Source organism: Hyphomonas sp., assembly GCF_046313975.1.
Taxonomy (GTDB): domain Bacteria; phylum Pseudomonadota; class Alphaproteobacteria; order Caulobacterales; family Hyphomonadaceae; genus Hyphomonas.
Map to the genome: position 1 here is coordinate 1 of NZ_JBKBXB010000011.1, position 56,753 is coordinate 56,753.

Below are 56,753 nucleotides of genomic sequence, written 5' to 3' on the forward strand. Positions count from 1 at the left end.
CCGAACTTCGCGCCGCTCTTCCGGCACGTTCACCCCTTATGCTGGCCCATCCTCTGGTGGAGCCTCAACCGCTTCTTCAGATGGTACGACACAAGCGGCTACGAAAACCTCCTCCTGGCCACCACCCGCTGGGGCTACGTCTACCCCGCCTATCTCGGCCAGAAGAAACCCGACCCCACAGCCTGGAAACCCTACGAACTTGAGAAACCCCGCTGGGATGACCCGGTCTGGAGCACAAACGTGCCCACGAAGCTCCTCGCGTTCGCCACAAGCGAAACGCTGCGGCCTCGTCCCCATCCTCCCCTGCGAAGCGGGGGAGGTGGATCGCGGCAAAGCCGCGAGACGGAGGGGGCCTGCGCCCTCACCCCACCCAACACGTCCTAGCTTCCATCCGCTCATCCCGGCGAACGCCGGGACCCAGCGCCCCAAACGTCCCCTCTCCGCAGCCTCCTGCGAAGGCAGGGGTCCAGAGCCCCGGGCGCGGCGCTGACCTCACTGGATACCTGCTTTCGCAGGTATGTGCGGCAGACGAAAAACTCAGAGTCGTAAAACCGGCCGGGTACTCCCCGCGCCCGGGCAATCGTGCTGAAATCAGCCTTCAACCCGCCAGGGCGGAAAGCGCCGGTTCTGACCGGCCGTGTACAGACAAACCGCATTGCCCGCCGGGTCGCGGTACCAGGCTTCGGTCCAGCGCCAGTCCTTGCGCTCCGGTTCGCCGAGCGGATGGATGCCCGCCATGCAGCGCCCACCGACTTCGATGAACACGTCACTGACCTCGAAATACACAGCCGGCCATTCACCCGGCGCAATCGCCTCGACCTGATGGATCGACAGGGTCGCCGGCTCCTCGCCGTCCTCTGCCGGGCATTCGAACCGCGCATAGCGCGGCGGGGAGTCGACGATCAGTTTCAGGCCAAACCGCTGCCACCAGGACACGCTGGCGGCATAGTCGGTACAAGGCAAGGTGACCTGGTTGAGGCGCATGGATCAGCTTCTCCGGATTGGCTCGCCCCGATCTATTGCAGCCGGCAAGGCGTTTGTCAGCCCTTGCTGAAAGGCAGATCCTCGTCAAAAAAAGGGCGGCCCTCGGGCCGCCCTTTCATCTGTGTCCGGATCAGGTATCCAGGAAGCTTCTGAGCTTCCGGCTGCGGCTCGGATGTTTCAGCTTCCTCAGCGCCTTCGCCTCGATCTGGCGAATACGTTCGCGGGTGACCGAGAATTGCTGGCCGACCTCTTCGAGCGTATGGTCGGTGTTCATGCCGATGCCGAAGCGCATGCGGAGCACACGTTCCTCACGCGGCGTGAGCGAGGCGAGGACGCGGGTGGTTGTCTCGCGCAGGTTCGACTGGATGGCCGCGTCCACGGGGAGTAGCGCCATCTTGTCCTCGATGAAGTCGCCGAGGTTTGAATCCTCGTCGTCGCCAATCGGGGTTTCCAGCGAGATCGGCTCCTTGGCGATCTTCAGAACCTTGCGGATCTTTTCGAGCGGCAGGCCCAGCTTCTCGGCGAGTTCCTCCGGGGTCGGCTCACGGCCAATCTCGTGCAGCATCTGGCGCTGTGTACGGATGATCTTGTTGATCGTCTCGATCATGTGCACCGGGATACGGATCGTGCGGGCCTGGTCCGCGATGGAGCGGGTGATCGCCTGGCGGATCCACCAGGTGGCATAGGTCGAGAACTTGTAACCGCGGCGGTACTCGAACTTGTCGACCGCTTTCATGAGGCCGATATTGCCCTCCTGGATCAGGTCCAGGAACTGCAGGCCGCGGTTGGTATATTTCTTCGCGATCGAGATCACGAGGCGGAGGTTGGCTTCCACCATCTCCTTCTTTGCGATGCGCGCTTCGCGCTCGCCCTTCTGCACGGTCTGCACGATACGGCGGAAGTCGTCGATCGGGATACCGATCTCGGTTGCAATCTCGGTGATCTCTGCACGGACGGATTCGATCTCCTCGCCCTTGCCATCGATCAGGCGTTTCCATTTCGGCGAAATCGCGCGCACGCGCTCGGCCCAGTTCGGCTCAAGCTCGCAACCGATATAGTTCTCGAGGAATTCCTTGCGCGGCACGGCATGCGCGTCGGCCAGACGCATCAGCTTCCCCTCAAGGCCCATCAGCTTCTTGTTGATGGCATAGAGCTGTTCGACCAGCGCCTCGATCCGGGCATTGTTGATGTGGATCGTCTTCAGGTTTTCCACGATCAGCAGCGACAGGTCGTCATACTCGTGCTGCGCTTTCGGCGTCAGGTCCTTGCCTTCGAGGCGCCGGGTGACAAGACGATCCTGCAGCTTGCGGAAACGGCCGAAGCTGTCAGCAATCTCGTCGAGCTTGGCGAGCACGCCTTCGCGCAGCTCGGCTTCCATCGCCGACATCGACATCGCGGCCGCGTCGTCTTCTTCTTCCTCTTCCTGCTGCTGCTGGCGCAGGCGCTCGGCTTCAACCTCGTCGATCTCTTCCTGGCTCTGGCGCTTCTTGCCCTTCACCGGCGGCGGAGGTTCGGGCGCCTTCTCCTCGATCACCTTCGGTTCCGGCGGCGGGTTTTCCGCGCCATAGGTCGCTTCAAGGTCGATGAGGTCGCGCAGCAGGATGCGCTCGTTCATCAGCTCGTCGCGCCACACCATCATGGCTTCGAAGGTCAGCGGGCTTTCGCACAGACCACGGATCATCGCGTCGCGGCCGGCTTCGATCCGCTTGGCGATGGCAATCTCGCCTTCGCGGGAAAGCAGCTCCACCGCGCCCATCTCGCGCAGGTACATGCGCACGGGGTCGTCGGTGCGGTCGCTGCCGCGGGCGTTGCCTTTCTTGGCGAGAACTTTCTTGTCCTCGAGCTTGGTCAGGGCCTTGCCCTGCTCCTCGGCTTCTTCCTCGGACTCAACGACCGCGATGCCCATCTCGGAGATCTGGGACATCACGTCCTCGATCTGGTCCGAGCTCATGTCGGAATCAGGGAGAAGCTGGTTGATTTCGTCATGGGTGATGAAGCCGCGCTTCTGGGCGCGCTTCAGGACCTTTTTGACGTCTGTCGCGTTAAAATCGACAAGACCGCCTTCATTTTCCTTGTCTTCTTCACCCTCACCGTCACCGGCGGTGTTCTTTTTCTTCTTGGTGGCTGTCGCCATATTCAAGTCTCTCCCTGACGAAGGGGGCTGCCTGTGGCCGCCCGTCGCCCGTTGCCAATCGCCCTAGCCGCTCAGCTGTCGCCGCGTTTGCCTGATGCCTCGTTCATGCGAGCCCTGAGGGCTCGTCGCTCCGCGACCATTTGGTGCCTGCGCCGCCACCCTGAAGGCGACGCCGAGGCTCCCCCGCCAGCATCATCCATGCCAGAGCCGGGGTTTTCCTGGCCGGGACGCCCGGCTGCCACATACTGCTCGACGGCAATCAGCCACTCCCGAGCCTCGGGCCCATCGGCCGCTATCTGAGGCGTTGCGGGATATTGTTTGAGCAAGCTGGCAGCACGCATGTACCCAGTTTGCTGTAAATGGGCGGTCATCCGGGCCCGGTCAATAGGCTTTCCGGCATTTGCCAGGTCGAGAAGCAGATCGCGGATACGGGCCACATCCTCGTCCGCCAGCGCGCAGGCGGCGAGGGTTTCCGCCCCGATGGCCAGAAGGAACGGGCTGTCGATGGCGCGGATCAGGACGCCGAGGCCGCGAACCTTGGCGGGCGGGCCCTTCTTCAGTTCGGCCTGGGCGGGTTCGCCTTCGAGGGGAGTCTGTCCCGATCCGGGCCGGCCTTTCCTGTAGCTGGTGCTGCGTTTTGCGTCGCGCAGCTGCCAGAGATAGTCGCGCAGGCGGGACTTCAGATCGCGCTCATATGCCGCCTTCACGCCGCCATGGCGGATCTGGCCGCAGGCGGCCATCAGCCGGGCTTCGAGGCCGGCCTGGCGTTCCGGCGTGTCCAGCGGCTCGGCATCACGCTCACGCCGCCACAGAAGTTCGGACAGCGGCAGGCGCTTCTCCAACTCCTCCCGCATCGCCATCGCGCCCCGGGCGCGGATCAGGTCGTCGGGGTCCATCCCGTCGGGCAGCAGCACGAAGAATACCGACCGGCCCGGCTCCACAAACGGCAAGGCCCGGTCCAGAGCGCGGTAGGCGGCGCCCAGGCCGGCGCGGTCGCCGTCAAAGCACATCACGGGCTCAGGCCCGGCTTTCCAGATCAGCTGCAGCTGTTCCTCGGTCAGCGCGGTGCCGAGTGGGGCAACCGCATGGCCGAAGCCGGCTTCGGTGAGGGCGATGGCATCCATATAGCCTTCGCAGACGATCAGCCCGCCGCCTTCGCCGTGGCCCAGCGCCTCTCGGGCGGCCTTGTAGCGGTAGAGAACCGTAGATTTGTGGAACAGCTCGGTATCGCCCGAGTTCAGGTATTTCGGCTTGGCATCCGGCGTGAGCCCCCTGCCGCCGAAGGCGATGACGGCGCCGCGCACATCGGTGATCGGGAACATCACGCGGCCGCGGAAAAAGTCAAAAGGCTCGCCGCCCTTGTCGCTCTCCTTGATGAGGCCGACTTCGACCAGTTCGGCGTCCGTGAAGCCTTCGGCGTTCAGATGGGCGCGGGTGCGGCGCCAGTCGTCCGGCGCGTAGCCGAGCCGGTGGCGGCTCCAGGCGGCAGCGTCGAGGCCGCGCCCTTCGAGATAGGTCCGCGCTGCCGAGCCTTCGGTCGCGCGCAGCCGGTCCTCGAACCAGCGGGCAGCGGCTTCGCAGGCCGCGACGAGGCGTTTGCGATGGTCATAGGCCTCAGCCGCCTGCGGGCTTGCCTTTGGCAGCTGCATTCCGGCTTCTTCGGCCAGTTTCTCGACCGCCTCCATGAAGGACAGGCGCTCGGTCTCCATGATGAAGTTGATGACATCCCCGCCCATGCCGGAGGAGAAGCATTTGAAGATGCGCTTCTGGTCGTTGACGTAGAAGCTGGGCGTCTTTTCGTTGGTGAAGGGGGAGAGGCCGACCCATTCCTTTCCCTTCTTGGTCAGTTTCACCTTGCGCCCGATCACGTCCGAAGGCCGGATACGGGCCTTCAGCTCCTCGACGAAGCCTTCGGGAATGCGGACGCTCTGGGACATTTGGAGCAGTCTACTGCGTTCCCGTCTCCGGGGAAACGCAGCAAATCATTTGATCCCCAAAACGAAGGGGCCCCGCCAGATGGCAGGGCCCCGGCGCAGGATGAGGGCGCAGTTACTCCACGGGGTACTCAGGAGCCACCGCAATATCCTCCGCGGTCAGGTCCAGGATCAGCGAGCCGTCCGCATCTCCTTCGGCCAGTGTCAGGGCCCGGGCATCGACGACGACCTGGTTCATGCTGACGAGGTCCGGCGTGATGACGGCGAAGCGCGCTTCGCCGGTGGGCGTCAGGATCAGGTCATTGATCCGGGCTGCTTCGCCAGTGCCAGCGAGCGCGGCCGTTGTGCCCATGACTTCCGAGGCGAGGCGGTAATCATCCGCTGCGGCCTGCTCGAACTTCGGCAAGGTCTTGATAGTTTCGCCGGTGTACTGGACGATCACTTTTGGCTCGTCGCCCACAGTATCCGGGTCGGGCGCGATGCTTGCATCGGTGAACGCCACCGTATGCAGCTCTCCGCCAACGCCGGCGACACCGCCTTCGCGGACTACGATCATCGGCGCGCCGCCGCCGGCCGCGAGCCAGATGTCCGAAACGGTGGCGATCTGTTCGCCAGCCGCATTGTGAATGGAGGCGCCGATCAGGTCGGAGGCTTCCACTTCGCCCGAGGCGAGCTGGAAGGACTGACGGGTCTCCTGGGCCTGCGCTGCGGCGGCTTCGGCTTCCTCGGTTATCGTGGTTCCGGCCATTTCGACGGGCGTTTCGTAGGTGAGACGTTCCGGAGAGTCACAGGCAGCCGCCGACACCATGAGGGCGATCACACCAGCCGAAGCAAGAAGGGGTTTCATGGGACATTCCTTTCGTTGGTAGTGTGGGCAAAGCCTACCACGAGAGGCGCGGGTCTCCCCGTTAAGATGGGTCCAGACTCAGGGCAAAAACAAGGCACTACGGTCAAAACCGTTGAAGCCACGCCAGTTTGTGAATGAGATTAAGGAGCCTTCGTCAGGACTGCGCGGACCGCTTTTCCGGCGCTGACCGGCTCGATAAGCCCCGGATAACGTTCTTTCAGTGCTGTCACAGCGCGTCCCAGATCCGCCAGTTTCTTCGCGCCGAGATCCTCGACGACCTGCTTCACCGCAATCTCCAGTGCCTTGCCGGACAGCGGTTTGGGCAGGAAGGAGCGGATGATGTCGATTTCCTCGCGCTCGCGGATGGCGTCCTCGATGCGGCCTTCGTCATCATGCTCGCGGGCCGATTCCTCGCGCTGGGCAACCAGCGTTTCGAGAACATTGCGGACATCCTCGTCCGGACAGCCAGCCCCCTGGCCACGGCCGCGCGCGCAAACATCGCGGTCGCGGATGGCACACTCGATCAGGCGCAGGGTCGCGCGCCGGCACTCATCGCCAGCCGCGGCGGAATCGTCCTTCAATGCCTGTAGAATGCGGGCCCTCAGACCCATACACGCTGACACATCTTCGCGGCCCATCGCCGTCCTATGCCTTTCCACGCCTGCATCCGCCTTCTGTTGCTTGACGGTGCAGAGACTCAGCCCCAATAAGCGGCCAAGTTTTAGCCAGACCGGTTAATACCGAGTCAACCTAAATCCAGCCCGGTGAGGTAAGCGGTCCATGAGCAAGAATCAAGATATGGACTCAGCCACCGGCGCCCTTGCCCTTGCAGATGGCACCGTGTTTGCGGGCTTCGGCGCGGGTGCGGCGGGGGTGAAAACCGGGGAGCTTTGCTTCAACACGGCGATCACCGGCTATCAGGAAATCCTGACCGACCCCTCCTACGCCCAGCAGATCATCCTGTTCACTTTCCCCCATATAGGGAATGTCGGCGCCAACCCCGAAGACCATGAGGAATCCACCCCGCCTGCAGCAAATGCAGCTCGCGGCGCGGTCTTCCGCGAGCCGATCACGCCGCCTTCGAACTGGCGCGCGGCGGAAGACTTCGGCGCCTGGCTCGCCCGTAAGGGGATTATCGGCCTGTCCGGAATCGACACCCGCGCCCTCACCCGGCGCATCCGCGAGCTGGGCATGCCCAAGGCCGCCATCTGCCACCAGCCAGGCGGTAAGATCGATTTCAATAATCTTGTCGCCGCCGCGCAGGCCTGGCCAGGACTCGATGACGCGGACCTTGCCGCCGATGTCGTGCAGGAGGCGCCGTTCGAGCACAGCGAAGGCCTGTGGATGCCCGGCAAGGGCCATGTGCCGATGGGCAATGCGGAGTTCCATGCGGTTGTTGTCGATTTTGGCGTGAAGAAGAACATCCTGCGCAACCTCGCCAATGTGGGCGCGCGCGCGACGGTGCTGAACGGCGATGCAACGGCAGAACAGATCCTCGCGTTGAAGCCCGACGGTGTTGTGCTGTCCAACGGGCCGGGCGACCCTGCGGCAACCTACCTCCGCTGCGGCGATATGATCCGTACGCTGATTGCTTCCGGTATTCCGATCCTCGGCATCTGCCTCGGCCACCAGATGCTCGCGCTCGCGCTCGGCGCGAAGACGAAAAAGATGGCGCAGGGTCATCATGGCGCGAACCATCCGGTGAAGGACCTTGTCACCGGCAAGGTCGAGATCGTGTCGATGAACCATGGTTTCACGGTGGACGTGGACACGCTGCCGGCCGGCGTTTCGGAAAGCCACCGCTCGCTGTTTGATGGCACGAATTCCGGCCTTGCCGTGGAAGGCAAGCCGATCATCTCGGTGCAGCACCACCCGGAAGCCTCTCCCGGCCCGCAGGACAGCTTCTACCTGTTCGAACGCTTTGCCGGACTGATGCGTACGCATCGCGGAAAATGACGCCCCGTAAGTGAGTTGAGGTATGTGTGGCCGCTTCTTCCGCGAAGCCTTCAACTGGGAAGAATATGCTGCCTCGCTGGGCACTCATGAGATCGCAGGAGTCGAGGCCCCGCCGGGCACATACAATGCGGCGCCGACACAAATGCAACCTGTCATACGCCTGACACTGGACGGGCGGGCGCGCGAACTGGCGCCGATGCAGTGGGGGCTCATCCCATCCTGGTGGACGAAGCCGCTATCTGAGAAGAAATTCACCTCATTCAATGCCCAGGCGGAAACCGTGCATGAGAAGCCAGTATTCCGCGGCGCCTTTCGTCACAAGCGCTGCCTTGTTCCGGTCTCGGGCTATTACGAATGGTCCGGATACGGAAAGACGAAGACACCCTTTGCCTTCCGGCTGAGGAACCGTCGCCTCTTCTGCCTAGCCGGCCTGTGGGATGTTGCGCATATTGATGGCTCTGAAATTCAGACGTTCACGATACTGACGACGAAACCCAACGACTTTACCGCCGGCATCCATGACCGGATGCCGGTGATCCTGTCGCAGGAGAATTATGGCTGGTGGCTCGATCCTTCGAAGGGCGATCCGGCGCCGCTGTTCGAGCCCTTCCCCAACGAGGACATGATGGCCTGGGCCATCGGCAATGCGGTGGGCAGTGTGCGCAACAACTATCCGGAACTTCTGGAAGAAGTCTGACCCATTCCGCGCAGGATGCGTTCGAAGGTTTCCATATACTGCTCGCGGCTGACATCGAGCTTGCCTTGCGAGAGGGCGTAAGCGGCGGCGTTGAGGGAGGCCTGCAGCATCAGGGCGGCCGGAACGGTAAGGTGCGCCGGGATCATCCCCTTCGAGGCCATGAATTCCGTACCCGGAACAAGCGTGCGCTTGCCGAGATCAAACTCCAGTTCGTGCCAGCGCGCCGGGCCGAGCACGGAGGGACCATCGACGAGGACAATGCGCTGGTATTCAGACCTCGAGGCCCAATCGAGATACACGCGGCTTCCGGCAAGGAATGCGGCAAAGGGGTCATTCCTGTCGCGCGCGGCAAGGGCTGCGGCCCGGGCCTCGACATCCATTTCCAGCTGCAGGTCCCGCCACAGGGTCAGGAAGAGGTCTTCCTTGGAGTCGAAATGGTGGAACAGGGCCCCCTTGCTGACCCCCGCCGTGGCGGCGATGGCGTTCAGGCTGGTGGCGGAATAGCCGTCTTCGGCAAAGTGCTGGCGGGCCGCGCGGAGGACGGCTTCGCGGGTTTCAGCAGCCTGTTCCGAAGTGCGTTTGACCATGCTTTTGGTCCCTTGAGACCCTATGATACCAGTGGTATGAAAAAACTGTAACTGCTTCTTTTTGCAGGGACATCAGCCTTTTGGCTCTCACACTCGGATTGCAGGCTGGGTGGGACCCCGTTGCGGGGCCGGACTGCACGCCACTTTCAGGCAGGCTGCCCCAAAGGCGGCCTGCTTTTTTTGGCCCGCCGGCGCGGGCGGCATCCCGGCCTCGCGCTGAACAGCGCGTTGCAGGCCGTTCAGGTCCACAAAGTTAAAACACACTCCGAAGGGTGGGGGGAGACGCTTCCCCCCAATTCTGGGGAATGGCCCTTGGCGGCCCTCGCTCTCAAGGCGGGGGCCGTTTCCGTTTTGACCGTCAGCGCAGCGGCCCGCAGCGGCGTTCATACTCGGCAATGGCATCCGGCATCCACTTGCGGAAATTCTCGGCACGGGTGTCGGAGCCTGGGTGAGTGCTCATCCATTCGGGCGGGCGTTGGCCGCCGCCAATCTCGCCCATCCGCTCCCACAGTTCCGGCGCCTCTCGCGGGTCGTAACAGGCGCGCACCAGGAGATCGAGGCCGATCTTGTCAGCCTGCGTTTCATGCTCGCGGGAGAAGGCAAGGAAGCCGCCCTGCGCGGCGACGCCGAAAGCCTGCATGACCATCTGCTGCTGGCCGGCGCTCATGTCGCCGAGGCCGACCGCGACCGCCATCTGGCCGACCTGGAGCATCTGCTGCGTGCTCATCCGCGCCGCGCCGTGATGGGCGAGCGCGTGGCCGATCTCATGGCCCATGACGACGGCCAGCTTGTTGACGTCGGCAATGTCATCCAGCGTGACGCGGCCATCATAGTTGCCGGTGATGTCGAGGATGCCGGTATAGACGGCGACATAGCCACCCGGCAGGCAGAAGGCGTTGGGCGTGTCGGACTGGACGACATAGTAGGTCCAGTTAAATTTCTCGACCACGCCGGGCATCCTGTAGCCTTGGATGCGGTAGTCGTTTTCCAGCTCCAGCGCTGCTTTCTCCAGTCGCGCGCCGATCTCGCGTACGGTCTGCGTCAGTTCCCGGGCATCGCCGGTGCAACTCGCCTCGTCTGCGCACAGCACGGTGTTGCCCTGCCCGTGTTCCTGCTGGAGAATCTGCAGGTAGGATTGCTCGCCCAGCTGGATCTCCTGCTCGACCGAGAGCGTGTTCAGCTGCTTCTTGCCGGGCGCGAAGGGCACGTCCTGCTGGTTCATCTGCCAGTAGAGGAAGATGCCGATGAGGGCGACAATGACGATGCCGAAACGACCGCCGATAATGTCTCCCAGGCCATTCTCGCGAATGAAGGGCTTTTCATCGGACATGCTGGGCGCTCCGGAAGCTGTGCTTGGATTGATTTTTAACCGAGCCCTGCTCCAAGGGAAAGCGTCTGCATGGTTTGCGTTCTGCTCCTGCGCCGCTATTTGAAGAGCATGAGCGAACAGACCCCTGCCCCGAAACTCGAGATCCGGATCATTCCGGTGACGCCGCTGCAGCAGAACACGTCTATGATCTGGTCGTCAGAGACAAAGGAAGGCGTGTTTGTCGATCCGGGCGGCGAGGTCGACAAGCTGCTCGGCGCGGCGGAGCATTTCGGTGTGAAGATCGTCGCCGTCTGGCTGACGCATGGCCATCTCGACCATGTCGGCGCGGCAACTGCGATCAAGGAGCGCACCGGTTGCCCGATCATCGGGCCGCATGAGGACGACCAGTGGCTGCTCGACGAAGTGGAAGCCACCGGCGCGCGCTATGGTATCACCGACGGAAAGAACGTGACGCCCGACCGCTACCTGAATGACGGCGATGTGCTGGACCTTGCCGGCAACACGTTCGGCGTCGCCCACTGCCCCGGCCATACGCCGGGCCATGTGGTGATCTACAGCCAGGAAGGCGCGATGGCCTTTGTCGGCGATGTGCTGTTTCGCGGCTCCATCGGGCGCACGGACTTTCCGCGCGGCAACCATCAGCAGCTGATCGACTCGATCACCGGCAAACTCTGGCCGCTGGGTGACCATATGCGCTTCGTGCCCGGCCACGGACCGCTCTCCACGTTCGGGCAGGAGCGGATCGACAATCCGTTCGTCGCCGACGAAGTGACCGGCTATGGCGGCGCGGAAACGCGAGAAGCGGATACGATCAGCCAGCGGCTGTCGAAACGCTGGACCTGAGACGGCCGGGCGCAAACGCCCGCCAATGGTTAACAGGATATTTAGATCAGTTCACTGACTTTATCGTCTGTGTTGAGCACCGCGAATTGAACTTCTGATACATTCCCGGATGGGATAATCTAGGGCTGTAGCAGTGAACCAGGTGTCGGACATGATTCGTGATGCGCGAGGTTCGGTGATGCCGATCTTCGCAATCACGATTCTGGCCATCGTCACACTCGCCGGCGCCGCGATTGCGCTCAGCTTCGACAGCCGGGCCGCCAACAACCTGCAGGCTGCCGCTGACGAGTCGGCCCTCTCCGGAGCGACAGCATTCCTCAATGCCACATCCCCGCGCGCTGAGGACCGGATAAAATCTGCAAAAAGCGCTGCCGAAGCAGCTGCCCGGGCGAACGCCAATTTCAGTCTCGCCCTTCTGGAGGTCGGCGCCGTCACGGAAGATGCGTACGGCCAGACAACCGAGATTGAAGTTGCCCTGAAATTCACGCCTGCCAATCCGGCCGCACAGATTGCGGGCCGCAATGCAAACATCGAGATCGAGCGTCAGGCGGCTGCGTCCGCCACCTGGGGCTTTCCGCTTTGCGTGCTAGGCCTGCAGGGGTCGTCCACCGGTCTCAGCACATCGGGCGAAGCGAACCTGACCGCAGAGAACTGCATCGTCTGGACCAATTCTACCGGTTCACGGTCCATGGAGTTCAAGGGCGGCGAGGCGAAGACCAAGTACTTCTGTGCGTCCGGCAATGCATTTGTGTCTTCTGCAAGGGTCTCGCCCCGTCCGCACGAGAAATGCGAACCCATTCCGGACCCGCTCGCCGACTGGAGTGCTCCGGCGACAGGTACCATTGACCCCGCGCCTTTCCCCTCCTCCAACAAGAACAAAGGCCGGAACGTTTCGGCCCTCGCCGCCCAGCTGGCGCAAGTGCTCAGCATTTCCGGGATGAAAACCAGCACGAAGACGCTGATGGATGCCATGGCCTCTGGCAGTGTTCTTTCGGATGCGCAGGTTCAGTCTCTTCTGACATCCATCAATATGGTTGCCGGCGCTGTGGGCGGCAGAAACTCTGCCTACCAGATCGACAAGAACGGGGTGTTTAACCGCGGTGCAGGGGCGGGACTTCATGTGCTGGAAGTCGCGCAGATACTTGGTGTTGTCGACAATGTTCCGGAGACAGTCTTCGGCAAGGACAGCTACGTGAGCACTCCCAATCTGACGCTCTCGCCCGGCACCTATGCGGGCCTCGACATCATGACCGGCCATGTCAGGCTGAAGCCCGGCATCTATCACATCGTCAATGCGCCGCTGATCGTCCGGCGCCGGGCAACGCTGACCGGCGAAGGGGTCACCATCGTCCTGCACGGGGACCATGCGACCTTCTCGGTGCTCGACCAGGCGCGGCTCAACCTGACGGCTCCCACTGAGGGCGAGACGGCCGGGTTCTCGATTGCCGAAAACCGGGACGCGAAACTGACCAAGGTTCGCCCCGAACGGTCGCGCCTGACAGGCTCCGGCACGGTGTCTCTGATCGGTACGGTCTACTTTCCGCGTCAGCTGTTCTCCATCACTGGCAAGGGAGCCGCCGACCAGGCTTCGCCATTGCTGCAGCTGGTCGCTTATTCGATCGAACTCAGCAACAAGGGCGCACTTCGCATCCAGTTCGATCCGGAGCGCACCGAAGTGCCGATGACGATCCAGCCCGCGCGTGAGGCGCGCCTGATCCGCTAGGGTGACTTGCCCTGCAACTCGGCGATCCGGCTTGTCAGCGTATTGCGAAGTGAATCATACATCCACTTTGGCGCCCCGGGCAGGTCTGCGGTCTCGGGTGTGCGAACCGAGCCGTCCTGGAACTGCGCAAGCGCTTCATGGATAGTCTCTCGCCCGGCTATTCCCTGACCCGCCTTGTCCGCCTCGCTCGTGATTGTGCGCACCAGAGTCATGAAAGCTGACAGAGCTGGCGCTTTTTCCTCGACAGGGGGATTGTTGATGCCTGCTGCGAGAGGTGACCAGTTTCGGCTGAATTCCAGGGCAATGGAATAGATGACATCATCCGTACCCACATTTCCGGCTGTGAACCACTCCTCTCGCGGAACCTCCGCTACGCCGTCGGCACTGAAAATCCGCGCCCGGCTGCCATGTTCAGCGACCAGCTTGTCGAGCTTGTCCTGATCACTTGCACTCCAAAGCGCAAAATGCGGGCTACGTCCGGCAAGGTATTGCGCCACATCGTCCAGCGCGTCTCCCAGACGCGTCCGTGTTTCAGACTGTCCTGTAATTTTACCACCTTCGATCTGCCGCATGATCGCCTTGGCGCGCTGCGCGAGGACGCTCCAGTCGAGCGGGTCTGGCGATGAACGGCAGGCGCCGGCGACCGTATCTAGCAATTTCAGAGAAGAAGGGCGTGATATCGTCTGGTAAGTGGCCGCGCCGGTTGCCATTGCAGCCGTCACTGTGTTGCAGGTGATGGGTGGAGGGCTATCGGAAACCAGTGGATTAACCTGACCCGCTTCTGCATATCGGGTGAGAGCATCAACACCGTCTTTTACGATGGAATACCAATCGTCATACCGGAGATGAAAACCTCCATACTGAAGGGTCTCGGGAATATCCCTCTGGGCCGCAAGGATGTGGTCCGCGGCGCGTTCGACATGGCTGAACGCAGCGGTCGTGATTCCTGCTTTCGAACCTTCAGCTACTTCCATGCGCTTTGCAGCTCTGAGTTCTGCGCCTGCCGCGATTATCCGTACCCAACCTAAATCGGGACACCGCTGGGCATCCATGCTGATTTCCGCGAGATGTCCGGCGAACGCGTCATCCGTCACGCTGGATTGCAGAGACAGCTGAAACTCACGGGCGGTTTTGACGATGCGGTTGGAGTCGCAGTTGAAAGGCGTGGCAAACGCAGGCGCTGCCGCGAACAACAAGCCGAGCAATGCCGATAATGTTGTTGTCCGGACAAATTGCTTCATCTGTCATCTCCCATTCTGCACCGGCCGGTTACTCGACCGGCAGCACTGTCATCAGCAATGTATATTGCCAGTCCGGCATGCCGGGCACGTCCTGCATTTCCGGCGTGCGCACCTCGCCGCTCTGGAAGGCATCAATCGCCGCGCGGAGGGTCTTGTGCGTCTCCTGTTTGAGGCCGGCCTGATCTCCTTCGGCGCGCAGCGCGGTGATGTGCTGGTTGAAGGCGATCCGCATGGCAGTGACGACTTCTGCGGAATCGCCGGTCTTTCCGGCGGCCATCAAGGACCATTTGTCAGACAGGAGCAGGGCGATGGTGTAGATGGTGTCCGGGCTGCTGATATGTTCCGGTGTGAACCAGAGCTGGCGCGGCACGAGTTTCGGCTGGTCGCCGTAGCTGACCGCGTGCTGGCGCATCAGTTTGTCCAGGTCGCGCCCGTTGAACTCCGTGAAAAAGAAATCGTGCTTGCGTCCGCCGAGATAGGCCTGCTCGGCCTCCTTGGCGATCCGCAGCTTTGTCCGGATGTCTTCAGGGTCGGTGACAAGTTCCTTCTGGACGAGGCGCAGGTAGACATAGGCCTTCATGGCCATCGGCAGGCGGTTGGCGGTGCTGCCCGGATCGTAGCAGGCGGCGGCGGCGGCATCGACGAAGGGCAGGAATATGAGATCAGCCTTCGACTCGATGGCATATGCGACCGTCTGCGCGTCGGGGATCAACCAGCCTTTGCACGGCCCGACGTCCGTGCCTGAAAGATAGGGGTGCATCGTGCCCATGCGGGCGATCTGCATGAGGCCATGGATCGTGCCCTTCCTGACCTCCGATACGGCGCTGTAGGTCAGATTGCCGGTATTGTTCTTCGGCGTCCGGACCAGGTAGAGGTCCTTGGTGTTTTCATCGGACGTGCTCTGATACGCGCCAATCCGTTGGAAGGCGCGCACGAGATAGCTGGTCGCCTGCTGGTTCGGGACGCCGCCATTGCTGGCGGTGAAAGTCCTGTAGGCCCGAAGGTCAAGTTCGGCGCCCATGAAGTTGACCCATGGGTTTTCCGGGCAGGCGGCGACATAGCCATTCATCTCGCCGACGAACTGCCCGAACTGCTCACCCGTAGCCGGCTGCTCCATCACCAGGTCGAGCGCGGCAGGCACAACTTTCGTGTCACAATCATCCGCGAGCGCGGCAGGCGCAAGGACAGCGCCCGACAGAAAAGCCATCGCCGCCAGTCTCAGGGGCAGTTTCATGCGTCCCTCCCGTTCCGGAAGGAAAATTTGCAGGAATTCGCCTGCCCGGCCACCCTGAATTTCAGCGACCGGCTCAGTTCACTTCCGAGACGATGATGAACTGCGGCGCCTCGGCGAAGCCCATGAACTGGCCCATGACCGATTGCACGGTCTCCCCGCCCATGTCCTCGGCGACGAAACCGTCGAGGTCCGGGATCGCGAAAGCCTCAATATAGGCAATGCCGGGCGCGCCCTCGCCCATCAGGAGGCGCTCTGCCCGGTAGGTGCGGAAATCCTGCACCCGGGCGAGCGAACGCATGGCCGGCTGGTCCGTCGTGCGGACCCACGCCTCGAACTGCTCGGGCGTGACGCCTTCCTTCATTGTGTAGAGGATGAACAGCGTGGTCGACGGGGCCGCCTTCACTTCCTTGATGATCTCGACCTGGCGGATTTCCTTGACCGCCGCAGCAGGCGCGGGCCCATCGTCGCTGATCACGACACAGGCTGGCAGGAACAGGGCCGGCAGCAGGGCCAGCGCGGCGGCAAGTTTACGTTTCATGATTGTCTCCCCTACGCCGGATTCGGCGCATTCTGCACAGGAACAGGATTCGGGCAGGCTGATCCAGCCGCAGTTGTCGCACCATGGCGCCTTGCCCCTCTGCCCGACTCCCTGCTATCGGGCAGCCGTTTGCCCCCACACTCAGGAGATCCCCCATGCCGAAGCGCACAGATATCTCCTCCATCCTCGTTATCGGCGCTGGCCCGATCATCATCGGCCAGGCCTGCGAGTTCGATTATTCGGGGGTACAGGCGGTCAAGGCGCTGAAGGCCGAGGGATACCGGGTGATCCTGGTGAACTCCAATCCGGCGACGATCATGACCGACCCGGAGCTGGCGGACGCGACCTACATCGAACCGATCCTGCCGGAAATCGTCGAGAAGATCATCGCGATCGAGAAGCCCGACGCGCTGCTGCCCACCATGGGTGGCCAAACCGCGCTCAATTGCGCGCTCGACATGCATCATGCCGGTATCCTTGAGAAATACGGCGTCGAACTGATTGGCGCGAAGGCCGAAGCCATCGAGATGGCGGAAGATCGCAAGCTGTTCCGCGAAGCGATGGACCGGATCGGCCTCGAAAACCCGCGCGCCGCGATCATCGCCTCGCCCGAAATCCGGGACGAGAAAGGCAAGATCAAATCCTATGACCGGCTGACGGGTCTTAAGATGGCGATGGACGCGCTGGAGACAGTCGGCCTGCCGGCCATTATCCGTCCGGCCTTCACCCTCGGCGGCACCGGCGGCGGCATTGCCTACAATGTCGAACAATATGAAGAGATCTGCCGCTCGGGCCTCGCGGCTTCGCCGAATGCACAGATCCTCGTCGACGAGAGCCTGCTCGGCTGGAAGGAATTCGAGATGGAGGTCGTCCGCGACAAGGCGGACAACTGCATCATCATCTGTTCCATCGAGAACATTGATCCGATGGGCGTGCATACCGGCGACTCGATCACGGTGGCCCCGGCGCTGACACTTACGGACAAAGAATATCAGGTGATGCGCAACGCCTCGATTGCGGTGCTGCGCGAAATCGGCGTGGAGACCGGCGGCTCGAACGTGCAGTTTGCGGTGAACCCGAAAGACGGCCGCCTCGTCGTCATTGAGATGAACCCGCGCGTGTCGCGCTCCTCGGCGCTTGCCTCCAAGGCCACGGGTTTCCCGATTGCCAAGGTCGCGGCGAAACTCGCTGTCGGCTATACGCTCGACGAACTCGACAATGACATCACGGGCGTGACGCCCGCCTCGTTCGAGCCGACGATTGATTACGTCGTCACAAAGATCCCGCGCTTTGCATTCGAAAAGTACAAAGGCGCCGAACCTGTGCTGACCACGGCGATGAAATCCGTCGGCGAAGCGATGGCCATCGGCCGAAGCTTCCAGGAGAGTCTGCAGAAGGCGCTCTGCTCTCTGGAGACAGGCCTGTCCGGCCTCGACGAGATGGCCTTCGACAGTCTTGATCAGCTGCGCCAGGCGCTGGGCATCCAGTCGCCTGACAGGCTGCGCGTCATCGCTCAGGCCTTCCGATTTGGGGTCAGCGTTGAAGAAGTGAATGCGGTCACGTCATTCGATCCATGGTTCCTGCGTCAGATCGAAGACCTCGTCCGCACAGAGGGCCGGATAAAGTTGGAAGGCCTGCCGAGATCGGCCGCCGGAATGACGGAGCTGAAAGCCAAAGGGTTTTCCGACAAGCGTCTCGCTGAACTGACCAGCCATACCGAGGGGTGGATCCGCGGTTATCGCCACTCGCTTGGCGTACGGCCGGTCTACAAGCGCATCGACACTTGTGCAGCCGAGTTCGCGGCGAAGACGCCGTACCTTTATTCGACCTATGAGCATGCCCCCTTCGGCAAATCCGTTCCGCAGTGTGAAGCCCTGCCCTCGACCCGCCAGAAGGCGATGATCCTTGGCGGCGGCCCGAACCGTATCGGCCAGGGCATCGAGTTCGACTATTGCTGCTGCCACGCGGCCTTCGCGATGGAAGACCTTGGTATCGAGTCGATCATGGTCAACTGCAACCCGGAAACGGTGTCCACGGACTATGATACGTCTGACCGCCTCTATTTCGAGCCGCTGACGACGGAGCATGTGCTCGAGATCATCCACAAGGAACAATCGGCTGGCGAGCTGCTCGGCCTGATCGTGCAGTTCGGGGGGCAGACGCCGCTGAAACTCGCGGCGCCGCTGAACAAGGAGAAGGTTCCGATCCTGGGCACATCGCCGGAGTCGATCGATCTGGCCGAAGACCGCGAACAGTTTGCCCGCCTGCTCGACGAGTTGAACATCCAGCAGGCCCCGTCACGCACCGCGCGCAGCGTTGAGGAAGCGGAAGTGAAGGCCAACGAGATCGGTTACCCGGTCATGCTGCGCCCGTCTTTCGTGCTGGGTGGCCGCGCGATGGAAATCGCCCGCAATGATGAAGACCTGCGCAAGTTCGCCGCCGAAGCGCTGCAGGTTTCGGGCGACGCGTCGCTGTTCATCGACCGCTACCTCGCCGACGCCATCGAAGTGGACGTGGATGCGATCTGCGACGGGCATGATGTGCATGTCGCGGGCATCATGGAGCATATCGAGGAGGCGGGTGTACACTCGGGCGACTCGGCGTGCGCCCTGCCACCCTTCACCCTGTCGCCTGCCCTTCAGGGCCGCCTCGCCAAGCAGACCATTGCAATTGCCCGCGCGCTGAATGTCCGGGGGCTGATCAATATCCAGTTCGCGGTGAAGGGCGAGGAGATCTACGTTCTCGAAGCCAACCCGCGCGCGTCCCGGACCGTGCCGTTCGTGGCCAAGGCTGTCGGTGCGCCGATCGCGGCCATCGCGGCGAAGGTCATGGCCGGCCGGCCGCTGACGGACTTTGACCTGCGCCATGCCAATCCACGCCGCATCGCCATCAAGGAAGCGGTTTTCCCCTTCGCGCGCTTCCCGGGTGTTGACCCGCAACTCGGCCCCGAGATGCGCTCCACGGGCGAGGTCATGGGCTGGGACGATGATTTCGGCATGGCCTTCCTGAAGAGCCAGCTCGGCGGCGGCATCCGCCTGCCAACCGAGGGCACAGTGTTCATTTCTGTCCGCGACAGCGACAAGCCCGGTGCCGTGGAAGCCGCCCGCAATCTTGTCGAGATGGGCTTCTCCATCCTCGCCACCAGTGGCACAGCGACCCATCTGGAGGCCTCTGGCATCCCAGTTAAGCGGGTGAACAAGGTACTCGACGGCCAGCCGCACATTGTCGACGCAATGATTAACGGCGATGTCCAGCTGGTGTTCAATACGACCGAAGGCGCCGCCTCGCTTGCCGACTCTGCCTCGATCCGCCGGACGGCCGTTGCGAGAAAAATCCCTTATTTCACAACCCTCTCGGCTTCGATCGCCTCTGTTCAGGCCATCGCCAGCCAGAAAACACAGGAAATCTCCGTCCGCGCCTTGCAAAGCGCCTGAGCCTGCCCCACTTGACGCGTTTGTTTTTTGAACACACGCTTTTCGCCGCTCAAGATGAGGGAAACTCACGATGGAACGCATCCCGATGACTGCCGAAGGCCATGCTGCGCTTCAGGCCGAACTCAAAATGCTGAAATCCGTGGAACGCCCGAATATTATCGCGGCGATTTCCGAGGCGCGCTCGCATGGGGACCTGTCGGAGAACGCGGAATATCACGCCGCAAAGGAGAAGCAGAGCTTCATCGAGGGCCGTATCAACGAGCTCGACGACAAGCTTGCCCGGGCTGACATCATTGATGTCAGCAAGCTCGGCGGCAAGAAAATCCGCTTTGGTGCGACGGTCACGATTATCGACGTCGATTCCGAAGAGAAGTTCACCTACAAGATCGTCGGCGAGGACGAAGCAAACGTGAAAGAGGGCAAGATCTCTGTCACCTCGCCGCTCGCCCGCGCCATGATCGGCAAGGAAGAAGGCGACGAGGCGGAAGTCTCTGCGCCCTCGGGCGCGCGCGCTTATGAGGTTGCCAAAGTCGTTTACAAGTAAGAGGCCGCGTCATGGGCTCACTCTCGGGATCGCTCGGGCCTTCCGTCTGGGCGGTATCGGACGGACGCGCCGGCAACGCCTCTCAGGTGCGCGCGCTTGTCTCCGCACTGGGTGAGCCCGGCCGGTGGATGCGCATTGCGCACATCGCCGGCGAGGCGCACCGGGCCGAGCCGATGGTGCTGACCCCCGGCGCGCCGTGGACCTGGTTCCCGGCGGACCAGTGGGTTGCGCCGCTGCAATCCCTGCCGAAAGCCCAGCGCGCGCTGATGACGCCGCCCTGGCCGACCCTGTGGATTGCCGCGGGGCGCAGATCGGCGGCGTTTACAAAACTCGTCCGTGAACAGTCGAAGGGCCAGACCTTCACCATTCAGGTGCTCGATCCTTACATCGATCCATCAAACTTCGATCTGGTCGTGACGCCGGAACATGACGGTCTCGCCGGTGACAATGTGGTGACGACCATCGGATCGCCCGCCTATTTTTCGCCGGACCGGCTGGAAGAAGCAGGCCAGCTGTTTACTCCGCTGGCGGATGATACAAACCGCAGCGCCATCGTGATCCTTGGCGGGCATTCAAAGACGCACAAGTTCACCCCTGCTGTCGCCTCCAAACTCGCAGTTCAGCTTCGTGACCTGTCAAAGCAAGGCTGGCGCCTGCGCATCACGGCATCGCGGCGTACACCGGTCGAAATCATCGCGCAGTTCCGCAAGATGGCGGACGAGACGGGCAATCTCTTCTGGTCCGGCGCGCAGGATGGCCCCAATCCCTACCTTGCCTGGCTGATGTTCTCGAAGGTGGCCCTGGTCACCGAGGACAGTGCCAATATGCTGTCCGAAGCCGCCTGGCACGGCCTGCCCGTCCACATCGTGCCGCTCGAGGGCAAAGCCGAGAAGTTCGACCGGCTGCACGAAACACTGATTGCGCGCGGCGCAGCGCGGCGCTTCACCGGAAGCATCGATCAGTGGACGTACGAACCCCTGCGCGAGGCGGACCGTGTGGCCGACCTCATCGTCGAGAAACTTCTGGAGCGCCACCCGGCCCCGGCCTTCGGCAGCGGGTTTGTCATGCCCAGCTGGATGGATTGATCCGGGTCAGGCGAGCGCCACGCGCTCATCCGCCGGTAGCGCCCGCGCGATGAAGCCCCCGCCGAGGATGCGTGTTGACCCCTCCGGATCGTACAGCACCGCCGCCTGACCACGCGCCACGCCCTCTTCCGGCATGTCGAAAAACACCGCTGGCCGTCCGTCCTCAAGCCCTAGGCGTCCGGGCACGGGCGGGCGGGTGGACCGCACACGGATCAGCACGCGCGCGCCTTCTGCGGCGGCGTCTGCAAGGCGCCCTGCCCCCAGCCAGTTCGGTTCTTCCAGCAACAGGCCGCGCGTCATCAACGCCTCGCGCGGGCCAACCAGCACGCGGCGTTTCGGGGCATCGATCTTGACCACGAACAATGGATCGCCGGTCGCAACGCCAAGACCGCGACGCTGGCCGATCGTGTAGTGGATCACGCCTTCATGCTCGCCCAGAACGCGGCCATCGAGATGCACGATCTCGCCGGCGCGGCCTGAACCGGGGCGCAGTTTCTCGACAACTTTCGCATACGAGCCTTCGGGCACAAAGCAGATGTCCTGGCTGTCCGGCTTTGCCGCGACCGGCAGGTCGAATTTCTCCGCCAGTTCGCGAACCTCCGTCTTCGGAAGATCGCCGAGCGGGAAGCGCAGATAGTCCAGCTGTTCGCGCGTGGTGGCGAACAGGAAATAGGACTGGTCGCGGCTCGCATCGCGCGCCCGGTGCAGCTCCGGTCCATCCGGGCCTTCCGTGCGTCGGATGTAATGGCCAGTCGCAAGGCAATCGGCGCCGAGTTCCTTCGCGGTGCGCAGGAGGTCCGAAAACTTGACGGTCTGGTTGCAACGGATGCACGGGATCGGCGTGGAGCCGGCGAGATAGGTCTCGGCGAAATCCTCCATCACCTGCTCGCGGAACCGGCTTTCATAGTCCAGCACATAGTGCGGAATACCAATCCGGTCGGCCACATTGCGCGCGTCGTGAATGTCCTGCCCGGCGCAGCACGCGCCTTTCTTCTCGATGGCCGCGCCATGGTCGTAGAGCTGCAGCGTGATGCCGATGACATCATAGCCTTCGGCCTTCAGCATCGCGGCGACCACGGACGAGTCCACCCCGCCCGACATGGCAGCGACAACCCGTGTTGCATGGGGAGGCTTGGCAAACCCAAGCGAGTTCAGGCGGCCGTCCGGCCACGAAGTATCGGTCGTCATATTCTCTCACTCCCACCGGGTTCAAGGCCCGGAGCAGTTTTGGTAATCGGGATATAGTCGATGCTCGCACCATTTGCGAGTCTATCAGTGCGCGCCCGCGAAAATCCCGGTACGGACGTCATAGTCAACTGCCAGACCATAATCTGGATCATCATCCTGCTGCACCACTAGCTGGCCCGCACGTTTCAACCGTTTGTGACAGTCCCGACTGAGATGGCGCAAACGAAGGGTTTTGCCGTGCGCCTCATAACGGGCGGCAAGATCTTCAATGGCCTGAAGGGCCGACTGGTCCACAACTCGCGAACGCATGAAGTCGACAATCACTACATCCGGATCGGTCTCAGGATGGAATAGCTGGGCAAAGCCATCGGTAGACCCAAAGAAGAGTGGCCCTTCGATTTCATATACATGAGCACCGGGCTCCCGGACACTGTCGCGCTCAATCACACGAATGCGTTTTGCGTTGTTCCAAGCATAGCTGAGGGCAGAGACTACGACACCAACAAGTACAGCAGTCGCAAGGTCCGAGATGACCGTAACGCCAGTGACGAGAATGATCACGAATGCATCCATCTTCGGGATGCGGGTCATGATGCGCAGACTCTGCCAGGCAAAGGTGCCGATCACAACCATGAACATGACGCCCGCGAGCGCGGCCAGCGGAATCATTTCGATAAGGCTTGAGCCTGCCACAATGAAGAACAGCAGCAGCAATGCGGCCGCGATGCCTGAGAGTCGCGTGCGGCCTCCTGCTTTCACGTTGATCATCGACTGGCCAATCATCGCACAGCCTCCCATCCCGCCAAAGAAGCCGGTAACGACATTGGCCCCACCCTGCGCCAGGCATTCCTGCGAAGCGCCGCCGCGCTTGCCAGTAATCTCACCGACAAGGTTCAGAGTCAGAAGGCTTTCAATCAGACCAACTGAAGCAAGAATAAAGGCATAAGGGAAAATGATCCGCAGCGTTTCCAGATTCAGCGGCACCATGGGCACCGAGAACTCTGGCAACCCGCCCTTGACTGAGGCCAGATCTCCGACGCTGGGAACGTCGAGTCCGAAGCCGACAACAATCGCTGCAACAATGCCGATGGCTGCGAGTGGCGCAGGAACCGCTTTCGTGAATTTCGGCATCAGCCATATGATCGCCATCGTCAGCACTGTCAGGGCAAGCATGATCGCCAGAGGTGCGCCGCTCAGCCATTCGCCGTTTGCGAAGCCGTGGCCGCTGGCTTCGGCAGAACCGGGCACCTGGAACTGTCCAAGCTGGGCCAGGAAAATCACGATAGCGAGGCCATTCACGAAGCCCAGCATTACCGGATGCGGCACCAACCGCATGAACTTTCCAAGCCTGAAAACACCGGCGAACAGTTGGAGAATGCCCATCAGGACAACTGCGGCAAACAGGTATTGAGGCCCCTGGTCCCCGACACGCGGATCATGCACGAGACCGACAGCAACCACGGCAAGCGCGCCGGTTGCGCCGGAAATCATGCCCGGGCGGCCTCCGAAAGTTGCGGTGATAAGGCAAACGATGAACGCCGCATACAAACCAGAGAGCGGTGTCACGCCCGCAACAAAGGCAAAGGCGACCGCCTCGGGAACGAGCGCCAAGGCAACCGTAAGCCCAGCGAGGAGTTCTGTTTTGCCTTGCGAAAGAGAAAGGGCTGCAGTCCCATTCCCGGATTTCAGCGAAGCCGTCACACGCTGGGCAAACGCCGAGAACATCGATTTACTCAAGAAGATTTCCAATCAAGCAGTCAAAAGTCAAAGCGCTGTCATACGGACTGATTGCTGCATTGCAACAATACCGCTGTGATTGTAAGCAATTGTCAAAAAAAATTCATAAAAATCAGGCGGCTGAAATCGCCCGGGCATTCGCTGTACCCGCCGCGACCCAGCCGAAGCGCAGGTCGTTGGAGGGCTCCAGCCGGTCGGTGAGGCCGTAGAGCGCTTCGCCTTCGGCAAGCAGGATGGTGCCGCCTGCGGAGAGCTGGTTGGCAAGGCTTTCGGCGAGGCGCACACGCGCCGGCCGGGCCATGCCGGAGAGCACGTTGCGGCAGAGGATGATGTCGAACTTGCCGAGACCGCCAGCGGGCTCGATCAGGTTGTGCGTGCGGAAACTGACGCGTGAGCGCAGCGCTTCGGACGCCTGCCAGTCGCCCGAGTCGAGGCGGGAGAACTGTTGCAGCAGGCGCTGTATCGGCAGACCGCGCTGCACTTCGTAGTGGCCGTATATGCCAAGACGGCCCTTCTCGGTCGCTTGTTTGCAGATGTCGGTCGACAGGATTTCAATCTTGGCGCCCGACAGCGGATCGTCCTCAAGCAGCATGGCGAGGGAGTAGGCCTCCTGCCCCGTGCTGCCACCCGCAGACCAGATGCGGACACGGCCCGATGGCGAAGCAGAGAGCGCATACGGCAGTTTGGTGCGCAGCAAGGTTTCCAGTGAGCCCCGGTCGCGGAAGAACCAGGTGTCGCGCGAGAGAAGGGCGGCGGCGACTTCGGCGCGGAATACAGGGTTCTGGCGCGACTCGAGGCAGTGGACGAGGTCTTCCAGTGTGCCGAAGCCTTCGCGGCGCGCAATGGCAGCCAAGCGCGCCTCCATCAGGTAGGCTTTCGAAGGCGCAATCGCCTGACCCGTCGTGCTGAGGGCGAGGTCGGCCAGCGCATTGAAAACTGTATCCTGCATTCCCTGCTCCGCTTCGGGGTGCTCCGTACCCCGATCGTTACCAATATGTGCCCCGATCTTAAGAAAGACTTCAGATCAGGCCGACTTCCGCGAACTTGCTCTCGAGAATGTCGGCATCGAAGGGCTTCATGATGAACTCGTCAGCGCCCGACCGGATGGCTTCCTGGATATGCTCCGCATCGTTTTCGATCGAGCAGAACACGACGCGGGGGGCCTTGCCGCCTTCTTCCCGGCGCAGCGCCTTGACGAAGTCGAGCCCGTTCATGACCGGCATGTTCCAGTCGAGAATGACGGCGTCCGGCATGGCGCGCCTGCACATGTCCAGCGCTTCGGAACCTTCGGCCGCTTCGGTCACCGCAAAGCCAAGATCGCGCACGATCCGGGACGCAACCTTCCGGACAACCCGGGAGTCGTCAACAATGAGGCAGGTCTTCATGGGGCGCGGGTCCGCTGAGCTTGATGTCACACGGAGTCAGGGGTGCCTCAGACGTGTTAACAAACCCTCACCAGAGCTTAACGAATTGCAACCAGTATCATGTTTGGGGCTTCAGGCCCGTGGCCATGATGACGACGCCGTCCGGTGTTGCCCTTGCCGTCAGCGTGCCGCCAAGGCCGTCGCAGGTCATTTTGGCGAACAGGGGCTGGATATTCTCCGGCCGCCAGCCGCTCTCAGGCTCATCCCCGACCAGAGCCCGGGCCACATCCTCCTTCAGGATCACCCGGTCGCCCTTGCAGGTCAGGACCACGTTCTTCACGCCGCCCTCCTCGCGCACCCGGACATGGATCACCCCGCCCCGCACAAGGCAGGTGAGCCCCACCATGACGAGGTTCATGATCAGCCGGGCATGACCGAAGCCGAGCTCTGTCGAACCGATATCCCACTCGATGCTGGGCTTCTGGAAGCGGACATAGTCATCTGTCAGCTTGCGGAACTGGTGCACATCCGCTGTTCCGGGCTGCAGCCCCATGGAGCCGAAAGCGTAGCGCAGGAACTGCAATGTCGCCGCAACGCTCTGGGCGCCTTCCCGAAGCGTGCGTTCGGAATGGGCCTTTTCCTCGGGGCTGCCAGGACTGTCGAGCATTTCCAGCGACAGGGACATCGTCGCCGCCGGCGAGACGATATCGTGGCAGAGCCGCGCAGCGAGGAACGCGGCGAAGCGCGTATGATCAAGGTTCATCGGTTTCAGCCCGTCTCTGGTGTCAGCCATGCTGCAGAATCGGGTGCTCCGCCCGGCCTGTCAATCAAGTGTGGGTGACAGGAAGTTAACGCGCGCCGCCGGGCGGGTCGATATCGTCATGCCCGTGACGGGAACTGTAGAAACTGAGCGCGAACAGGCCTGCAGACAGGCCCAGTGTCAGCACCCCGCCCAGAATGTAGGCAAACCAGCCGTGACCGGACATGCCGGCCCCGAGGCCTTCCCAGAAATGCGTTGCGCCCCAGAGGATAGCCCCCAGGGCCACAAAGCCGACAGTGATCCAGAAAATAAGGGGGCGTGACATGCGCCCGCGAAGCTAGTCCTCCGCGGGCGCACTGCAAGCCTATTTCTGCTTCCAGCTGCCGGAAGCATCCATGTAGTACTGACCGGCCTCCAGCTTGGCGATCTGCTTCTCACCGGTCAGCTGGGCGACGATCTGAACCGTCGTATTATTGTCGCGGGCCGTCTGCTCGTAGACGGCGCGGCGGCGGTTGTTGATGTCCTGAACCTTTCGGACCAGCGATGGGTCAGGCGAGGCCGTCACCACACCGAGATAGCCGTCAATCCGCTCACCGATCTCGCCGGCGCTGATGGCGGCGTCGATCTGCGGGTCGCCGGCCGAGGCGGAAGGGGCGAAGGCCAGCGCGGCAAGCGCCAAGGTAACCGAAAGAAGAAGGGGGCGAATGGCAGTCATGGATTGTCTCCCCGGATTCGCAATCAGAACAGGTCAGGGTTGGAATTGATGAGGTTCTCGACCTCGCGCTCCAGCTGGATGCGCACGGTCTGGTCGATCTTCACGTTGAGATCGATCTTGATCGGCTTGTCGGACGGCTCGATCCGGATGGTCGGCGTGCAGGCCGCCAGGACAGCGGCGCTGGCCGCGACAAGCAGGACTCTCTGGTAGGCCATATCGGCGGACTCCTCAGGGTTACATGGAGAGAATGACATGCCGGGCCTTAACGTCAATCGACCGGGGCGTTGTTCATCATTCAGACTTCGTTCCGTTCTGCCGTTCCTCTTCCAGCAGGTCGCGGGTCGCATCGATCAGGTCTTCCTGGGTCAGCACACCGAGGTTTTCCTCCAGCAGCTTGCCGAGAGGCACATCGAAGCCGATGTTGAATTCAAAGGCCTGCCCTGCCGGAAGGGTAAGGCGCGGCCCCATCGGCAGCGGGTTCACATTCCGCCCGGCGATCAGAAGGCTCGCCTGAATCTGTCCGGCCAGGTCGCCGTTGACGGCAACTTCCAGCACATTGAACCGCAGGTCCCGCAATGCCTCGAAGGCAAGGTTTGCGCTGGTGTCCTGCTCGGCGGCGGCGCCCGCTGCGCCGCCGGTATAGGAAAGGTTGCCGCCCGGATCATCTGCCTTGAGGCGGGCATTGCGGATGAAGACGCTGCTGCCGCTGAAAGCAATTGGAAAGATGCCGCTGACCGTGCCGCTCGCCCTTGTGTCGGGCAGTTTCAAGATATTCACCAGCTGCTCGAGTTCGATCCCGTCCGCATTCACCTCCACGACCTGGGACTCAAAACCCTTGTCGAGTTCCCAATCGAACGGCGCGATGGCAAGCGTGCCGCCGCCAAACGGAAAGGTGACGCTTTCCAGATGCAGGACACGGCCGTCCTGCAGGTCAAAAATGATGCGGCCATTGGTGAGCGGAATGCCCGGGTTCACGCTTGCCAGCGTGAAGGCCTGTGACGGCTGCGTGGTCAGCTTCATAAGGTCGGCAAACTCGATTGTGCCGGAAAAGCCGGAGACGCGGCCAAGCTGCGTCGTCTGGAAACCGAAATCGCTGATCGCGGCCTTGGCGACGCCTGCGATAGCGCCGCTCTCGATCGTGAAGTCCGCCGTGCCATCCACCCGGCCGGTCGCCTTCGTGAACAGGCCGGTCAACCGGTCCGAGATCATGCTGGGCTGCAAGCCGCCGTCGCGGAACACGATATTCCGTGTCGTGACGTTCGCGGTGCCATTCAGCGATACGATATCCATGTCGAGCACGGCATCCGCGATCACGGTTCCGGAACTTTGCAGGGCAAGCGGCCCGGTGAATGACAGCTGCCGGTCGGCAAGCGCTCCCGCAAACTCGGCGAGAATGGGCTGGTAGATCTCGTCTTCGTTGAGATCCTCGATCAGCACGCCGCTGGCAGAGACTGCCCCTTCAATACCCGAGGGCGCACTGAAACCGTCAAAGACAAACTCGCGGGCCGTAACCTTTGCCGGCACGAGCGTGCCGCCAAACTCTGTCGCGCCCAGATGCGCCTCGATTGCGGCGGGCCCTTTGCCGGTCACCGCGCCGATACCGGGAAGGGCACTGTCTATGGTCAGGGTCCGCTCTCCGAGCACAAGCGGCAGGCTGAGCCTGTCCGCATCCACCGTCAGCGAGAAGGCTTTGTCCAGCGTCCAGTCGACCACAGCGCTGGTCAGGATCAGTTCGCCGCGGCCGGACTCCAGCGTGAACGGCAGGCGTACATCTCCAAGCGTTGCAGCCCCGGCAGGATTCGGACCCTGCCGCATGAACCGTCCGTTGACCGGGCAGATATCGATGTGCGCCGGATCGATCCGGATCGCACCGACGGCGAGACCGTCCGAGTCGACGGCAAGGCAGGGCGCGCCTGCAGCCTGCGCCAGCCAGCCTTCCTCCGTTCGGGCGCCTTCCAACCCGCCGGTGATCCGTGTCGGCGCAAATGTGACACCTGCGGCTTCGCCCGCAAATTCGAACTCGCCCATTCCGGAGAATTCGAGATTTGCCGCCTCAGCTCCGATCCGGACATCAGACATCGCCGCAGACATCATCCGTCCACCAACAGTCCAGTCGGACAGGATAACCGTGTCGGCGATCAGGGTAAGGGCATCGGCGCTGAGGCCGAACCGGCGAAGCGCAAGGGAAGCGGATGGCGCGCCGCCGCCAGACAGCGCCAGGTTGCCACGCGCACTGACCTCGCTGCCGTCCGCCGCCAGCCAGGGCTGGCCTTCCACTGAGCGAATTCTCAGACTGAGACCGGAGGCCGCTTCTATCGCGCTGTCGCCAGTGCCAGACAGAACGAACCGGCCGCCCTGGCCTTCGAGGCCAATCCCGACTGTTGCATCGAATGCCGAGAGCCCGCGGTCGAGCGCCTGCCGGAGCGCTCCGGCATGGCCTGCAAGCACGCCGGGAAAGTTGAACAGCGATCCCGCCTGCCTGCGGATATCGCCGGACAGGGATGCTCCGCTCACGGAGAGTGCGCCATCAAAGCCAAACTGTTGCCGCGGGCCTGCCAGAACTTCTCCTGCGAGCGTCAGTTCCCCGGCTTTGCCCTCCGGGCCTGCAAGCGAGGTCGCGGTCAGGACTAGCGGCCCTGCCACCTCACCGCCAACTCCTGCAAGTTCAGCTTTCAGCTGTAGTGTTTCTACGCGCCGTCCGACGAGCTGCGCATTCCGTGCCTCTGCGCGGAGGGCGGCATCCGACATCGCCGACAGCACGGAAACCGGCGTCAGGCCGGGCCATGTGCGGAAATCAATCCGCCCTGATGAGGTAAGATTGGACGCCTCTATATCCGGCATCGCAAAGTCTGCGGTACGCAGGGACCATTCGAGTACTGCCGGACGCGAGGCGTCCAGTTCCAGTTCAGCCCGCGCGATCAGATCCACACCGGCTGCGCGATAATCCGTGAACGTTGCTTCGGCGATCTTTACGCCAAGTTCCGCGTTGATTGCCCCATCGGTCATGCGGGCATCAATGCGGCCCTCCTCAATGACCGCTTGCGACTGCGGGCCGTCCAGCGTGCCCGGATCGAGCTTCACCGAAACCGTGCCATTGCGCGGCAAGGTGCCCGTGACATTGACCGTCGCGGCGACGGGTCCGGATGGCGTGTCGAGCAGCAGACGTGCATCGCGGATATCCACGGGCGGCACCGCGCCGCCGCCGCCACTTGGCTGCATCAGGCGCTCCAGCCCGCCGAAGCGGACACCGGCTTCATCAACTGTTCCGCGCAGGGACAATCCGTTAACCGTTACGCCGGTGACTTCCGGCGTGAACAGCCCCTTCCAGCGCAGCCCTGCCTGGACTTCGCCCGCATCCGCCGCGACCTTGCCGCCAGAGCCGACTTTCAGGGCAGTCAGCGTTATTCCGCCTGTGCCGAGTTCGGTGAAATTTGCGTCACACTCAAGTCCGCGGTCGGCGCACCAGGCCGCCAGGGCCTGCTCGGCCACGGGTTTGCGGGCCAGCCAGAGCAGCAGCGAACCACCAAGAAAAACAACTCCAAAGCCTGCCAGGACATGCCAAAGGCGTCCCCCGCGACGCGGCGGGGGCGGCTTTCCAGCCACCTTGCTTTCCAAAGAGTCATCTGTGTTCACTGGGCCGACCGGCTTGCTTCTTGCGTTTGCTACGACATAAAGTCCTAATTTGGCATCCAAACCTTATGCCGCAAATTCTTTGATCCTTAAGCGGAAACAGGGAATTAAGTGTGGCGTGCAGCCGGTGTGCCAGCCCGAAGCGGGGGGCGTCATTTGGACAGGAACCGAGTAGTGAGCCCTATCGAGACGCCTGAACCTGCCAACGATGCCGCCCCCGCGAAGGGGCGCCTCTCGCAAGGCATCAAGAGCCTGATCGTTCTGGCCGTGCTTGGCAGCGCATCCGCAGTTGCCGGCCTCGTCATGGCCGGGCGGACGAATACCCCGTTCAGCGAGACTGCAGAAGCCGCCATCCCCGTGCCGCTGGCCGCGCGCCTCGTAACCGCATGGGACGCAGTCGAAATGCCTGTCGTCGAGCGTAGCGAAGGCAAGCTTGAGCGCAACGAAACCCTGACCGGCCTGCTGACCCGCATCGGCGCGCCGATGCGCGAAGCGAACGCGGCGCTGCACACACTGAACGGCAAGGACCTGATCGACAGCCGACGTCTGCTGCCCGGCAAGACGAGCGCGGAAGCCTGGTTCGAGGATGGCGCGCTGACCGCTGTCTCGGTGCGCGCGGATGCAGACCGCAGTGTGCTGATCACCCGCAAGAGCGACAATACATGGACGGCCCTGCCCCTCTACGCCAAGCTGACACCGGGCTATATGCGCGTCGAAGCCGAGATCGAAAGTTCCATCTACTCGGCCGCACTAGCCCGCGGCGCGGAAGACCAGCAGGTTGCTGATTTTGCCAGCGCCTTTGCTTACGACATCGACTTCCAGCGCGAGATCCATCCCGGCGACCGGTTCGAAATCCTGTTCGAAACCTATTACGATGAGCGCGGAAACCGCGTGCGCAATGGCGACATCCTCTATGCCGCGCTGAACGGCAAGGCGATGCAGCGCGGCTTCTACCGCTTCACACCTTCAGATGATGGCATCGCGGACTATTATGACCAGAACGGCGAAAGCGCGACCAAGTTCCTGATGAAAACGCCGATCAACGGGGCCCGCATCTCCTCGAACTTCGGCAACCGCCGCCACCCGATTTCCGGCTACACACGGCTGCACAAGGGCACCGATTTCGCCGCGCCGACAGGCACAGCCATCTATGCGGCCGGCAACGGTACGGTGCAGCGCGCCAGCTGGAATGGCGGCTATGGTAACTACATCAAGATCAAGCATTCCAAGGGCTATGAGACGGCCTATGCCCACCTGTCGCGCTATGCAAAGGGCCTCAAATCCGGCCAGAAGGTGAAGCAGGGGCAGGTCATCGGCTATGTCGGCTCTACCGGCGCTTCCACGGGTCCGCACCTGCACTACGAAGTCTATGTCAATGGTAAGCCGGTCAACGCCATGTCTTTGAAACTGCCGACGGGCCGCAAGCTCGTTGAAGACGCGCCAATCATGGAAGAGTTCAAGACCCACAAGGCTATGGTTGACGCACTGCGCGCCGCAGAAGGTGCCCAGATCGCAACAGCTGCCCTGACGGTTTCCGCTGCGTCCGGCGAAGCTGCCGCCCCGCCCACCCCCTGATCCCCCCAGTCTTTTCGGGCGAATCCGGCCCGAAGGCTCGCCGCCAGAGGGAATCTGGCCCCTATCTTGCTCTTCCCGTGCTTGAAGACCTGCACTTCAACGCATGAGGTTAACGCATGGCGCGCCGGAAGCTGAAATTGCAGCCGAAAATGCCTGCCTTCGTGCGGCGGCTGGAATCCCGCTATGCATGGCTGGAGCGGTTTGGCGCCGTCATTCTGCTGGCGATCATTGTCGGCCTCTTCCTCGTCGTGCGCGCAGAGCCGAAGCCTGCCGGCGTTGAAACCTTCGCCGCCATCGATTTCCGCGACGCTGACCTGCCACAATCCACATCCGCCCGCACGGGACGGATCACGACCAATGTCTCGACTGCCGACGCGCTGGAAGTGCTCGGCGCCAGCCCCCAGGATGCTGCCGCCGCCGCCACCGCGCTGCGTGAAGCCGGCCCGTCCCGCGGCGCGCGCCTTCGCCCGGGCTCACCCTTCGTTGCCTGGTTCGATGACAGCGATGAGGAAACTGGCCCGGTGCTCACAGGTGTCAGCATACGGATCAGTCCCAAGGTCACACTCGCAGCCACGCGGCGCGACGACGGCACCTTCTTCGCGAGCGCCTTGTCAGCCAAGACCTCCATCGCGCTTCACCGCATCTCCGGCGAGATCACAACAACGCTGGCGGACGCCCTTCAGACCGATGAAGGCACCCGCGCACACGCCGACACCTTTGCGAGCCTGTTTCCGGAAGATCCGGCTCTAGCTCAGGGCGGCCGCCCGGGTGAACGTTTTGATGTCGTGATCGAGATGATTGCGGACGAGCGCGGCAATTTCCTGGAAGCCGGCGATCTCGTCTTCGCCGCGTTCAACGGCGAGACAACGTCCGGAAGCTGGTACCGGTTCACACCGGAGGATTCCGGCCTGCCGGAATTCTTCAACCGCAACGGCGTCGCCGGCGACGAATTCCTTGTTCGCGATCCCGTGCGCGGCGCGCAGATGACATCTGGCTTCGGCAACCGAATTCACCCGATCACGGGCGACTATCTTCCGCACACCGGCGTTGATTTCCGTGCTCCGGTCGGCACACCCATTCGCGCTGCTGGTTCGGGCCTGATCACCGACATGCGCTGGGGCGATGGCTATGGCTGGTTCATCCGTATACGGCACGAGCGCGGCTTTGAAACGGTCTACGCGCACATGTCCGCCTTCGCCGAAGGCATCGCACCCGGCAAGACCGTGATGCGCGGCGACAAGATCGGCTATGTCGGCTCCACCGGCTCCAGCACCGGCGCGCACCTTCACTACGAAGTCCTGCGCAAGGGCGTGTATGTGAACCCGATGACGCTTGAGCTTCCAACGGGCCGCGACCTGTCGCGTGACCGGGATGTCTTCGCCGCCTTCAAGGCGCAGCGCGACCTGATCGATACGCTGCGCGGCGCCGAACGCGAGGAAGTCCAGTTCGCAGAGAAACGGGCGGACCCTTCGGCCCGCCCGGCTCAACGCCTGCCCTGAGTCGGCAGATCAGTTCAGTGACGCCTTGCCCTTGGCAAAATCGTTCGGCACGCCGTTGATCGAGAGCGCGCCACCCTCAACCCCGACATGGATGGTCTCGCCATCCAAGATGCGGCCTTCGAGCAGCAGCCGCGCGAGCGGATCCTGCAGCTCCTTCTGGATCACGCGCTTCAGCGGGCGCGCACCATAGACCGGATCGTAACCGCGCTGGGCAAGCCAGTTGCGGGCGTCGAGGCTGAGATCCAGCTTCATCTTCCGGTCCTTCAGCAATTTCTCGAGCCGGCCCATCTGGATGTCGACGATATGGTCGATTTCCCCGCGGCCAAGGCGCTTGAAAAAGACGATCTCGTCGATCCGGTTGATGAATTCCGGACGGAAATGCCGCCGGATCGCGGACATCACATGTTCGCGCGCCTGCTCGGACACTTCGCCTTCCTCGCCACTCGCCAGAGCGTCCGCGCCGAGGTTCGAAGTCATGATGATGATCGTGTTCTTGAAGTCGACCGTACGGCCCTGGCCATCCGTGAGGCGGCCATCATCAAGCACCTGCAGCAGCGTGTTGAACAGGTCCGGGTGGGCTTTCTCGACTTCGTCGAACAGCACGACCTGATAAGGCCGCCTGCGGACGGATTCCGTCAGCACACCGCCTTCGTCATATCCGACATAGCCCGGAGGCGCGCCGATCAGTCGGGCGACAGAGTGCTTCTCGGAGAACTCCGACATGTCGAGGCGCAGGATGGCCGTGTCATCATCGAACATGAACTCGGCGAGCGCCTTGGTCAGCTCGGTCTTGCCTACACCGGTCGGGCCGACAAACAGGAACGAGCCGATAGGACGGTTCGGGTCCTGCAGGCCGGCGCGGGCACGGCGCACAGCGTTCGACACCGCGACAAGCGCGTCCGTCTGGCCCACAACCCGCCTCAGCAGCGACTCTTCCATGCGCAGCAGCTTCTCACGCTCGCCTTCCAGCATCTTGTCGACCGGGATGCCGGTCCACTTGGAGACGACCGCCGCAATATGTTCCGGCCGCACCACTTCGGACACGAGCCCGCCTTCCGCGTCACCCTTGGCTTCGACTTCCGAAATCAGTTTCTCGAGAGACGGGATGACCGAGAATTTGAGCTCCGAAGCTTTCGCCAGATCGCCCTGGCGCTGCGCTTCGGCCATATCGGAATAGGCCCTGTCGAGCTTTTCCTTGGCGGAGGCCGCACCCTTCAACTTGTCCTTCTCGGCGCTCCACGTGGTGGTGAGCTCGCGCGAGCGCGTCTCCAGCCCGGCAATCTCGCCTTCCAGAGTTTTCAGCCGGTCCAGTGAGGCCGCATCCTTCTCCTTCTTCAGGGCTTCGGCCTCGATCTTGAGCTGTAGCAGGCGCCGGTCGATTTCGTCGAGTTCTTCAGGCTTCGAATCCACCTGCATGCGGAGGCGCGAAGCCGCCTCGTCCATCAGGTCGATGGCCTTGTCCGGCAGGAAACGGTCTGTGATGTAGCGGTTGGACAATGTGGCGGAGGACACGATCGCGGCGTCCGAAATGCGCACACCATGGTGCGCCTCATACCGGCCCTTCAGCCCACGGAGGATCGAGATCGTATCCTCTACCGTCGGTTCATCGACATAAACCGCCATGAACCGCCGGGCGAGCGCAGCATCGCCTTCGACATACTTGCGGTATTCATCCAGCGTCGTCGCGCCGATACAGTGCAGCTCGCCGCGCGCCAGCGCCGGTTTCAGCAGGTTCGACGCATCCATCGCGCCTTCGGATTTTCCGGCGCCGACCAGCGTGTGCATCTCGTCAATGAACAGGATGACGCCGCCTTCGGCCTGCTGCACTTCGGTCAGCACGGCTTTCAGACGCTCCTCGAATTCACCCCGGAATTTCGCCCCGGCAATCAGCGCGCCCATGTCGAGCGCCAGAAGTTTCTTGCCCTTCAGGCTTTCCGGCACGTCGCCATTGACGATACGCAGCGCAAGGCCTTCGGCAATTGCCGTCTTGCCGACGCCGGGCTCGCCTATCAGCACCGGGTTGTTCTTAGACCGGCGCGAGAGAACCTGGATCGCGCGGCGGATTTCCTCGTCGCGGCCAATCACGGGGTCCAGCTTGCCTTCGCGGGCATCCCTGGTCAGGTCGCGCGCATATTTCTTGAGGGCTTCGTAGCCTTCTTCCGCCGTCTGACTATCCGCCGTGCGGCCTTGGCGCAGCTGCGCAATAGCGCCTTCCAGCGCTTTCACAGTCACGCCCGCCGTCTTCAGCGCCTCGGCTGCCGGATCGCCCGACAGGCCCGCAATCGCCAGCAGCAGCCGCTCGGCCGTCACATAGGCATCGCCCGCCTTCTTCGCAGCGGCTTCGGCGTTCTGGAAGAGCTTTGCGCCGGCCTGTTCAAGACGCAGGCCGCCCGCACCGGCACCGGAGACTTTTGGCTGCTTCGCCAGCGCTGCTTCAACGCTCTGCACGGCAAGCTCTGGCCGCCCGCCGCTTGCGCGTATCAGGTTCACGGCCAGCTGGTCGCGGTCTTCTAGCAGGGTCTTGAGGATATGCGCTGGTGTCAGCACCTGGTGGCCGCCGGCCAGGGCGAGGGTCTGGGCGGTCTGGATCAGGCCGCGGGCGCGCTCTGTGTATTGTTCAATGTTCATGGGTCATCCCCTTTGAAAGGCAGATTGAAGTCGTTGGCCGGAACCCCGCTCAGCGGCAGTCCCTGTCCGGCTGGATTTGGGAAGGCCACCGCCCGCCTGCAAGCTGTCTTGCGAAAATGAAACGCCCCGCCTTTATGGGGCGGGGCGCGGTCATCTTGTCTCAGGAAGTCTACCTAGTCCTGTTCGGCGGCGCTCTCTTCCGGGGCCGGCTTGCGGCGGCCACGGGCGAGGGTCTTCATCACGCCGTCTGTTTCGGACACAGGCTCAACCGCCTCGCGAGCCGGGCGATCTTCCCGCGGACGATAGGGTTTGCGCCCACCCCGGCGATTGCCGCGATCCCGGTCCGGACGGCCTTCGGCTTCCACCGGCGCGCTGGCCTCTGCTTCATCCCCGTCATCCTCGGCATCGATAACGCGCAGCGAATCGCTCTCGCCGTCTTCGTTGCGGCGGGTGACCAAAGCTGGCACGACTTCGGCCTCGCCTTCATCCTCATCGGCCACGCCTGCATCTTCATTCGGGCCGCCCCGCGGATCGCGGTCTTGTCCGCCCCGCGGATCACGGTCATCGCGCGGGCCGTTTCCGCCGCCGCGATTCTGATGCTGTTGCTGCTGCTGATTGCGGGCTTCCAGCTGTTTCGCGACGATGCGCTGGTAATGCTCCGCATACTGGAAATAGGCTTCAGACAGGATCCGGTCGCCGCTGGTCTGGGCGTCGCGCGCATATTGCTGGTACTTTTCCAGCACCTGCTGAGCAGACCCGCGAATCTTCACGTCCGGGCCGACGCTTTCGAAATGCCGGTTCGGATTGTTGAAAGCGTTTTGCTGGTTGTTGCCGCCTGAGCGCCTGTTGCGCCCGCGTGAGCGTTTCATCAAGGTCTGTCCTGTGTTCATATACCTGCGGTCACCGGCGAGCCAATTTTCGAGCGAATATCTTGCCGAACGTTTTGCTTGCAGGCGGGGCCAGGGAGGTCTTGGACGCTGCCGTTTCCACCGAGCCCGAAACGAGGCAGCGTTAATGATCTGCCGTCCTGGCAGACTGCCCCTCGCGCTCTTTTCTACTGTGTATCGGGCAGGCCGCCAAGCGGAAAATCAGCGGACGGAGCCTTTCGCCCTGCCCCATACACAGCGATCCTTGCCGCCGAGGTCCGCCTTGTGTCCCAGATCGGAAAAGCCAGCCGCCTCCAGCATTGCCAGCACAGACGCGCGCTGGTCGTGGCCGATCTCGAACACCAGCCAGGCGCCCGCCTTCATCTGCTCTCCTGCGAGGCGAATGATCTCTCGGTAAGCGCTCAGCCCGTCCACCCCGCCATCCAGCGCCGCATGCGGATCATGATCGCGCACTTCGGGCGCCAGCGATTCGATCTCCGCCGACGCGATGTAGGGCGGGTTGCTTATGATCAGGTCCGCCCCGGTCCAGCCGGTCCAGTCCAGCCAGTGCCCCTCGAACACGCGCGCGCGCCGCTCCAGGCCCAGCACATCGAAATTCTCCCGGGCAAGCGACGCCGCCGCCGGGTCCGCCTCGACACCCATGCCCACCGCAAGCGGCCGGTTCCACAGAATCGCGCCCAGCAGGCATCCGGTGCCGGTACCGAGATCCGCAATCACCTCCGCCCGTTCGCGGTGGATCAGCGACAGGGCAGTCTCCACAACCACTTCGCTGTCGATGCGCGGGATCAGCGCGCGCGGATCGCTGCGGAATTCGAGCCCATAGAAATGCGTCGTGCCAAGAATGTGCTGCAGCGGCTCGCGCTTCACACGGCGCTCGACGGCAGCAAGGAACTTCTCTTCCACCCCCTTCGGCACCGGCGACGCCCCAGCTGCAATCAGCGCCGCGCGCGTATCGCCGAACGCATGCAGCATCAGCATCATCGCATTCGGCCGCGCCTCATCAATCCCTGTCTCCCGGAAACGTTCCGTCGCCTGACGGATCATGGCGTCATAGGTGGGTGCGGTCAGCTTCCGGCCTCCATGGCAGCGAGCTTGCGGGACTGGTCTTCGGTAATCAACGCTTCTACCACATCATTGAGCTTGTCGCCTGCAACGATCCGGTCGAGCGAATAAAGCGTCAGGCCGATCCTGTGATCGGTCACGCGGTTTTCCGGGTAGTTGTAAGTGCGAACCTTCTGGCTGCGATCGCCGGAGCCGACCATCGAGGCGCGTGCCTCGGCACGGGCAGCATCCTTCTCGGAGCGCTCTTTTTCGTAGAGGCGGATTTTCAGCTGATCCATCGCCTTCTCACGGTTGACGTGCTGCGACTTCTCGGAACTCGTGACCACAATGCCCGAAGGAAAATGCGTGATACGCACAGCGGAGTCCGTCTTGTTGACGTGCTGGCCGCCGGCACCGGACGCGCGCATTGTATCTATACGGATATCTTCCGGCCGGATGTCGATCTCGATATTCTCGGGCGCCGGCAGCACCGCGACTGTCGCCGCTGATGTATGAATGCGCCCCTGCGTCTCGGTCGCCGGCACGCGTTGCACACGATGCACGCCGCTTTCCCATTTCATCCGCCCGAAGACGCCGTCGCCGGAAACATTCGCGATGATTTCCTTATAGCCACCCGCCTCGCCCTCGGAGGCATCAACGATCTCGACTTTCCAGCCCATCAGCTGCGCATAACGCGAATACATCCGGAACAGGTCGCCCGCGAACAATGCTGCTTCATCGCCGCCCGTGCCCGCGCGCACTTCGAGCACGATGTCTGCCTTGTCATCGACATCCTTGGGCAAGAGCAGGATCTGCATCTCCTGTTCAAGGTCCGGCAGGCGCTGCTTCAGCTCCTCTATCTCCATCCGGGCGAGTTCGGCCATCTCCCGGTCGCCGGATGCGGCCAGCGCCTCAGCGTCAGAAAGGCCGAGGCGCGCCGCCAGCAGCTCGCGGGCCTTCGTCACCACGGGGCGAAGCTCGGAATGTTCCTTCGACAGCGCGATGATCTCTGCGGAATCGGAGGTCGCGCCCATGCGGGCCTCGACCTCTTCGAACCGGTCGATGACCTGCTGGAGGCGTGAATGGGAAAGGGATGCCATGACGGCGCCCTTTAATCCGGTTTCGGGCGGCTTGGAAGCCTGCCTAGCCTGCAAACACCCGCAGGGCTTCGCGGCCCGCCAGGAAGAACAGGCAGAATGTGCCCAGCGTGAAGACGAGGAAGCGCAGCGCCACCGTGCCGATCACAACCTGCACGAAGCTGTGCACGATGCGCAGGCCGACATAGGCCCAGGCCACCATGGTCGCCGTCGAATCCGCCCCGCCGGTCAGCGCGATGAAGAACATCAGGGCGTAGAAGATCGTCGGCTGTTCATGCAGGTGATTGTAATTGTCGGCGGCCGAGCGGACCGTCGCCGGCAGCTTGTCTGAATAGGTACCTGGATGGCGCGCATCGTCCGGCTTGATCCCGGCCTTGCTGAACGCCGGCAGGCGCAGGGCATACATCCAGATCCACATCACGCAGGTCCAGATGACCAGCGCCAGCACGGGTTTCAGGAATTCGAGCGTTTCCAAAGTCAGCCTCCCAACTGATTGTTATTGGGGCGCTTTTTACCTCTGCACGCGCCACTTTGGCAACCGCGCTGCCAATTCTCTTCAGAGCGCGACAGGCCGCCCGGCCTCAGCAGATGCATAAATCGCCTCAATGATCCGCGTATCGCGCAGGCCCATTTCCCCCGGCGTCAGGATCAGCGTGTCCTTGCGGATGGCATCTGCGAAATGCTGCGACATCCGCGCGAACTGGATGTCGGAATCGCCGGGCTTCAGTTCCTCGGCCGTCCCGCCCTGCGTGAGGTACATCCGGTTGCCGCCATACCCGGTCGCCGGCTCCATCCGCAATGCGCCATCAGTCCCGGTCACGTTCACCCGGTTGGCATTCGGCAGGTTGTAGGACGTGACCAGTTTCGTCACGGCACCCGACGGGAAATACAGCTCTGCCCGTGTGGTCGCCGGAATGTCGCTAAAGCGCGGATCGCCCTTCGGCTGCTCTGTCCAGCCGCGCACCTGACCGGGCTCTTCCCCTGTCAGGTAAAGTGCCGCCTGCAGACCATACAGACCGTAATCCTCGAGCGCTCCGCCGCCCGTCAGTGCACGGACGAGCCGCCAGTTCGTCGCCGGTGTCTCGGGTCCTGCCACATAGCAGTTCGCGGTTTCGATCGTCTGGATCTGGCCCACGGCGCCCTGCCGCACCAGATCCATGGCATGCAGGTTGTAGGGCTCGAAATGACAGCGATAGGCGATCATGAGCTTTTTCTTCGCCGCGTTCGCAGCGGCAATCATGCGCTGGCATTCGCTTATGGTCAGAGCCATCGGCTTTTCGCACAGCACATGCTTGCCGGCCGCGAAAGCCATTTCGGCCCAGTCCGCATGCAGGCCGGACGGTAGCACGATGTAGACCGCCTCGACCCGGTCATCCGCCGCGATGTTGGCGAACGTGTCATAGCTGTAGACCGCGTCCTGAGGCACGCCGTAAGCTGCCGCGACCTTCGCCGCCTTTTCCGGATTGCCGGAAACGACCGCCGCCACATGTGTGCCCTCCGCTGCTGCGAGCCCGGGCATCGCCTTGCCGAGCGCATAGCCGCCCAGCCCGATCACCGCGACCCCGACGCTTCCCGCCTTCGGGGTCGCCGGTGGCGTAGCCGGCAGCTCCCCCCAGCTCGGCCAGGGCATCCCGATGGCACGGCGCGGCAGCGGCTCTGCCCCCGGCGCCGAGACGCATCCGGCAAGACCGGGCAGGATCAATCCGGCGGCCGCCGCCGATTGGAGGAAGATCCTTCGCGAAGTGGGTCTGTCTGACATCGCCGCCTCCTGTTAGCGATATCAGAATGCAGGAGGCAGCGCCCCGGTCAAGACCGGCCGTTGCCGGGCCGGGCTTTCAGGAAACGCAGGAAGGCGTCGATGTCCTCTTCCACGATGCTGTGCCCGCCTGGCCGCATCCACCAGACAATGCCGTCGGCAGGATCGAACTCCTTCATCCCGCCCGCGTTCAGCCCGTTCATGCCTTGCGCCTCCCAGGCCGCGCTGGCCGCTTCCGCTGCCCGGAAACTGGAATTGGGATCAGACCACACATCCCGGCGTGCATTGCCGAGGAACAAGCGGCGTGGCGCGATCAATGCCAGCATCAGGTGCTGGTCGTAGGGCAGAAGTTCAGGCCGCGCCGCATATTTCGCCGCCTCCGGTGCCAGCCAGTGCGGATAGGTGCGCTGCATCCGTGCCAGCGTCTCGCCCGTTGTGGACCGCGACAGCGATGCGCCGCCAAAGCCGGTCTGGTGCGCAATCACCGCCTCTATCCGCGGGTCCCAGATGGCCGCCAGCAGCGCCGCCTTGCCATGACGCGAATGCCCCATGATGGAAGTGTGCCGGGTATCCACCCGCGCATCTGCCTCCAGCACATCCATCGCCGCCGAAAAGGCAAATGCCCATGCCATCAGCGTGCTGGTCGGATTGACCTCACCGCCCAGTCCCGCAAGTGCAGCCGGCGCCTGCTGCGTACTGTCGGGAATGAAATCGCCTGCATGGAAACTCGCATAGACAAAGCCCTCATCGAAATAGAGCCCGACCGGCGCTTCGGCGATATACTCTCCGAACAGAGACTTCACGACGAAGCTGCCAATCAGGCCATAGTCACGAACCGTACACGGATCACCATCCTCGCTGGTGACTGCCTCGCCCGGAAAGGTCGCGCAATTGGAGCTGAACGTCTGACTCAGCACCAGCGGCAGCGAATGCGCACCCGCCGGGAATGCCGCTACCAGCTGGAACGTGCGTGCGCCTTCGCCCTTGCCGATGGTGATGTCGAGTTCTTCCAGCGTGCCGCGCCCATCGAGATAGTCGGCATTGATCATTCGCCAGTCGCTGATTGCCACCGGCAGGCCGGCAGGCCACGGCCCATACAGCGTGTCCTCCAGCATCTTCATCGCGTCGGCGCGCCCTTCCGGCGTCAGCAGGCGCGGAATGTCCAGCGCCGGCGTTGCCGCGGGTTTGTTGGCCGTCTCCAGACTGGCATAATTGAGGCCGAGCATCGTACAGCTCGATGCCACCAGCAGCGTCAGGCCCGCCAGAAAGATCAGGCCGATCCACCGCAATACACGCAAAACCATTCGTCGCCCGCTACCTTGATATCCACCCACGTCTAGACCTTTCCGGTCCCGGCGGCGAGGCCCCTTGTTCGCCCCTTGCGTCCGGCGCCGCTCACGTTAGCGTGCGTCCATGAAGATTGTGAGCGCGGTAATCGGACTTGTCGCAGGCGGGGCACTTGGCCTGCTCTCGGCGCTATACATGGGCGGCATCCTCGGCAAGGGCGTGGCCCTCGGCGGCCAGATCGATGCTGGTGGCTGGAACAGCGACTGGACCATCGGGTCCGAAGCCGCGAACCCCTGGACCCGCGCCCGCGTCGCCCGTCATGGCCTGCTCGCCCTGAACAAGGACGAAGCCGTCTACTTCACCCGCGCCACCGACAGCGCCGGCGACCGCCTGACGGAAAACTGCACCTACAAGGTCTCCGGCGGAGAGATGCCGGCCCTCTGGTGGTCGATCACCCTGTATGACGCGACCAGCTACCTGCCCGCCAACAAGAACCGCGCCCTGTCCTTCGACAAGACAAAGGCCGAAGCGGAGGGCAGCGGCGAGGCCTGGTCCTTCCTGATCGCCGCCGAAGGCCCGGAAACCGGCGGCTGGGTCTCCAGCCACAATGCGGGCGACTTCGATGTCACGCTGCGCCTCTACAAGCCCTCAGCCGAACTGATCGCAGATCCGGAGACTGTGCTTGCCGCGCCGGTCATCGAGAAACTCTCCTGCGGAGGGCCGGCCTGATGCGTATTCCCTTCATCGGCGCCCTCGCTTTCGGCATCGCCTTCTCTGCCGCGCACTTCCTCACGCTGAACGCCCTGCCCGGCCGCATCATGGCCAAGGCGCGCGAAGCTATGGTGGAGCGCGGCTTGCCGCTGCACCACTGGCAGATGAGCCCGCGTGTCACGCCGGAGACGCAGACCATCGTGCGCCCTTCGCCCGACCTCGCCTATGCGATCTGCCTGGTCGATGTCTCCGAAGGCCCCGTGCTGATCACCGTTCCGACGTGGCCCGAATATGGCTCGCTTTCGGTATTTGATGCGCGTACGGACAATGTCTATGCCGGCTCGCTCGACGCCCGCCTGCCGGAGGCAACCGGCGAACGCCGTATAATTGTTGCGCTCAAAGGCCAGGATGTCTACTCGTTCGGCGATGCCGAGCAGGTCATCGTATCTAAGCCCGAAGCGCTCGCCCTCGTTCGCCGCCTTGCCCCGACGCAGGCGCTCTATGATGCCGCGGCAACCCTGGCGCCCGCCAGCAAGTGCGGTCCTGCCTGACGGCTATTCCGCCGGAACCTGCTCTGCCTCGCGCTCTGCTTTGAGCCGCGCGGCCTTTTCCTCGACAAGCTTCACGATATGCTCGACCATGTCGGCATTCGAGACATTGTGATCGGCTCGTCCGTTCACGAACATCTTGCCGCTTTCCTTGCCGCCGCCGGTAAAGCCGAGATCGGTCAGCGCCGCTTCTCCGGGGCCGTTCACCACGCAGCCGATGATCGACAGCGAGATCGGCTCGGAAATATGCGCAAGCCGCTTCTCCAGTGTCTCCACCGTGCGGATCACGTCAAAGCCTTGCCGGGCGCAGCTCGGACAGGCGACGATGTTCACACCGCGCGTGCGCAGGCCGAGCGATTTCAGCATCTCGAAGCCGACCTTCACTTCCTCTTCCGGCTCGGCCGAAAGCGAAACGCGGATCGTGTCGCCGATGCCAGCCCAGAGCAACGCGCCCATGCCGATGGAGGATTTCACCGTCCCCGTGCGAAGCCCGCCTGCCTCGGTGATGCCGAGATGCAGCGGCGCATCGGTTGCCTCGGCGAGCAGCTGGTAGGCCGCCACCGTCAGGAACATGTCGGAGGCCTTCACCGAAATCTTGTAATCGTGGAAGCCGAGATCATCGAGAATGCGCGCATGGTCGAGCGCGCTCTCCACCATCGCATCCGGGCACGGCTCGCCATACTTCTCCAGAAGGTGGCGCTCGAGGCTGCCGCCATTGACGCCGATGCGCATCGAGCAGCCATTGGCGCGCGCCGCCGCGACGACTTCCTTCACACGGGCCTCAGACCCGATATTGCCGGGATTGATCCGCAGGCACGCCGCGCCCGCATCCGCGGCTTCGATGCCGCGCTTGTAGTGGAAATGGATATCCGCCACGAGCGGCACCGGGCTCGCCTTGACGATCTCGCGCATCGCCTTCGTGGACTCTTCGGTCGGGCACGACACGCGCACGATATCCGCGCCGGCTTCCGCACACCGCAGGATCTGCGCGATGGTCGCGGCGGCATCCTCGGTGGGCGTGTTGGTCATGGTCTGAACGGCAATCGGGGCGTCGCCGCCCACCAGCACATTGCCAACGCGGACCAGCCGCGACTTGCGCCGCTCGATATTGCGCCAGGGGCGGATCGGATTGTGGCTCATAGGGCCAATAGCCTTTCGCGGCTCACTTCAGCCCACATCTGGCGCTGACAGGCGCTACAGTAAAGGGCTTAGCGCGTCGTATTGCCGTTCGGCGCGGCCGCAACCGTCGGCGCGGCCATCTCGGCAGCGCGGGCCAGCTGGTCATCGACGCTGAGCGAGAAGACCTGCGCCCCTTCCGGGCCGAGCGGGCCAACCACGACGTCGCCGACGCGCCATTCAAACGCGCCCCCATTGCGGGCAGATACGGTCCAGCCGGCCTTCAGGCGCGGGAAATAGCTCTCCCCGGCAGCCATCGTGCGGCTGAGGAAGATCGTGCCGTCCGAGGCGCGGATTTCGAGCCAGGCCTGACGCACGGCAACGATTTCCAGCGGCAGGTCGGTATTGGCGGCGGCGGCCGGAGCGGTTTCCGCAAACAGGCTGTCGCGCGCCCCGCTGACCGCCACGACGGTCGGCGATACGATCTCTTCCGGCCCGCGGTTCATCAGCAAGGCTGCCGTGACACCGCCGGCCACGAACACGACCAGCGCGCCAACGCCTGCCAGGATCAGCGGCAGGCGGGTGTCTGTCTTCTTGCGGATGTCGCCGATTTTCTGCACCGGCGCGGAGGTTTTCACTTCCTCGACGGCGCCGCATTCGCGGGTGTAACGCTCGACAACCTGCTTTTCCGGCAGGCCAAGATGTTTGGAGTAGGCGATCAGGTAGGGCACCAGATAGCCCTTGGCGATGGTCTGGAGCTCCATCCGCTCGATGGCCATCAGGAAATTGTCCTTGATGCGCGACTCGCGCGCGATGGCCGCCAGCTCAAGACCGAGTGCCTCGCGGACACGGCGAAGCACCTGCCCCATGCGCAGCTCCTCCCCGTCGAACTTGCCGGACACGAAAATCTCGTCCGCCCGCTGGCGCCGCTCGTAAGCGTCAAGCTGAGCCGCCGCCTGCTGGGAGATCGGCGTCACGTTTGAACGAGGCGTTCCGTTGTCATCCACCCGCGAATTTCCTTCGGGTTGTCCGTTTTCCGGGTCAGGCGATACGTTCTGTGCCATTCTCAACCAGTCTCACTGACCTGTGCTGCCGCCTAGTGAAATCGGGGCAATTTCCGGTCCAATGACAAGGTAAGGCCCCGAAACCTGCGCCGCAACACGCTTCAACTGTCCGCAGTGTCAATGCCATGCTCGGCTGCAAGTGCTAACACTTGGTTACGGAACGAACCGTTCGGCTTATCCAGACGCTCCAGAAGGCCCGTCCGGAAGGCGTCCAGATCGACATTTCGCAGCGCCTGCTTGACCGGGCCGATGGCGGAGGCCGCCATTGACAGGCTTCGATAGCCGAGCGCCGCAAAGCACAGGGCCACCGGCGGCGAGGCCGAGGCTTCTCCACAAACCGAAAGCCGGATTCCAGCTTTTTCGCAGGTTTCCGCGACCATTTTCAGGAAGCGGAGCGCAGCCGGGTCAACGAGGTCGTACCGGTCGCTGACCGACGGTGTCATCCGGTCAGCCGCGAAGAAGAACTGCAAGAGGTCATTGGTGCCGACCGAAAGGAAGTCCACCTCTCCGGCAAGGTCCTGCATCGAGAAGCCGAGCGCCGGGGTTTCCAGCATGACGCCCAGGTCGAGTTTGGAGGGTCGCACCCCGGTTTTCCGGAAACTCCACTCGACCTCTTCCAGCAGCAGGGCTTTCGCCTGCCGGTATTCGTCCGGAACGGTCACCATCGGGAACATTACGGTCAGCGGCCGGTCCCCTGCGGCGCGGACGAGGGCGCGCAGCTGGCGGCGGAAGAGGCCCTTGTAGTCAAGCGCGAACCGGATCGAGCGCCAGCCGAGGGCGGGGTTTTCCTCGCGCTGCAGGTTCAGCGCCGGCAGCACCTTGTCGCCGCCAAGGTCGAGCGTGCGGAACACGACCGGCCGGCCGGCGGCGCGGTCCAGCACCCGCTTGTAGAGGGCGATCTGGTCTTCAAGGCGCGGGAGCGTCTCGGAGACAAGGAACTGGAACTCCGTCCGGAACAGGCCCACGCCATCCGCGCCGGCCTGGTCGAGCATGTCGAGGTCGAGGTCGAGACCGGCGTTCAGCATCAGCGAGACATGCGTGCCGTCGCGCGTCTTGGCCGGCAGGCCTTTCAGCGCCGCATAGGCCGCCTGCCGCTCGGAGCGCAGGGCGACGCGGGACTTGTAGGCATCGTAGACGACATCGTCGGGGCGGACATGGACCGAGCCTTCCTCGGCATCGACGATGATATAGTCGCCCTCTTCAATCCGGGTCGTCAGGTCCTCGATCCCGCCGATGGCCGGAATACCGAGCGCGCGGGCCACGATGGCGGCGTGCGAGGATGCTGCGGCTTCCTCCATCAGCAGGCCCTTGAGGCCCGCCTTGGCATATTCCAGAAGCTCTGCGGGGCCGAGGCGCCGGGCCACCAGCACGTTCTGGTCGCCCTGGATCTTCGGCTTGCTGTCTTCGCCGCCCAGAACCCGCAGGAGGCGGTTGTCGAGATCTTCGAGGTCGTGCAGCCGCTCGCGCAGGTAAGGATCGCGCGCGCTCTGCATCCTGGCCCGGTGTTCGCGCCGGGCCCGGTCAATCGAGGCTTCGGCGGAGAGGCCGGACCGGATGCCCTCGTGCAGCTTCTCCGACCAGGACGTGTCGTGCGCGAGCAGCCGGTAGGCTTCCATGACATCGCGCGGGTCTTCCCCCAGCGCGGCGCCGTCGATCATCATCATCCGGTCGATCGAGGCTCTCAGATCGATCAGGCCCTGATCGAGGCGCGCGGCTTCCGCGACCTGATCGGCAGCAAAGAACTTCGCGGCCGGAACCACCGGATCGTGCAGCACGGCCCGGCCATAGCCGAGCCCTTCGCAGAAAATGCGGCCCTTAAGGTTGCCGCCGCCATTGCTGCGCCCGCGCCGCTCGGGCGTCGCCGGCTGGGCGGGCGCCAGCACCAGGGCATGCACGATCTCCGCCAGCACCATCGCGATGGTCTGCAGGACATCGATCTCTTCCTCGCCATAGGTCCGCTCGGTGCGGTTCTGGACGACGAGGACGCCGGTGACACCGCCAGTGCGCAGGATCGGCACGCCGAGGAAGGCATGGAACGGGTCTTCCCCCGTTTCCGGGCGGTAGGAGAAGGCCGGATGGCGCGGCGCATCCTCGATGGCGATCGGCTGCGCGGTGCGCGCGACATAGCCGACAAGGCCTTCGCCGGAGGCCATGCGTGTCTTGTTCACGGCTTCGGGCTTCAGGCCTTCCGTGGCGATCAGCAGCAGCGTGCCTTCGGGCTCGCGCAGGTAGATCGAGCACACATCGGCCACCATCGTCGAGGCGATCAGGCGCACGACATGGTCCAGCCGCGAGCGCGAGTCCCCGTCCTCCGCCATCACCTGGCGGAGATTGTTCATCAGTACACGCGTGGCCGGCAGGTTATAGGGCATACGCTCCCACTGCGGTGAAGGTTCACTCGGCGTCGAGACCGAACGCCGTGTGAAGAGCCCTGACTGCCAGTTCAGTATAGGGCGCGGCAATCAGAACGGAAATCTTGATCTCGGAGGTGGAGATGACATCAATGTTGATGCCTTTCTCCGACAGGGCGGTGAACATTTTCTCGGCAACGCCGGTATGGCTTTTCATGCCGACGCCGATGATCGAGATCTTCGACACATCGCGCATGACTTCCAGCCGCTCGAACCCGATCTCGCCCTGGATCTTCTCCAGCGTCTCTTTTGCGAACGGGCTGTCGCGGTCGGTGCAGGTGAAGACGATATTCGCCTTCGAGGCATCGCGCGAGCCGGCCTGCACGATCATGTCGACATTCACGCCGGCCTTGGCGAGGGCGGAGAAAATCTTCGCTGACGACCCCGGCTTGTCGGGCACCGCATAGAGCGTGACCTTTGCCTCGTCCCGGGAATAGGCAACGCCGCTGACAACCTGCTTTTCCACGATCTCTTCCTCTGCACAGACAAGCGTTCCGGGGGATTCCTCGCCGGGCTTCACGAAGCTCGACAGCACCCGCACGGGAACATTGTGGTTCATGGCCAGCTCGACCGATCGCGTCTGCAGGACCTTGGCCCCGAGCGACGCCATTTCGAGCATCTCTTCATACGAAATCTTGTCGATCCGGCGCGCCTTCGGAACGATGCGCGGATCGGTCGTGTAGACGCCATCGACATCTGTATAGATGTCGCAGACCTTTGCGCCGAGCGCAGCGGCAACCGCCACGGCGCTTGTGTCCGATCCGCCGCGTCCGAGCGTGGTTACACGCTCATCATCCGTCACGCCCTGGAAACCGGCAACAACGGCGATCTCCCCGGCATCGACCGAGTCCGGAAGTTTTGAATCGTCAAAGCCCATGATCCGGGCCTTACCATGGCTCTTGTTGGTTTTCAGCCGCAGCTGCCAGCCAAGCCAGGAGCGGGCCTTCAGACCCCGGCGGCGCAGCGCCAGTGCCAGGAGCCCGGCGGTGACCTGCTCGCCCGAGGCGACGACAACGTCATACTCGTCATCATAGAGTTCGCGCGCGAGGTCCTTGCCGGCGGCGCCGTCGGCGAGGGCCACGAGCTTGTTGGTCTCCCCCGACATGGCCGAGACGATCACGGCCATCTTCTCGCCCTTCGCCGCCCGCGCCGCGACGATTTCCGCCACGTTCGCAATACGGTCGAGATCGCCGACCGACGTGCCGCCGAACTTGAGTACTGTGCGCGCCATTTCGCCCCAATTGCCTGTTCGCCCAACCGGGCATGTCCTATATGGCGCCCCTGTAGGGGAAAGTTCGGCTTGGATCAAACAGGATTGCTAAACGATGGCGAGAACAATTGACGCGTCTGATGCCCTGCCGGTGACCCCCAGCATCGATCCGGCCGAGGTCGCCAAATTCTCCGCCATGGCCGCCGACTGGTGGAATCCGAAGGGCAAGTTCCGCCCGCTGCACCGGTTCAACCCGGTGCGCCTGAAGTTCATCCGCGAGACGGCGGAGCGTCATTTCGGCCTGGCGCCGGGCCTGCGCCGGCCGCTGGAAGGCCTGCGCCTGCTGGACATCGGCTGCGGCGGCGGCCTCGTCTCGGAACCGATGGCGCGGCTGGGCGCTTCTGTGACCGGCGTCGATGCTTCCGAGGCCAATATCAAGACGGCGCTGACGCATGCCACCGAACAGGGGCTTTCCATCGATTACCGCGCCGGTACGGCAGAGGGCCTTCTGGCAGCGGGCGAGGCGCCATTCGATATCGTGCTCAATCTTGAGGTGGTCGAACATGTCGCCGATCCGGACCGCTTCCTGGCCGACACCGCCCGGCTGGTGAACCCCGGCGGGATGATGGTCGTGGCGACGCTCAACAAGACGGCGAAGGCGCTGGCAACAGCGGTGATCGGCGCCGAATACATCCTGCGCTGGCTGCCGAGGGGCACGCATGACTGGTCGAAATTTCTTGATCCGAAAGACGTGCGCGGCCCGCTTGAAGGCGCCGGGATGATTGCGGACGCGCCGGTTGGCGTGATCTTCAAGCCCATCTCCGGCCAGTGGGAAATCGGGGCGGACACGAGCGTCAATTACATGGTCGTCGCCCGGAGACCGGGTTGAGCGCCCTGCCATCCACGGAAGATGTGCACCATTTCTGGTTCGGCGAAGAGGCGGGCGCGCCCGGCGTGCTGGCGACGAAGGCGAAGCTCTGGTTCAACGGGGGCAAGGACTTCGACCGTGAGCTGACGGAAAAATTCCTGCCGCTGCTGGAGACCTTGTCTGCCGGTCCGCTGGCAGAAGACTGGGCTGGGCGCGGCGCGGCCGGGCGGCTTTCCGCGATCCTCGTACTCGACCAGATGAGTCGCAACATTTTCCGGGGCAGCCCGCGCGCCTTCGCGCAGGACCGGCTGGCGCTTCATCTGTGCAAGGACGGATTGGCGAAAGGCGAGGATGCCGGGCTGTCGGAAGTGGAGCGCGTGTTTTTCTACCTGCCGCTCGAACATTCGGAAGCGATGGAGGACCAGCAGCGCGCGTTCGCGCTGTTCGAAGCGCTCGCGAAAGATGCCCGCGCACCCTTCGCCGACTTCGCAAAGATGACGCTCGACTATGCCCACCAGCATCTGGACGTGATCCGCCAGTTTGGCCGCTTCCCGCATCGTAATGCGCTCGTCGGGCGCTTGAGCACGCCGGACGAAGAGGCGTGGCTGGCGGACGGCGGCGGATTCTGAGCGCCTCAGCTTCGTTTCACTCCGACTGACCAGGAACAAAAATACTTAAGTCACCGCTTGACTGTCATTGTCTCATTAGTTAAGTCTGCACTTAACAATAAAGGACCCCCACCATGCCACACCAGTTCGTCACCCATGGCAGCTTCACCATCGAGCGCCGGTTCAGACAGCCCCCGTCAAAAGTGTTCGCGGCCTTTGCTGATCCGGCGAAAAAGCGCCGCTGGTTTGCTGAAGGTCCCGGATTCCACCTCGACTCCTACGAGACAGATTTCCGCGAGGAGGGCTTCGAACGCTCGCGCTTCCGTTTTGTAGCGGACAAGCCGATCGAGGAAGGCACTCCGTGCACGAATGATACGGTGTTCCTGGACATTGTCCCGAACGAACGGATTGTGTTTGCCTATACGATGAAGGTTGCCGGAAGCCGGATATCCTCTTCTCACACGACCGTTGAATTCCTGCCGGATGACACCGGCACGCTGATGGTCTTTACGGAACAGGCAGCCTTCTTCGAAGGCGGCGACGGCATCGTCATCCGCGAACAGGGCACGCGCGACCTGATCGAAAGCCTTGCCCGCGAACTGGGAGAATAAGATGGCCCCGCCCTTTGCCCGCGAGCCGGACGCAGACCCGGTCGGCATGGTGTTCCATGCGTTGTCTGACCGGACGCGGCGGACAATTCTTGAGCAGCTCAGCGAACGGCCTGCCTCATTGTCTGAAGTGGCCCGGCCGCTGGGGCTCTCGCTCGCCGCCATCGTGCAGCATATGCAGGTTCTGGAAGGATCGGGACTCGTCCGCACAGAGAAGATCGGCCGGGTGCGCACCTGCCAGCTTGCGCCGGAAGGCCTTGCCCTTGCCGCTGGCTGGATCGAAGATCGCCGCCGCCTCTGGAACCATCGCTTCGACCGTCTTGCAGACCTGCTGGACGATGAAGACGACAGCTAGCCCGGCTTGGTCTCGATCGCCTTCTCGAGTTTCCGTGACGTCTCCACCTGCATGGCGCGGGTGAGCGGATAGCCGCGGGCGAGCTGGCCGGCGATGACATAGAGGATGCCTGGCAAGAGGCCGAAGATGATCACGAGGCCGAGGATCGAGCTGTCAGAATTCTCCGCCCCCGGACGGAACCGCGCGACCTGCCCGACGAGCAGGTAGCCAACGCCAAAGGCGAGGCTGGAGCCGACCTTGTTGATGCTGGTCAGCAGCGAGTAGAACAGCCCCGCGCGGCTCTCGCCGGACTCGGCGGCCTTGAGTTCCACGATATCCGCGGTCATCGCACGGGACAGGAAGATCGGCGCGCTGAACGGGATGCCGGCAATCAGCGAGGCGATCAGGAAGGTCGTATAGTTGCCGGCGGGCGCCAGAGGGATATAGGCAAGGAAGCAGACCCCGGACATGGTGACCGCGGCAAAATAGGCGGTGCGCTTCTCGGTCTTCTTGGCGAGCCAAAGCCAGAAAGGCAGCGCGGCGATGGCCATCACGAAGAACAGCATCAGGGCAAGACTGGTCTGCGCGTCGCTGGCGCCGAAGGCATATTCGGCAACGAACAAGTAGTTGGAGGCGGTGACTGCAATGGCGGTGGCGCCGAGCAGTTCCATCGTCAGCAGCCGGGCAAAGATCGGCTGACGCAGGGCCGCGAAGATCGGCTTGACCTCGAACTTCTCGATGGCGCGCGACTCGCCCCTGAGGGGTGGGTCCGGCACAAAGAAGCAAGACAAGGCCGCGACGATGGGCAGCGAGATGATCAGCACCCAACCCATCACCGCAACCTGGCCGAAACGGTCTGTCTGGACGCCAAACAGGGAGAGGAGCAGCGGCACGGCGAGCAGGAGCAGCATCGAGACGACCGAGACGATCTCTGGCCACAGGAACAGGCGCGAGCGGTCATCATAGTCGGAGGTCAGCGCCGGCACCCAAGCCGCGCGGGCAATCTGCAGGATCGTGGTGCCGATATAGAAGACCAGCATCCACCAGATGAAATACCCCGCCGTGGCGCCGACGCCTGGCATATAGACAAAGAAGGTGGAGACACCGAGAACCGGTACGCACATCAGGATCCAGTGGCGCACGCGCCCGAGCGGACTGCGATAGCGGTCGACGAGATAGCCCATCACCGGATCGGTGAAGATGTCCCAGAAGCGGAGCAGCATGAACAGGAGCCCGGTCAGTTCCAGCCCGAGGCCGACCTCGTTGGCATAGAGCGGCGCAAGGTAAACCCCGATGGGAAGGCCAACGCCGGCAATCGGCACACTCAAAGTGGCGAAAGCGAGCACGCGGGGAAAGGACAGGCGCCGGGGCGAAGCGTCGTTCATGGTGGCGCCACCCTGCTATGGGAAATCGTGACGGCCAAGTCATTTTTTCGCGAGCCATCGCTTGACGCCGCCGGAAGCGGGCGCGAACCATGCGGCAAAGAAATTCCGGGAGGTCCATCGCCATGATCCGCAACATCCTGATCGGGCTCGGCCTCGTGCTGGCGGCGCTTGTCGGCCTCATCCTCTACAACACGTTCAGCTATGGCGGCGCGCCGGTTGGCGGGCGCGTGGAGCTGCCGGAACCGCCGCAAGTCTCGGCTGAGCGCGCGGCGGAAAATCTCGGCGCGGCGATCCGCTTCCGCACCATCACCCTCGCAAGCGGCGATCCCCGCCCCGGCCAGGAAGGCGAATGGCTGGCGATGCATGCCTGGCTGGAGGAAACCTATCCGGCGGCCCATGCCGCGATGACAAAGGAATTCGTGCCCGGCACGCTGACCCTGCTCTATACTTGGCAAGGCTGGGATGCTGCGCTCAATCCCCTGCTCCTGATGGCGCACCAGGACGTGGTGCCGGTGAATATCGGCACGGAAGAAGACTGGGAAGGCGCGCCCTTCGGCGGCGAGATCATCGACGGCTATATCTATGGCCGCGGCGCGATCGACGACAAGGGTTCGCTCGTCGGGCTGATGGAAGCGGCTGAAGCGCTGGCGCTTTCGGGCTTCCAACCCCGCCGTACACTGATCTTCATGTTCGGGCATGACGAGGAAGTCTCCGGCTCGGGCGCCGAGGCAGGCGTGGCGCTGCTGAAATCGCGCGGCATCTCGCCGGAGATGGCGCTGGATGAAGGCTTCATGATCGTCAACCCATCGCCTCTGACCGGCAAGCCGGCGGGCTTCATCGGCATTGCCGAGAAGGGCTATGTGACGCTCGAGATCACCGCACTTGGCGAAGGCGGTCATTCCTCCACCCCGCCGCGCAATTCGGCGGCTGTGCGCCTTGCGCGCGCGGTCGTGGCGCTCGACCGGAACCAGATGCCCTCCTCCCTCTCGAAGCCGCCGGCCTCAGACATGTTCCGCGCTGCGGGCAAGGACATGCCGTTCATGCAGCGCATGGCGTTTGCGAATCTCTGGCTCTTTCAGGGCATGATCGATGATCAGCTCTCGGACATTGCACCCGGCAATGCGATGATCCGCACAACGACGGCGCCAACGATGCTGGAAGGCTCGGCCAAGGAGAATGTTCTGGCGCAGCGCGCCAAGGCGACGATCAATTTCCGCATCCATCCGAACGATACCGAGGAAGATATCGTCGCGCATGTGAAGCGGGTGACGAAGGATATCGAGGGCATCGAAGTGGCGGTGATGAAGGAAGGCATCCGCGGCTCGGGCGCCTCGAACGTCTCGCCCACGGACAACCGTGCCTATGCCGTACTCGCGAGTGTGGCCGAGGCCACCATGCCCGGCGCAGCGGCGGCGCCCGGGCTTGTGCTCGGTGCAACGGATGCCCGGTATGCGGAGGATATCACACCGAACGTCTACCGCTTCGCGCCCTCCATCCTGACGCCTGACGAGCTCACCGGCTTCCACGGCACCAACGAACGCACCAGCGTCGAAAACATGGGCCGGCTGGCGCGAGGCTATGCGCAGATCATCCTGGCGATGGATGCGGAGTAGCTTGCAGCACGTTTGGCCGGACGCGGGGGTGCCCGGCCGGTGGGTTTTCCTGAGTTTGATTTCCTGTCATCCCGGCGAAAGCCGGGAACCAGAGGCCGCCTCGCGCTTCGCCTCATCTGGGTCCCGGCTTTCGCCGGGATGACAGGAATCTAGGACGTGTTGTGCGGGGTGAGGGCGCAGGCCCCCTCCGTCAGCGCGCGGAGCGCGCCTGCTCCGGGCGATTGCAGGGCAATCGCTAATCCTTCGCAGCCTCCCCCGCTTCGCAGGGGAGGATGGGGATGGGGCCGCAGCGTTTCATTTGTGATGAGGAAGGGGGCAGGCACGTTTGTGCTCCACACCGGGTCATCCCAGCGGGGTTTCTCAAGTTCGTAGGGTTTGTACGCTGACGGGTCCGGTTTCTTCTGGCCGAGATAGGCGGGGTAGACGTAGCCCCATCTTGTGGTGGCCAGCAGCACGTTCTCGTAGCCGCTTGTGTCGTACCATTTGAAGACGCGGTTGAGGCTCCACCAGAGGATGGGCCAGCAGAGCGGGTGAACGTGCCGGAAGAGCGGCGCGAAGGTCGGATCGCTTCGGAGCTGGCGCATCGAGATCATGGGCGGGAGGATAACCCCGCACGGAGGGGTGTCGGATTGAGATGCTGCTTTTTCTGCTTCGGGCATTGATCCGCAGGGGGATTTTTCCCGTTTGGCCTGATTTGTTGATGCATAACGCGGGTTGGGGAAAGCTGCGCAAGACTGACTGGACCCCTGCCTTCGCAGGGGTCTGAGGAGAGGGCAGAAGCAAGGAGAGCGAGGAGTTTGGTTCGCTCGCGTGTTTGTATTGGCGGTTTGCCGGTCGTTACAGCCGATTCCAGCTTTTTACAGGTTTGTATCAGTTCACCGGGCCGGTCACGCGGGTGATCGGGATGGTGTAGTGGCGGGCGCAGAACTGGCAGTCGATGGCGAGGGTGCCGTCGGGCTCGACCAGGTCGTGCAGGGAGGCGTCCGGCATCTGGCGCAGGGTCTGGACCAGGCGGTCCTCATTGCAGGTGCAATGGTCGGTGACCGGCACGCCGTCTTCGAGACGCACGCCCTGTTCGTGGAACAGGCGATAGAGGAGTTCGGTGGCCGGCAGCGCCGGATCGGAGAGTTCCGCCGGGGTGAGCGTCGCGAACAGGGCCTCGGCTTCGCGCCAATGCTCTTCCGTGTCGCCGCGCGCATCATCGCCGGCGATTTTCTGGATCATCATGCCGCCGGCGATCCACTCGCCGCTGGCGGTTTCCTCGACCGAGAGGCGCACGCGGCTCAGCACCTGTTCCGACATCGCGAAATAATCCTCCGCACACTGAGCAAGCGTTCCCTTGGTCAGCGGCACGACGCCCTGATAGGGCTGGATGTTGGGATTGTCCTGGATCAGGATCAGGCCGAGACGGCCCGTGCGCCCGAAGAGCTGGGGCATGTGGGGCGCCTTGCCCTTGTTGATCCGGTCGAGCGTGGCCCAGGCCTCGGCATCATAACGGGCATAGCCGCGCACGCCGCCGGAGGTGGAATATTCCCCGACCAGCATGCGCACGACGCCGTCATCGGCCTCGGCCTGCACGAGGATGCGGCCATCGAATTTCAGAGACGAGCCGACGAGCGCCGCCAGCGCCACCGCCTGGCCCAGCAGGCTGGCGAGATGGGCCGGATAGTCGTGGCGCGCGAGGATCGGGGCGATGGAGCCCGCCGACATGCGCACGATGCGGCCCCGCACGGCGCGGCCTTCGATCTGGAAACTGGAGGCGAAATCGCCGGTGGAATGGGCGGGATGGGTCATGTCGGACTGTCCGGGCGGGCCTGTCGGAGGCGGGTCAAGGCGCCCCATGTGGCAGCGGGGCGGCCGTATCGCAAGGGGCGGGCTGCGGCCCCTATTTGCCGAGGCACCAGCGCAGGATGGCCTTCTGGGCGTGGAGGCGGTTTTCGGCTTCGTCGAGCACGAGGCTGGCGGGGCCGTCGATGACTTCCTCGTCGACTTCCTCGCCGCG

General features: G+C 63.2%; 51 protein-coding genes (1 of these 51 running past the window's edge). 17 read left to right on the forward strand and 34 right to left on the reverse strand.

Going from position 1 to position 56,753, the window contains the following annotated elements; translation table 11 throughout:
- On the forward strand, positions 1-384 hold a 384-nt coding region (locus ACK4TE_RS05830), incomplete at its 5' end, for a hypothetical protein (protein ID WP_409910548.1).
- Positions 385-591: 207 nt separating this feature from the next.
- Here ACK4TE_RS05830 and ACK4TE_RS05835 read toward each other — a convergent pair.
- The 5 genes from ACK4TE_RS05835 to ACK4TE_RS05855 form a co-directional block, all read right to left on the reverse strand.
- Complete coding sequence (locus ACK4TE_RS05835; protein WP_409910549.1) at positions 592-984, reverse strand: VOC family protein; 393 nt, start codon at positions 982-984, stop codon at positions 592-594.
- A gap of 130 nt (positions 985-1,114) precedes the next feature.
- Positions 1,115-3,118, reverse strand: coding sequence for an RNA polymerase sigma factor RpoD (gene rpoD / locus ACK4TE_RS05840; protein WP_409910550.1), 2,004 nt, complete (start codon positions 3,116-3,118; stop codon positions 1,115-1,117).
- 71 nt (positions 3,119-3,189) lie between these two features.
- The gene (gene dnaG, locus ACK4TE_RS05845; protein ID WP_409910551.1) at positions 3,190-5,055 is read right to left on the reverse strand and encodes a DNA primase; all 1,866 of its coding nucleotides are present in this window, start codon (positions 5,053-5,055) and stop codon (positions 3,190-3,192) included.
- Positions 5,056-5,167: 112 nt separating this feature from the next.
- Entirely contained in the window at positions 5,168-5,899 is a 732-nt protein-coding gene (locus ACK4TE_RS05850) for a PRC-barrel domain-containing protein (RefSeq protein WP_409910552.1), read from the reverse strand.
- A 140-nt stretch (positions 5,900-6,039) separates the two neighbouring features.
- Positions 6,040-6,537 (reverse strand): GatB/YqeY domain-containing protein, encoded by a 498-nt coding sequence (locus tag ACK4TE_RS05855; protein ID WP_409910553.1) that lies wholly within the window; start codon positions 6,535-6,537, stop codon positions 6,040-6,042.
- A 160-nt stretch (positions 6,538-6,697) separates the two neighbouring features.
- Between ACK4TE_RS05855 and carA the strand changes: the two genes are divergently transcribed.
- Together carA and ACK4TE_RS05865 are read left to right on the forward strand one after the other, a co-directional pair.
- Positions 6,698-7,855, forward strand: coding sequence for a glutamine-hydrolyzing carbamoyl-phosphate synthase small subunit (gene carA / locus ACK4TE_RS05860; protein ID WP_409910614.1), 1,158 nt, complete (start codon positions 6,698-6,700; stop codon positions 7,853-7,855).
- A gap of 22 nt (positions 7,856-7,877) precedes the next feature.
- Positions 7,878-8,552, forward strand: coding sequence for an SOS response-associated peptidase (locus ACK4TE_RS05865; RefSeq protein ID WP_409910554.1), 675 nt, complete (start codon positions 7,878-7,880; stop codon positions 8,550-8,552).
- Here ACK4TE_RS05865 and ACK4TE_RS05870 read toward each other — a convergent pair.
- Together ACK4TE_RS05870 and ACK4TE_RS05875 are read right to left on the reverse strand one after the other, a co-directional pair.
- The gene (locus tag ACK4TE_RS05870; RefSeq protein WP_409910555.1) at positions 8,525-9,139 is read right to left on the reverse strand and encodes a TetR/AcrR family transcriptional regulator; all 615 of its coding nucleotides are present in this window, start codon (positions 9,137-9,139) and stop codon (positions 8,525-8,527) included. The two genes, ACK4TE_RS05865 and ACK4TE_RS05870, sit on opposite strands and share 28 nt — an antisense overlap.
- A 358-nt stretch (positions 9,140-9,497) precedes the next feature.
- The gene (locus ACK4TE_RS05875; RefSeq protein WP_409910556.1) at positions 9,498-10,469 is read right to left on the reverse strand and encodes a M48 family metallopeptidase; all 972 of its coding nucleotides are present in this window, start codon (positions 10,467-10,469) and stop codon (positions 9,498-9,500) included.
- Positions 10,470-10,577: 108 nt separating this feature from the next.
- Between ACK4TE_RS05875 and ACK4TE_RS05880 the strand changes: the two genes are divergently transcribed.
- Both ACK4TE_RS05880 and ACK4TE_RS05885 read left to right on the forward strand, forming a co-directional pair.
- Positions 10,578-11,312: an MBL fold metallo-hydrolase gene (locus tag ACK4TE_RS05880; RefSeq protein ID WP_409910557.1), complete on the forward strand. Its 735-nt coding sequence runs from the start codon at positions 10,578-10,580 to the stop codon at positions 11,310-11,312.
- A 151-nt stretch (positions 11,313-11,463) separates the two neighbouring features.
- Positions 11,464-13,035 (forward strand): TadE/TadG family type IV pilus assembly protein, encoded by a 1,572-nt coding sequence (locus ACK4TE_RS05885; protein WP_409910558.1) that lies wholly within the window; start codon positions 11,464-11,466, stop codon positions 13,033-13,035.
- On the opposite strand, the gene ACK4TE_RS05890 is transcribed toward ACK4TE_RS05885, so the two are convergent.
- From ACK4TE_RS05890 to ACK4TE_RS05900, 3 genes are all read right to left on the reverse strand, one after another.
- The gene (locus ACK4TE_RS05890; RefSeq protein WP_409910559.1) at positions 13,032-14,276 is read right to left on the reverse strand and encodes a hypothetical protein; all 1,245 of its coding nucleotides are present in this window, start codon (positions 14,274-14,276) and stop codon (positions 13,032-13,034) included. The two genes, ACK4TE_RS05885 and ACK4TE_RS05890, sit on opposite strands and share 4 nt — an antisense overlap.
- Before the next feature lie 28 nt (positions 14,277-14,304).
- Positions 14,305-15,510 carry a hypothetical protein gene (locus ACK4TE_RS05895; protein WP_409910560.1) on the reverse strand — a complete coding sequence of 402 codons (1,206 nt, stop codon included), beginning with the start codon at positions 15,508-15,510 and terminating at the stop codon, positions 14,305-14,307.
- 73 nt (positions 15,511-15,583) lie between these two features.
- Complete coding sequence (locus ACK4TE_RS05900) at positions 15,584-16,048, reverse strand: hypothetical protein (protein ID WP_409910561.1); 465 nt, start codon at positions 16,046-16,048, stop codon at positions 15,584-15,586.
- Between the two features lie 155 nt (positions 16,049-16,203).
- Between ACK4TE_RS05900 and carB the strand changes: the two genes are divergently transcribed.
- The 3 genes from carB (at position 16,204) to ACK4TE_RS05915 (ending at position 21,111) form a co-directional block, all read left to right on the forward strand.
- A complete protein-coding gene (gene carB / locus ACK4TE_RS05905) occupies positions 16,204-19,482 on the forward strand; it encodes a carbamoyl-phosphate synthase large subunit (protein ID WP_409910562.1) in 3,279 nt (1,092 codons plus the stop codon).
- Positions 19,483-19,552: 70 nt separating this feature from the next.
- Positions 19,553-20,026, forward strand: coding sequence for a transcription elongation factor GreA (gene greA, locus ACK4TE_RS05910; RefSeq protein ID WP_409910563.1), 474 nt, complete (start codon positions 19,553-19,555; stop codon positions 20,024-20,026).
- A gap of 11 nt (positions 20,027-20,037) precedes the next feature.
- Complete coding sequence (locus tag ACK4TE_RS05915; protein WP_409910564.1) at positions 20,038-21,111, forward strand: mitochondrial fission ELM1 family protein; 1,074 nt, start codon at positions 20,038-20,040, stop codon at positions 21,109-21,111.
- A 6-nt stretch (positions 21,112-21,117) separates the two neighbouring features.
- Here the strand turns inward: ACK4TE_RS05915 and mnmA are convergent, their stop codons facing one another.
- The 9 genes from mnmA to ACK4TE_RS05960 form a co-directional block, all read right to left on the reverse strand.
- On the reverse strand, positions 21,118-22,299 hold the full coding sequence (gene mnmA, locus ACK4TE_RS05920) for a tRNA 2-thiouridine(34) synthase MnmA (RefSeq protein ID WP_409910565.1): 1,182 nt from the start codon (positions 22,297-22,299) through the stop codon (positions 21,118-21,120).
- Between the two features lie 84 nt (positions 22,300-22,383).
- Positions 22,384-24,024: a SulP family inorganic anion transporter gene (locus ACK4TE_RS05925; RefSeq protein WP_409910615.1), complete on the reverse strand. Its 1,641-nt coding sequence runs from the start codon at positions 24,022-24,024 to the stop codon at positions 22,384-22,386.
- A 124-nt stretch (positions 24,025-24,148) separates the two neighbouring features.
- Positions 24,149-24,985 (reverse strand): CheR family methyltransferase, encoded by an 837-nt coding sequence (locus tag ACK4TE_RS05930; RefSeq protein WP_409910566.1) that lies wholly within the window; start codon positions 24,983-24,985, stop codon positions 24,149-24,151.
- 70 nt (positions 24,986-25,055) lie between these two features.
- Entirely contained in the window at positions 25,056-25,421 is a 366-nt protein-coding gene (locus ACK4TE_RS05935; protein WP_409910567.1) for a response regulator, read from the reverse strand.
- Positions 25,422-25,518: 97 nt separating this feature from the next.
- Positions 25,519-26,193, reverse strand: a complete 675-nt coding sequence (locus ACK4TE_RS05940; protein ID WP_409910568.1) for a histidine phosphotransferase family protein — start codon at positions 26,191-26,193, stop codon at positions 25,519-25,521.
- Positions 26,194-26,248: 55 nt separating this feature from the next.
- The gene (locus ACK4TE_RS05945; protein WP_409910569.1) at positions 26,249-26,485 is read right to left on the reverse strand and encodes a hypothetical protein; all 237 of its coding nucleotides are present in this window, start codon (positions 26,483-26,485) and stop codon (positions 26,249-26,251) included.
- A 39-nt stretch (positions 26,486-26,524) separates the two neighbouring features.
- Positions 26,525-26,875, reverse strand: a complete 351-nt coding sequence (locus tag ACK4TE_RS05950) for a YdbL family protein (protein ID WP_409910570.1) — start codon at positions 26,873-26,875, stop codon at positions 26,525-26,527.
- A 23-nt stretch (positions 26,876-26,898) separates the two neighbouring features.
- Entirely contained in the window at positions 26,899-27,090 is a 192-nt protein-coding gene (locus ACK4TE_RS05955) for a YnbE family lipoprotein (protein ID WP_409910571.1), read from the reverse strand.
- Between the two features lie 76 nt (positions 27,091-27,166).
- Positions 27,167-30,478, reverse strand: a complete 3,312-nt coding sequence (locus ACK4TE_RS05960; RefSeq protein ID WP_409910572.1) for a YdbH domain-containing protein — start codon at positions 30,476-30,478, stop codon at positions 27,167-27,169.
- Positions 30,479-30,679: 201 nt separating this feature from the next.
- Here ACK4TE_RS05960 and ACK4TE_RS05965 point away from each other — a divergent pair, with 201 nt between their 5' ends.
- Entirely contained in the window at positions 30,680-32,080 is a 1,401-nt protein-coding gene (locus ACK4TE_RS05965; protein WP_409910573.1) for a peptidoglycan DD-metalloendopeptidase family protein, read from the forward strand.
- 116 nt (positions 32,081-32,196) lie between these two features.
- A complete protein-coding gene (locus tag ACK4TE_RS05970) occupies positions 32,197-33,579 on the forward strand; it encodes a M23 family metallopeptidase (protein ID WP_409910574.1) in 1,383 nt (460 codons plus the stop codon).
- 9 nt (positions 33,580-33,588) lie between these two features.
- On the opposite strand, the gene clpB is transcribed toward ACK4TE_RS05970, so the two are convergent.
- From clpB to ACK4TE_RS06005, 7 genes are all read right to left on the reverse strand, one after another.
- A complete protein-coding gene (clpB, locus tag ACK4TE_RS05975; RefSeq protein ID WP_409910575.1) occupies positions 33,589-36,207 on the reverse strand; it encodes an ATP-dependent chaperone ClpB in 2,619 nt (872 codons plus the stop codon).
- Positions 36,208-36,380: 173 nt separating this feature from the next.
- Positions 36,381-37,076, reverse strand: coding sequence for a DUF4167 domain-containing protein (locus tag ACK4TE_RS05980; protein ID WP_409910576.1), 696 nt, complete (start codon positions 37,074-37,076; stop codon positions 36,381-36,383).
- Between the two features lie 219 nt (positions 37,077-37,295).
- Positions 37,296-38,138, reverse strand: a complete 843-nt coding sequence (prmC, locus tag ACK4TE_RS05985) for a peptide chain release factor N(5)-glutamine methyltransferase (protein WP_409910577.1) — start codon at positions 38,136-38,138, stop codon at positions 37,296-37,298.
- A 20-nt stretch (positions 38,139-38,158) separates the two neighbouring features.
- Positions 38,159-39,235, reverse strand: a complete 1,077-nt coding sequence (gene prfA / locus ACK4TE_RS05990; protein WP_409910578.1) for a peptide chain release factor 1 — start codon at positions 39,233-39,235, stop codon at positions 38,159-38,161.
- 43 nt (positions 39,236-39,278) lie between these two features.
- The gene (locus ACK4TE_RS05995; protein WP_409910579.1) at positions 39,279-39,707 is read right to left on the reverse strand and encodes an MAPEG family protein; all 429 of its coding nucleotides are present in this window, start codon (positions 39,705-39,707) and stop codon (positions 39,279-39,281) included.
- Positions 39,708-39,788: 81 nt separating this feature from the next.
- Complete coding sequence (locus ACK4TE_RS06000) at positions 39,789-40,991, reverse strand: Gfo/Idh/MocA family protein (RefSeq protein ID WP_409910580.1); 1,203 nt, start codon at positions 40,989-40,991, stop codon at positions 39,789-39,791.
- A gap of 47 nt (positions 40,992-41,038) precedes the next feature.
- Positions 41,039-42,292, reverse strand: a complete 1,254-nt coding sequence (locus ACK4TE_RS06005) for a hypothetical protein (protein ID WP_409910581.1) — start codon at positions 42,290-42,292, stop codon at positions 41,039-41,041.
- A 109-nt stretch (positions 42,293-42,401) separates the two neighbouring features.
- Between ACK4TE_RS06005 and ACK4TE_RS06010 the strand changes: the two genes are divergently transcribed.
- Both ACK4TE_RS06010 and ACK4TE_RS06015 read left to right on the forward strand, forming a co-directional pair.
- Positions 42,402-43,004, forward strand: coding sequence for a DUF1214 domain-containing protein (locus ACK4TE_RS06010; RefSeq protein WP_409910582.1), 603 nt, complete (start codon positions 42,402-42,404; stop codon positions 43,002-43,004).
- Positions 43,004-43,537 (forward strand): DUF1254 domain-containing protein, encoded by a 534-nt coding sequence (locus ACK4TE_RS06015; RefSeq protein WP_409910583.1) that lies wholly within the window; start codon positions 43,004-43,006, stop codon positions 43,535-43,537. Before ACK4TE_RS06010 ends, ACK4TE_RS06015 begins: the two co-directional genes overlap by 1 nt.
- Positions 43,538-43,540: 3 nt before the next feature.
- On the opposite strand, the gene ispG is transcribed toward ACK4TE_RS06015, so the two are convergent.
- The 4 genes from ispG to ACK4TE_RS06035 form a co-directional block, all read right to left on the reverse strand.
- Positions 43,541-44,674, reverse strand: coding sequence for a flavodoxin-dependent (E)-4-hydroxy-3-methylbut-2-enyl-diphosphate synthase (ispG, locus tag ACK4TE_RS06020; RefSeq protein ID WP_409910584.1), 1,134 nt, complete (start codon positions 44,672-44,674; stop codon positions 43,541-43,543).
- A gap of 68 nt (positions 44,675-44,742) precedes the next feature.
- Positions 44,743-45,657, reverse strand: coding sequence for a helix-turn-helix domain-containing protein (locus ACK4TE_RS06025; RefSeq protein WP_409910585.1), 915 nt, complete (start codon positions 45,655-45,657; stop codon positions 44,743-44,745).
- A gap of 158 nt (positions 45,658-45,815) precedes the next feature.
- The gene (ptsP, locus tag ACK4TE_RS06030; protein WP_409910586.1) at positions 45,816-48,086 is read right to left on the reverse strand and encodes a phosphoenolpyruvate--protein phosphotransferase; all 2,271 of its coding nucleotides are present in this window, start codon (positions 48,084-48,086) and stop codon (positions 45,816-45,818) included.
- Between the two features lie 22 nt (positions 48,087-48,108).
- On the reverse strand, positions 48,109-49,356 hold the full coding sequence (locus tag ACK4TE_RS06035) for an aspartate kinase (protein ID WP_409910587.1): 1,248 nt from the start codon (positions 49,354-49,356) through the stop codon (positions 48,109-48,111).
- Between the two features lie 94 nt (positions 49,357-49,450).
- Here ACK4TE_RS06035 and ubiG point away from each other — a divergent pair, with 94 nt between their 5' ends.
- From ubiG to ACK4TE_RS06055, 4 genes are all read left to right on the forward strand, one after another.
- Positions 49,451-50,224: a bifunctional 2-polyprenyl-6-hydroxyphenol methylase/3-demethylubiquinol 3-O-methyltransferase UbiG gene (gene ubiG, locus ACK4TE_RS06040; RefSeq protein ID WP_409910588.1), complete on the forward strand. Its 774-nt coding sequence runs from the start codon at positions 49,451-49,453 to the stop codon at positions 50,222-50,224.
- Complete coding sequence (locus ACK4TE_RS06045) at positions 50,221-50,832, forward strand: DUF924 family protein (RefSeq protein WP_409910589.1); 612 nt, start codon at positions 50,221-50,223, stop codon at positions 50,830-50,832. Before ubiG ends, ACK4TE_RS06045 begins: the two co-directional genes overlap by 4 nt.
- A 113-nt stretch (positions 50,833-50,945) precedes the next feature.
- On the forward strand, positions 50,946-51,422 hold the full coding sequence (locus ACK4TE_RS06050) for an SRPBCC family protein (protein ID WP_409910590.1): 477 nt from the start codon (positions 50,946-50,948) through the stop codon (positions 51,420-51,422).
- Between the two features lies 1 nt (position 51,423).
- The gene (locus ACK4TE_RS06055; protein ID WP_409910591.1) at positions 51,424-51,774 is read left to right on the forward strand and encodes an ArsR/SmtB family transcription factor; all 351 of its coding nucleotides are present in this window, start codon (positions 51,424-51,426) and stop codon (positions 51,772-51,774) included.
- Here the strand turns inward: ACK4TE_RS06055 and ACK4TE_RS06060 are convergent.
- The gene (locus ACK4TE_RS06060; protein ID WP_409910592.1) at positions 51,771-53,138 is read right to left on the reverse strand and encodes an MFS transporter; all 1,368 of its coding nucleotides are present in this window, start codon (positions 53,136-53,138) and stop codon (positions 51,771-51,773) included. The two genes, ACK4TE_RS06055 and ACK4TE_RS06060, sit on opposite strands and share 4 nt — an antisense overlap.
- A gap of 122 nt (positions 53,139-53,260) precedes the next feature.
- Between ACK4TE_RS06060 and ACK4TE_RS06065 the strand changes: the two genes are divergently transcribed.
- On the forward strand, positions 53,261-54,751 hold the full coding sequence (locus ACK4TE_RS06065) for a M20 family peptidase (protein ID WP_409910593.1): 1,491 nt from the start codon (positions 53,261-53,263) through the stop codon (positions 54,749-54,751).
- Between the two features lie 149 nt (positions 54,752-54,900).
- On the opposite strand, the gene ACK4TE_RS06070 is transcribed toward ACK4TE_RS06065, so the two are convergent.
- The 3 genes from ACK4TE_RS06070 to argF form a co-directional block, all read right to left on the reverse strand.
- Positions 54,901-55,335, reverse strand: a complete 435-nt coding sequence (locus tag ACK4TE_RS06070; RefSeq protein ID WP_409910594.1) for a hypothetical protein — start codon at positions 55,333-55,335, stop codon at positions 54,901-54,903.
- A 286-nt stretch (positions 55,336-55,621) separates the two neighbouring features.
- On the reverse strand, positions 55,622-56,545 hold the full coding sequence (locus ACK4TE_RS06075; RefSeq protein ID WP_409910595.1) for an Hsp33 family molecular chaperone HslO: 924 nt from the start codon (positions 56,543-56,545) through the stop codon (positions 55,622-55,624).
- A gap of 91 nt (positions 56,546-56,636) precedes the next feature.
- On the reverse strand, positions 56,637-56,753 hold the final stretch of the coding sequence (gene argF, locus ACK4TE_RS06080; protein ID WP_409910596.1) for an ornithine carbamoyltransferase. Its footprint extends 810 nt past the window's final position; 117 of the gene's 927 nt are visible here — the last part of the coding sequence; its start codon lies beyond the right edge, outside the window — the gene reads right to left on this strand; its stop codon occupies positions 56,637-56,639.

Coding starts and splice junctions, on each gene's coding strand:
- carA (WP_409910614.1), top strand. CDS start 6,698: ATGGACTCAGCCACCGGCGCCCTTGCCCTTGCAGATGGCACCGTGTTT.
- ACK4TE_RS06015 (WP_409910583.1), top strand. CDS start 43,004: ATGCGTATTCCCTTCATCGGCGCCCTCGCTTTCGGCATCGCCTTCTCT.
- ACK4TE_RS06070 (WP_409910594.1), bottom strand. CDS start 55,335: ATGCGCCAGCTCCGAAGCGATCCGACCTTCGCGCCGCTCTTCCGGCAC.
- ACK4TE_RS05955 (WP_409910571.1), bottom strand. CDS start 27,090: ATGGCCTACCAGAGAGTCCTGCTTGTCGCGGCCAGCGCCGCTGTCCTG.
- clpB (WP_409910575.1), bottom strand. CDS start 36,207: ATGAACATTGAACAATACACAGAGCGCGCCCGCGGCCTGATCCAGACC.
- ACK4TE_RS05970 (WP_409910574.1), top strand. CDS start 32,197: ATGGCGCGCCGGAAGCTGAAATTGCAGCCGAAAATGCCTGCCTTCGTG.
- ptsP (WP_409910586.1), bottom strand. CDS start 48,086: ATGCCCTATAACCTGCCGGCCACGCGTGTACTGATGAACAATCTCCGC.
- ispG (WP_409910584.1), bottom strand. CDS start 44,674: ATGAGCCACAATCCGATCCGCCCCTGGCGCAATATCGAGCGGCGCAAG.
- ACK4TE_RS06060 (WP_409910592.1), bottom strand. CDS start 53,138: ATGAACGACGCTTCGCCCCGGCGCCTGTCCTTTCCCCGCGTGCTCGCT.
- ACK4TE_RS05940 (WP_409910568.1), bottom strand. CDS start 26,193: ATGGCTGACACCAGAGACGGGCTGAAACCGATGAACCTTGATCATACG.
- ACK4TE_RS05895 (WP_409910560.1), bottom strand. CDS start 15,510: ATGAAACTGCCCCTGAGACTGGCGGCGATGGCTTTTCTGTCGGGCGCT.
- ACK4TE_RS06005 (WP_409910581.1), bottom strand. CDS start 42,292: ATGGTTTTGCGTGTATTGCGGTGGATCGGCCTGATCTTTCTGGCGGGC.
- ACK4TE_RS06035 (WP_409910587.1), bottom strand. CDS start 49,356: ATGGCGCGCACAGTACTCAAGTTCGGCGGCACGTCGGTCGGCGATCTC.
- ACK4TE_RS05885 (WP_409910558.1), top strand. CDS start 11,464: ATGATTCGTGATGCGCGAGGTTCGGTGATGCCGATCTTCGCAATCACG.
- ACK4TE_RS06075 (WP_409910595.1), bottom strand. CDS start 56,545: ATGACCCATCCCGCCCATTCCACCGGCGATTTCGCCTCCAGTTTCCAG.
- ACK4TE_RS05835 (WP_409910549.1), bottom strand. CDS start 984: ATGCGCCTCAACCAGGTCACCTTGCCTTGTACCGACTATGCCGCCAGC.
- ACK4TE_RS05935 (WP_409910567.1), bottom strand. CDS start 25,421: ATGAAGACCTGCCTCATTGTTGACGACTCCCGGGTTGTCCGGAAGGTT.
- dnaG (WP_409910551.1), bottom strand. CDS start 5,055: ATGTCCCAGAGCGTCCGCATTCCCGAAGGCTTCGTCGAGGAGCTGAAG.
- ACK4TE_RS05880 (WP_409910557.1), top strand. CDS start 10,578: ATGAGCGAACAGACCCCTGCCCCGAAACTCGAGATCCGGATCATTCCG.
- ubiG (WP_409910588.1), top strand. CDS start 49,451: ATGGCGAGAACAATTGACGCGTCTGATGCCCTGCCGGTGACCCCCAGC.
- mnmA (WP_409910565.1), bottom strand. CDS start 22,299: ATGACGACCGATACTTCGTGGCCGGACGGCCGCCTGAACTCGCTTGGG.
- ACK4TE_RS05900 (WP_409910561.1), bottom strand. CDS start 16,048: ATGAAACGTAAACTTGCCGCCGCGCTGGCCCTGCTGCCGGCCCTGTTC.
- carB (WP_409910562.1), top strand. CDS start 16,204: ATGCCGAAGCGCACAGATATCTCCTCCATCCTCGTTATCGGCGCTGGC.
- ACK4TE_RS06000 (WP_409910580.1), bottom strand. CDS start 40,991: ATGTCAGACAGACCCACTTCGCGAAGGATCTTCCTCCAATCGGCGGCG.
- ACK4TE_RS06065 (WP_409910593.1), top strand. CDS start 53,261: ATGATCCGCAACATCCTGATCGGGCTCGGCCTCGTGCTGGCGGCGCTT.
- prmC (WP_409910577.1), bottom strand. CDS start 38,138: ATGATCCGTCAGGCGACGGAACGTTTCCGGGAGACAGGGATTGATGAG.
- ACK4TE_RS06055 (WP_409910591.1), top strand. CDS start 51,424: ATGGCCCCGCCCTTTGCCCGCGAGCCGGACGCAGACCCGGTCGGCATG.
- ACK4TE_RS05855 (WP_409910553.1), bottom strand. CDS start 6,537: ATGGGCCGCGAAGATGTGTCAGCGTGTATGGGTCTGAGGGCCCGCATT.
- greA (WP_409910563.1), top strand. CDS start 19,553: ATGGAACGCATCCCGATGACTGCCGAAGGCCATGCTGCGCTTCAGGCC.
- ACK4TE_RS05865 (WP_409910554.1), top strand. CDS start 7,878: ATGTGTGGCCGCTTCTTCCGCGAAGCCTTCAACTGGGAAGAATATGCT.
- ACK4TE_RS06050 (WP_409910590.1), top strand. CDS start 50,946: ATGCCACACCAGTTCGTCACCCATGGCAGCTTCACCATCGAGCGCCGG.
- ACK4TE_RS05850 (WP_409910552.1), bottom strand. CDS start 5,899: ATGAAACCCCTTCTTGCTTCGGCTGGTGTGATCGCCCTCATGGTGTCG.
- ACK4TE_RS05945 (WP_409910569.1), bottom strand. CDS start 26,485: ATGTCACGCCCCCTTATTTTCTGGATCACTGTCGGCTTTGTGGCCCTG.
- ACK4TE_RS05930 (WP_409910566.1), bottom strand. CDS start 24,985: ATGCAGGATACAGTTTTCAATGCGCTGGCCGACCTCGCCCTCAGCACG.
- ACK4TE_RS05870 (WP_409910555.1), bottom strand. CDS start 9,139: ATGGTCAAACGCACTTCGGAACAGGCTGCTGAAACCCGCGAAGCCGTC.
- ACK4TE_RS05890 (WP_409910559.1), bottom strand. CDS start 14,276: ATGAAGCAATTTGTCCGGACAACAACATTATCGGCATTGCTCGGCTTG.
- ACK4TE_RS05950 (WP_409910570.1), bottom strand. CDS start 26,875: ATGACTGCCATTCGCCCCCTTCTTCTTTCGGTTACCTTGGCGCTTGCC.
- rpoD (WP_409910550.1), bottom strand. CDS start 3,118: ATGGCGACAGCCACCAAGAAGAAAAAGAACACCGCCGGTGACGGTGAG.
- ACK4TE_RS05980 (WP_409910576.1), bottom strand. CDS start 37,076: ATGAAACGCTCACGCGGGCGCAACAGGCGCTCAGGCGGCAACAACCAG.
- ACK4TE_RS05925 (WP_409910615.1), bottom strand. CDS start 24,024: ATGTTCTCGGCGTTTGCCCAGCGTGTGACGGCTTCGCTGAAATCCGGG.
- ACK4TE_RS06010 (WP_409910582.1), top strand. CDS start 42,402: ATGAAGATTGTGAGCGCGGTAATCGGACTTGTCGCAGGCGGGGCACTT.
- ACK4TE_RS05875 (WP_409910556.1), bottom strand. CDS start 10,469: ATGTCCGATGAAAAGCCCTTCATTCGCGAGAATGGCCTGGGAGACATT.
- ACK4TE_RS05915 (WP_409910564.1), top strand. CDS start 20,038: ATGGGCTCACTCTCGGGATCGCTCGGGCCTTCCGTCTGGGCGGTATCG.
- prfA (WP_409910578.1), bottom strand. CDS start 39,235: ATGGCATCCCTTTCCCATTCACGCCTCCAGCAGGTCATCGACCGGTTC.